Annotated in this window: 64 protein-coding genes, 9 tRNA genes, 1 rRNA gene and 2 pseudogenes (1 of these 76 cut by a window edge); 19 read left to right on the forward strand and 57 right to left on the reverse strand. The window is 41.4% G+C overall.

Annotation, left to right across the window (positions count from 1 at the left end; genetic code table 11):
- The 3 genes from EV579_RS17495 to EV579_RS17505 all read right to left on the reverse strand — a co-directional run.
- A 16S ribosomal RNA gene (locus tag EV579_RS17495) occupies positions 1-75 on the reverse strand; the annotation flags it as partial.
- A 133-nt stretch (positions 76-208) separates the two neighbouring features.
- Positions 209-282: transfer RNA gene (locus tag EV579_RS17500), tRNA-Gly, on the reverse strand.
- 11 nt (positions 283-293) lie between these two features.
- Positions 294-370, reverse strand: a tRNA-Arg gene (locus EV579_RS17505).
- A gap of 369 nt (positions 371-739) precedes the next feature.
- Here EV579_RS17505 and gltP point away from each other — a divergent pair.
- Positions 740-1990: a glutamate-aspartate/proton symporter GltP gene (gene gltP, locus EV579_RS17510; RefSeq protein WP_133744981.1), complete on the forward strand. Its 1251-nt coding sequence runs from the start codon at positions 740-742 to the stop codon at positions 1988-1990.
- A 35-nt stretch (positions 1991-2025) separates the two neighbouring features.
- Here gltP and EV579_RS17515 read toward each other — a convergent pair whose 3' ends face one another.
- Together EV579_RS17515 and EV579_RS17520 are read right to left on the reverse strand one after the other, a co-directional pair.
- The gene (locus EV579_RS17515; RefSeq protein ID WP_133744944.1) at positions 2026-3045 is read right to left on the reverse strand and encodes a S66 family peptidase; all 1020 of its coding nucleotides are present in this window, start codon (positions 3043-3045) and stop codon (positions 2026-2028) included.
- A 76-nt stretch (positions 3046-3121) separates the two neighbouring features.
- On the reverse strand, positions 3122-3997 hold the full coding sequence (locus EV579_RS17520) for a DMT family transporter (protein ID WP_122631427.1): 876 nt from the start codon (positions 3995-3997) through the stop codon (positions 3122-3124).
- Between the two features lie 296 nt (positions 3998-4293).
- Here EV579_RS17520 and EV579_RS17525 point away from each other — a divergent pair, with 296 nt between their 5' ends.
- Positions 4294-5019 carry an AzlC family ABC transporter permease gene (locus tag EV579_RS17525; protein ID WP_024427788.1) on the forward strand — a complete coding sequence of 242 codons (726 nt, stop codon included), beginning with the start codon at positions 4294-4296 and terminating at the stop codon, positions 5017-5019.
- Entirely contained in the window at positions 5016-5342 is a 327-nt protein-coding gene (locus tag EV579_RS17530; RefSeq protein ID WP_025093547.1) for an AzlD domain-containing protein, read from the forward strand. Before EV579_RS17525 ends, EV579_RS17530 begins: the two co-directional genes overlap by 4 nt.
- A 36-nt stretch (positions 5343-5378) precedes the next feature.
- On the opposite strand, the gene EV579_RS17535 is transcribed toward EV579_RS17530, so the two are convergent.
- Positions 5379-6041 (reverse strand): O-methyltransferase, encoded by a 663-nt coding sequence (locus EV579_RS17535; protein ID WP_024425432.1) that lies wholly within the window; start codon positions 6039-6041, stop codon positions 5379-5381.
- A gap of 147 nt (positions 6042-6188) precedes the next feature.
- Positions 6189-6374 (reverse strand): CsbD family protein, encoded by a 186-nt coding sequence (locus EV579_RS17540; RefSeq protein WP_024427790.1) that lies wholly within the window; start codon positions 6372-6374, stop codon positions 6189-6191.
- A gap of 126 nt (positions 6375-6500) precedes the next feature.
- Between EV579_RS17540 and EV579_RS17545 the strand changes: the two genes are divergently transcribed.
- Positions 6501-7052, forward strand: coding sequence for a GNAT family N-acetyltransferase (locus EV579_RS17545; RefSeq protein ID WP_133744945.1), 552 nt, complete (start codon positions 6501-6503; stop codon positions 7050-7052).
- Between the two features lie 4 nt (positions 7053-7056).
- Here EV579_RS17545 and EV579_RS17550 read toward each other — a convergent pair whose 3' ends face one another.
- Positions 7057-7644 carry a LysE family transporter gene (locus EV579_RS17550; protein WP_133744946.1) on the reverse strand — a complete coding sequence of 196 codons (588 nt, stop codon included), beginning with the start codon at positions 7642-7644 and terminating at the stop codon, positions 7057-7059.
- Between the two features lie 110 nt (positions 7645-7754).
- Here EV579_RS17550 and EV579_RS17555 point away from each other — a divergent pair, with 110 nt between their 5' ends.
- Positions 7755-8318, forward strand: coding sequence for a helix-turn-helix domain-containing protein (locus EV579_RS17555; protein WP_024425428.1), 564 nt, complete (start codon positions 7755-7757; stop codon positions 8316-8318).
- 32 nt (positions 8319-8350) lie between these two features.
- Here the strand turns inward: EV579_RS17555 and EV579_RS17560 are convergent, their stop codons facing one another.
- The 6 genes from EV579_RS17560 to EV579_RS17585 all read right to left on the reverse strand — a co-directional run bounded on the left by EV579_RS17560 (position 8351) and on the right by EV579_RS17585 (position 12433).
- Positions 8351-8644 carry a hypothetical protein gene (locus EV579_RS17560; RefSeq protein WP_133744947.1) on the reverse strand — a complete coding sequence of 98 codons (294 nt, stop codon included), beginning with the start codon at positions 8642-8644 and terminating at the stop codon, positions 8351-8353.
- Positions 8645-8994: 350 nt separating this feature from the next.
- Positions 8995-10047 (reverse strand): LLM class flavin-dependent oxidoreductase, encoded by a 1053-nt coding sequence (locus EV579_RS17565; protein ID WP_024425426.1) that lies wholly within the window; start codon positions 10045-10047, stop codon positions 8995-8997.
- 17 nt (positions 10048-10064) lie between these two features.
- Positions 10065-10688, reverse strand: a complete 624-nt coding sequence (locus tag EV579_RS17570) for a nitroreductase family protein (RefSeq protein ID WP_133744948.1) — start codon at positions 10686-10688, stop codon at positions 10065-10067.
- Complete coding sequence (locus EV579_RS17575) at positions 10672-11145, reverse strand: MarR family winged helix-turn-helix transcriptional regulator (protein WP_133744949.1); 474 nt, start codon at positions 11143-11145, stop codon at positions 10672-10674. Before EV579_RS17575 ends, EV579_RS17570 begins: the two co-directional genes overlap by 17 nt.
- 108 nt (positions 11146-11253) lie before the next feature.
- Positions 11254-11796, reverse strand: coding sequence for a dihydrofolate reductase family protein (locus EV579_RS17580; RefSeq protein WP_133744950.1), 543 nt, complete (start codon positions 11794-11796; stop codon positions 11254-11256).
- A gap of 85 nt (positions 11797-11881) precedes the next feature.
- Positions 11882-12433, reverse strand: a complete 552-nt coding sequence (locus EV579_RS17585; RefSeq protein ID WP_133744951.1) for a TetR/AcrR family transcriptional regulator — start codon at positions 12431-12433, stop codon at positions 11882-11884.
- A gap of 149 nt (positions 12434-12582) precedes the next feature.
- Here EV579_RS17585 and EV579_RS17590 point away from each other — a divergent pair, with 149 nt between their 5' ends.
- The 3 genes from EV579_RS17590 (at position 12583) to EV579_RS17600 (ending at position 14206) form a co-directional block, all read left to right on the forward strand.
- Entirely contained in the window at positions 12583-13206 is a 624-nt protein-coding gene (locus EV579_RS17590) for a GNAT family N-acetyltransferase (RefSeq protein WP_073204022.1), read from the forward strand.
- Between the two features lie 68 nt (positions 13207-13274).
- A complete protein-coding gene (locus EV579_RS17595) occupies positions 13275-13670 on the forward strand; it encodes a VOC family protein (protein WP_024425420.1) in 396 nt (131 codons plus the stop codon).
- Positions 13667-14206 (forward strand): GNAT family N-acetyltransferase, encoded by a 540-nt coding sequence (locus tag EV579_RS17600; protein WP_133744952.1) that lies wholly within the window; start codon positions 13667-13669, stop codon positions 14204-14206. The genes EV579_RS17595 and EV579_RS17600 overlap by 4 nt, the downstream gene beginning before the upstream one ends.
- Here the strand turns inward: EV579_RS17600 and EV579_RS17605 are convergent.
- Positions 14203-14472: a YesK-like family protein gene (locus EV579_RS17605; RefSeq protein ID WP_133744953.1), complete on the reverse strand. Its 270-nt coding sequence runs from the start codon at positions 14470-14472 to the stop codon at positions 14203-14205. The genes EV579_RS17600 and EV579_RS17605 overlap by 4 nt on opposite strands.
- 41 nt (positions 14473-14513) lie before the next feature.
- On the opposite strand from EV579_RS17605, the gene EV579_RS17610 reads away from it, so the two are divergent.
- On the forward strand, positions 14514-14987 hold the full coding sequence (locus EV579_RS17610) for a GNAT family N-acetyltransferase (protein ID WP_133744954.1): 474 nt from the start codon (positions 14514-14516) through the stop codon (positions 14985-14987).
- On the opposite strand, the gene EV579_RS17615 is transcribed toward EV579_RS17610, so the two are convergent.
- From EV579_RS17615 to EV579_RS17625, 3 genes are all read right to left on the reverse strand, one after another.
- Positions 14979-15767: a GNAT family N-acetyltransferase gene (locus EV579_RS17615; protein WP_133744955.1), complete on the reverse strand. Its 789-nt coding sequence runs from the start codon at positions 15765-15767 to the stop codon at positions 14979-14981. The genes EV579_RS17610 and EV579_RS17615 overlap by 9 nt on opposite strands.
- A 139-nt stretch (positions 15768-15906) precedes the next feature.
- Entirely contained in the window at positions 15907-17109 is a 1203-nt protein-coding gene (locus EV579_RS17620; protein ID WP_133744956.1) for an MFS transporter, read from the reverse strand.
- Positions 17110-17140: 31 nt separating this feature from the next.
- The gene (locus EV579_RS17625; protein WP_133744957.1) at positions 17141-17746 is read right to left on the reverse strand and encodes a TetR/AcrR family transcriptional regulator; all 606 of its coding nucleotides are present in this window, start codon (positions 17744-17746) and stop codon (positions 17141-17143) included.
- 422 nt (positions 17747-18168) lie between these two features.
- On the opposite strand from EV579_RS17625, the gene EV579_RS17635 reads away from it, so the two are divergent.
- Both EV579_RS17635 and EV579_RS17640 read left to right on the forward strand, forming a co-directional pair.
- Positions 18169-18621 carry a MarR family winged helix-turn-helix transcriptional regulator gene (locus EV579_RS17635; protein WP_025093559.1) on the forward strand — a complete coding sequence of 151 codons (453 nt, stop codon included), beginning with the start codon at positions 18169-18171 and terminating at the stop codon, positions 18619-18621.
- A 56-nt stretch (positions 18622-18677) separates the two neighbouring features.
- On the forward strand, positions 18678-19571 hold the full coding sequence (locus EV579_RS17640) for an alpha/beta fold hydrolase (protein ID WP_133744958.1): 894 nt from the start codon (positions 18678-18680) through the stop codon (positions 19569-19571).
- A 35-nt stretch (positions 19572-19606) separates the two neighbouring features.
- Here the strand turns inward: EV579_RS17640 and EV579_RS17645 are convergent, their stop codons facing one another.
- Entirely contained in the window at positions 19607-20755 is a 1149-nt protein-coding gene (locus EV579_RS17645) for a type II asparaginase (RefSeq protein ID WP_133744959.1), read from the reverse strand.
- A 277-nt stretch (positions 20756-21032) separates the two neighbouring features.
- On the opposite strand from EV579_RS17645, the gene EV579_RS17650 reads away from it, so the two are divergent.
- Positions 21033-21401, forward strand: coding sequence for a hypothetical protein (locus EV579_RS17650; RefSeq protein ID WP_133744960.1), 369 nt, complete (start codon positions 21033-21035; stop codon positions 21399-21401).
- A 238-nt stretch (positions 21402-21639) separates the two neighbouring features.
- On the opposite strand, the gene EV579_RS17655 is transcribed toward EV579_RS17650, so the two are convergent.
- From EV579_RS17655 to EV579_RS17675, 5 genes and pseudogenes are all read right to left on the reverse strand, one after another.
- The gene (locus tag EV579_RS17655) at positions 21640-22401 is read right to left on the reverse strand and encodes an SDR family NAD(P)-dependent oxidoreductase (RefSeq protein ID WP_133744961.1); all 762 of its coding nucleotides are present in this window, start codon (positions 22399-22401) and stop codon (positions 21640-21642) included.
- 170 nt (positions 22402-22571) lie between these two features.
- Positions 22572-22700: pseudogene (locus tag EV579_RS19205) on the reverse strand (MmcQ/YjbR family DNA-binding protein); the annotation flags it as partial.
- 102 nt (positions 22701-22802) lie between these two features.
- Entirely contained in the window at positions 22803-23696 is an 894-nt protein-coding gene (locus EV579_RS17665; RefSeq protein WP_024425408.1) for an alpha/beta hydrolase, read from the reverse strand.
- 193 nt (positions 23697-23889) lie between these two features.
- A complete protein-coding gene (locus EV579_RS17670) occupies positions 23890-25329 on the reverse strand; it encodes a DHA2 family efflux MFS transporter permease subunit (RefSeq protein WP_133744962.1) in 1440 nt (479 codons plus the stop codon).
- A 79-nt stretch (positions 25330-25408) separates the two neighbouring features.
- A complete protein-coding gene (locus tag EV579_RS17675) occupies positions 25409-25984 on the reverse strand; it encodes a TetR/AcrR family transcriptional regulator (protein WP_206698596.1) in 576 nt (191 codons plus the stop codon).
- A 194-nt stretch (positions 25985-26178) separates the two neighbouring features.
- On the opposite strand from EV579_RS17675, the gene EV579_RS17680 reads away from it, so the two are divergent.
- Positions 26179-26898: an alpha/beta fold hydrolase gene (locus EV579_RS17680; protein ID WP_241257998.1), complete on the forward strand. Its 720-nt coding sequence runs from the start codon at positions 26179-26181 to the stop codon at positions 26896-26898.
- A 251-nt stretch (positions 26899-27149) separates the two neighbouring features.
- Positions 27150-27881: a beta-glucanase gene (bglS, locus tag EV579_RS17685; protein WP_122631439.1), complete on the forward strand. Its 732-nt coding sequence runs from the start codon at positions 27150-27152 to the stop codon at positions 27879-27881.
- A 43-nt stretch (positions 27882-27924) separates the two neighbouring features.
- Here bglS and EV579_RS17690 read toward each other — a convergent pair whose 3' ends face one another.
- On the reverse strand, positions 27925-28326 hold the full coding sequence (locus EV579_RS17690) for a MerR family transcriptional regulator (RefSeq protein ID WP_133744963.1): 402 nt from the start codon (positions 28324-28326) through the stop codon (positions 27925-27927).
- A gap of 195 nt (positions 28327-28521) precedes the next feature.
- Here EV579_RS17690 and EV579_RS17695 point away from each other — a divergent pair, with 195 nt between their 5' ends.
- Positions 28522-29571 (forward strand): NAD(P)-dependent alcohol dehydrogenase, encoded by a 1050-nt coding sequence (locus EV579_RS17695; protein WP_133744964.1) that lies wholly within the window; start codon positions 28522-28524, stop codon positions 29569-29571.
- Between the two features lie 123 nt (positions 29572-29694).
- Here the strand turns inward: EV579_RS17695 and EV579_RS17700 are convergent, their stop codons facing one another.
- The 5 genes and pseudogenes from EV579_RS17700 to EV579_RS17720 all read right to left on the reverse strand — a co-directional run bounded on the left by EV579_RS17700 (position 29695) and on the right by EV579_RS17720 (position 33955).
- Entirely contained in the window at positions 29695-30078 is a 384-nt protein-coding gene (locus EV579_RS17700; RefSeq protein ID WP_122631441.1) for a hypothetical protein, read from the reverse strand.
- Positions 30079-30112: 34 nt separating this feature from the next.
- Positions 30113-31717, reverse strand: a complete 1605-nt coding sequence (locus EV579_RS17705) for an Ig-like domain-containing protein (RefSeq protein WP_133744965.1) — start codon at positions 31715-31717, stop codon at positions 30113-30115.
- Positions 31718-32060: 343 nt separating this feature from the next.
- On the reverse strand, positions 32061-32264 hold the full coding sequence (cspC, locus tag EV579_RS17710) for a cold shock protein CspC (protein ID WP_008346765.1): 204 nt from the start codon (positions 32262-32264) through the stop codon (positions 32061-32063).
- Between the two features lie 212 nt (positions 32265-32476).
- Complete coding sequence (locus EV579_RS17715; RefSeq protein WP_133744966.1) at positions 32477-32989, reverse strand: GrpB family protein; 513 nt, start codon at positions 32987-32989, stop codon at positions 32477-32479.
- 173 nt (positions 32990-33162) lie between these two features.
- Positions 33163-33955 (reverse strand): annotated as a pseudogene (locus EV579_RS17720) (alpha/beta fold hydrolase).
- Between the two features lie 386 nt (positions 33956-34341).
- Here EV579_RS17720 and EV579_RS17725 point away from each other — a divergent pair.
- On the forward strand, positions 34342-35238 hold the full coding sequence (locus tag EV579_RS17725; protein ID WP_044335098.1) for a DUF2935 domain-containing protein: 897 nt from the start codon (positions 34342-34344) through the stop codon (positions 35236-35238).
- Between the two features lie 143 nt (positions 35239-35381).
- Entirely contained in the window at positions 35382-36017 is a 636-nt protein-coding gene (locus EV579_RS17730) for a hypothetical protein (protein ID WP_044335096.1), read from the forward strand.
- A 493-nt stretch (positions 36018-36510) separates the two neighbouring features.
- Here the strand turns inward: EV579_RS17730 and EV579_RS17735 are convergent.
- The 13 genes from EV579_RS17735 to EV579_RS17795 all read right to left on the reverse strand — a co-directional run bounded on the left by EV579_RS17735 (position 36511) and on the right by EV579_RS17795 (position 44610).
- Positions 36511-36594 (reverse strand) — tRNA-Leu (locus EV579_RS17735).
- A 48-nt stretch (positions 36595-36642) separates the two neighbouring features.
- A tRNA-Leu gene (locus EV579_RS17740) sits at positions 36643-36725 on the reverse strand.
- 7 nt (positions 36726-36732) lie between these two features.
- Positions 36733-36808, reverse strand: a tRNA-Lys gene (locus EV579_RS17745).
- A gap of 31 nt (positions 36809-36839) precedes the next feature.
- A tRNA-Gln gene (locus EV579_RS17750) sits at positions 36840-36914 on the reverse strand.
- A 20-nt stretch (positions 36915-36934) separates the two neighbouring features.
- Positions 36935-37006 (reverse strand) — tRNA-Glu (locus tag EV579_RS17755).
- A gap of 9 nt (positions 37007-37015) precedes the next feature.
- A tRNA-Ser gene (locus EV579_RS17760) sits at positions 37016-37106 on the reverse strand.
- 4 nt (positions 37107-37110) lie between these two features.
- Positions 37111-37185 (reverse strand) — tRNA-Asn (locus tag EV579_RS17765).
- A 222-nt stretch (positions 37186-37407) separates the two neighbouring features.
- Positions 37408-39255 (reverse strand): sigma-54-dependent Fis family transcriptional regulator, encoded by a 1848-nt coding sequence (locus EV579_RS17770; RefSeq protein WP_133744967.1) that lies wholly within the window; start codon positions 39253-39255, stop codon positions 37408-37410.
- 103 nt (positions 39256-39358) lie between these two features.
- A complete protein-coding gene (gene lpdA, locus EV579_RS17775; protein WP_133744968.1) occupies positions 39359-40738 on the reverse strand; it encodes a dihydrolipoyl dehydrogenase in 1380 nt (459 codons plus the stop codon).
- 16 nt (positions 40739-40754) lie between these two features.
- The gene (locus EV579_RS17780) at positions 40755-41885 is read right to left on the reverse strand and encodes a dihydrolipoamide acetyltransferase family protein (RefSeq protein ID WP_133744969.1); all 1131 of its coding nucleotides are present in this window, start codon (positions 41883-41885) and stop codon (positions 40755-40757) included.
- Positions 41886-41902: 17 nt separating this feature from the next.
- On the reverse strand, positions 41903-42940 hold the full coding sequence (locus EV579_RS17785) for an alpha-ketoacid dehydrogenase subunit beta (RefSeq protein ID WP_008346887.1): 1038 nt from the start codon (positions 42938-42940) through the stop codon (positions 41903-41905).
- Between the two features lie 19 nt (positions 42941-42959).
- Positions 42960-43937 (reverse strand): thiamine pyrophosphate-dependent dehydrogenase E1 component subunit alpha, encoded by a 978-nt coding sequence (locus EV579_RS17790; RefSeq protein WP_056768361.1) that lies wholly within the window; start codon positions 43935-43937, stop codon positions 42960-42962.
- A gap of 199 nt (positions 43938-44136) precedes the next feature.
- A complete protein-coding gene (locus EV579_RS17795; RefSeq protein WP_133744970.1) occupies positions 44137-44610 on the reverse strand; it encodes a SprT family protein in 474 nt (157 codons plus the stop codon).
- A gap of 99 nt (positions 44611-44709) precedes the next feature.
- Between EV579_RS17795 and cmpA the strand changes: the two genes are divergently transcribed.
- A complete protein-coding gene (cmpA, locus tag EV579_RS17800) occupies positions 44710-44844 on the forward strand; it encodes a cortex morphogenetic protein CmpA (protein WP_008346893.1) in 135 nt (44 codons plus the stop codon).
- 19 nt (positions 44845-44863) lie between these two features.
- Here the strand turns inward: cmpA and EV579_RS17805 are convergent, their stop codons facing one another.
- The 14 genes from EV579_RS17805 to acpS all read right to left on the reverse strand — a co-directional run bounded on the left by EV579_RS17805 (position 44864) and on the right by acpS (position 55865).
- Positions 44864-47023 carry a Tex family protein gene (locus EV579_RS17805; RefSeq protein ID WP_133744971.1) on the reverse strand — a complete coding sequence of 720 codons (2160 nt, stop codon included), beginning with the start codon at positions 47021-47023 and terminating at the stop codon, positions 44864-44866.
- 76 nt (positions 47024-47099) lie between these two features.
- Entirely contained in the window at positions 47100-47699 is a 600-nt protein-coding gene (locus EV579_RS17810) for a PP2C family serine/threonine-protein phosphatase (protein WP_024425395.1), read from the reverse strand.
- Entirely contained in the window at positions 47699-48487 is a 789-nt protein-coding gene (gene sigB / locus EV579_RS17815; protein ID WP_024425394.1) for an RNA polymerase sigma factor SigB, read from the reverse strand. Before sigB ends, EV579_RS17810 begins: the two co-directional genes overlap by 1 nt.
- The gene (gene rsbW / locus EV579_RS17820; protein WP_024425393.1) at positions 48453-48941 is read right to left on the reverse strand and encodes an anti-sigma B factor RsbW; all 489 of its coding nucleotides are present in this window, start codon (positions 48939-48941) and stop codon (positions 48453-48455) included. The genes sigB and rsbW overlap by 35 nt, the downstream gene beginning before the upstream one ends.
- Positions 48938-49267 carry an anti-sigma factor antagonist gene (locus EV579_RS17825; RefSeq protein WP_024425392.1) on the reverse strand — a complete coding sequence of 110 codons (330 nt, stop codon included), beginning with the start codon at positions 49265-49267 and terminating at the stop codon, positions 48938-48940. Before EV579_RS17825 ends, rsbW begins: the two co-directional genes overlap by 4 nt.
- A gap of 59 nt (positions 49268-49326) precedes the next feature.
- Positions 49327-50334 carry a PP2C family protein-serine/threonine phosphatase gene (locus EV579_RS17830; RefSeq protein ID WP_024425391.1) on the reverse strand — a complete coding sequence of 336 codons (1008 nt, stop codon included), beginning with the start codon at positions 50332-50334 and terminating at the stop codon, positions 49327-49329.
- Positions 50335-50344: 10 nt separating this feature from the next.
- Positions 50345-50746 (reverse strand): anti-sigma regulatory factor, encoded by a 402-nt coding sequence (locus EV579_RS17835; RefSeq protein WP_024425390.1) that lies wholly within the window; start codon positions 50744-50746, stop codon positions 50345-50347.
- A 2-nt stretch (positions 50747-50748) separates the two neighbouring features.
- Entirely contained in the window at positions 50749-51117 is a 369-nt protein-coding gene (rsbS, locus tag EV579_RS17840) for an RsbT antagonist protein RsbS (protein WP_003214235.1), read from the reverse strand.
- 4 nt (positions 51118-51121) lie between these two features.
- Positions 51122-51952: an RsbT co-antagonist protein RsbRA gene (locus tag EV579_RS17845; RefSeq protein ID WP_024425389.1), complete on the reverse strand. Its 831-nt coding sequence runs from the start codon at positions 51950-51952 to the stop codon at positions 51122-51124.
- Positions 51953-52068: 116 nt separating this feature from the next.
- Entirely contained in the window at positions 52069-52419 is a 351-nt protein-coding gene (gene ndoA / locus EV579_RS17850) for a type II toxin-antitoxin system endoribonuclease NdoA (protein WP_024425388.1), read from the reverse strand.
- A gap of 4 nt (positions 52420-52423) precedes the next feature.
- The gene (locus EV579_RS17855) at positions 52424-52705 is read right to left on the reverse strand and encodes a hypothetical protein (RefSeq protein WP_003214273.1); all 282 of its coding nucleotides are present in this window, start codon (positions 52703-52705) and stop codon (positions 52424-52426) included.
- A gap of 294 nt (positions 52706-52999) precedes the next feature.
- Positions 53000-54181 (reverse strand): alanine racemase, encoded by a 1182-nt coding sequence (gene alr / locus EV579_RS17860; RefSeq protein WP_133744972.1) that lies wholly within the window; start codon positions 54179-54181, stop codon positions 53000-53002.
- Between the two features lie 141 nt (positions 54182-54322).
- Positions 54323-55339, reverse strand: coding sequence for an outer membrane lipoprotein-sorting protein (locus EV579_RS17865; protein WP_087975235.1), 1017 nt, complete (start codon positions 55337-55339; stop codon positions 54323-54325).
- Between the two features lie 160 nt (positions 55340-55499).
- Complete coding sequence (gene acpS / locus EV579_RS17870; RefSeq protein ID WP_024425385.1) at positions 55500-55865, reverse strand: holo-ACP synthase; 366 nt, start codon at positions 55863-55865, stop codon at positions 55500-55502.
- Positions 55866-55959: 94 nt separating this feature from the next.
- On the opposite strand from acpS, the gene EV579_RS17875 reads away from it, so the two are divergent.
- Positions 55960-56059: the 5' portion of a rhomboid family intramembrane serine protease gene (locus tag EV579_RS17875; protein WP_024425384.1), read on the forward strand. Its footprint extends 506 nt past the window's final position; 100 of the gene's 606 nt are visible here — the first part of the coding sequence; its start codon is at positions 55960-55962; its stop codon lies off the right edge, out of view.

Consider the following 56059-nt stretch of genomic DNA (forward strand, 5'->3'; position numbering starts at 1 on the left):
TTCTGTCCGCTCGACTTGCATGTATTAGGCACGCCGCCAGCGTTCGTCCTGAGCCAGGATCAAACTCTCCGAAAAAGTACAAAACCGAAGTTTTGTTTTTCATCAGCGTTTGACTGACTACCTATGAAGTATCATAGGATTTTTTATAAAAACTCGAATTAACAGGTACGTTTTGTCTTGTTTAGTTTTCAAAGATCATGTTCAAAAATGGAGCGGGTGATGAGAATCGAACTCACGACATCAGCTTGGAAGGCTGAGGTTTTACCACTAAACTACACCCGCGTGGTTTGTATTGGCGCGCCCGAGAGGAGTCGAACCCCTAACCTTTTGATCCGTAGTCAAACGCTCTATCCAATTGAGCTACGGGCGCTTAATCAGGCGACTTAATTATCTTAACATATCGTTTTTATTAAGTCAACATCTTTTTAAAATTTGTTTGCCGCATGCGTGTGAACGTCTGTGTTTCAAATACGTCATCAGCGACGAATAAAAATATACCATGAATCACATAAAAGGGTCAATACATTTTTCTAAAAAAGTTTCATGTTTTTTAAAATTGATTTTTTCTTAGATCAATAGACATGTAATAGCCCTATTTTCTTCTCTTTCTTCATAATTCCAATGATTCTTAAATAAAATCTTTCTAAATACAAAGGAGGACAAAACATGGCCACATAGAATTTTTATTTATTGGAAAATTCTTAATATTTTTCCAAGCATTTAAAGGAGGTAGGAGATGATGAAAAAGTTTATCGCTTTTCAAATCATGATCGCTTTGGTGATAGGAGCTCTTATCGGCCATTTCTTCCCTGACTTCGGAATGGGCCTCAGGCCAATTGGAGATGGATTCATCAGGCTGATTAAAATGATCGTTGTTCCAATCGTGTTCTCTACTATTGTTATTGGTGCAGCCGGCAGCGGCGGCATGAAGAAAATGGGCAGCCTTGGATTAAAGACGATCATTTGGTTTGAGGTCATCACAACCATTGTTCTTGGGATCGGACTATTATTGGCAAATGGGCTAAAGCCTGGCGTTGGCCTCGATTTCTCTAAATTAGCTAAGAAAGATATTGGGGAATTAGATGGTTATACGGAGAAGGTCGTTGACTTTAAACAAATGGTATTAGATATCATTCCAACCAATATCGTCGATGTTATGGCTCAGAATGATTTACTTGCTGTCATTTTCTTCGCCATCTTATTTGGTGTAGCGGCAAGCGGCATCGGTAAAGCTTCTGCTCCTGTTCTCACCTTTTTTGAATCAGTGGCACAAATTATGTTTAAGCTCACACAGATGGTGATGGTGACAGCACCTATTGGGGTTCTTGCATTAATGGCTGCTTCTGTCGGCCAATATGGCATTGTTTTATTAATCCCAATGATGAAGCTTGTCGGAACAGTATTTTTAGGATTATTCATTATTCTCTTTGCTTTATTCCCTCTGGTCGCACTGATCTTCCGTTTTAACTACTTCGAAGTATTAAAAATGATTTGGGATTTGTTCCTTGTTGCCTTCTCTACTACGAGTACTGAAACTGTCCTTCCTCAATTGATGGAACGAATGGAGAAATACGGGTGTCCAAAAAGAATCGTTTCTTTCGTCATTCCATCTGGTCTTTCTCTCAATTGTGACGGATCAAGTTTATATTTATCGGTTGCCTGCGTATTTCTTGCACAAGCGTTTGGTGTCGACATGAGTCTGTCACAGCAGCTTTTAATGATGCTTGTTCTTGTGTTAACGAGTAAAGGTATTGCAGCTGTGCCATCCGGTTCACTCGTTGTTCTTTTGGCAACCGCTCATGCAGTAGGTCTTCCCGCAGAAGGCGTTGCCATCATAGCCGGTGTTGACCGAATTATGGATATGGCACGAACAGGCGTGAATGTTCCAGGGCATGCCGTTGCATGTATTGTGGTATCTAAATGGGAAAAAGTATTCCGTGAGTCGGCGTGGGAAGTTCCAAAAGCAGGTGAAGAAACAAAAGGGATGTAATGTTATATGAAGGAAAGGGTTCGCCCTTTCCTTTTTTATGCTAAAAATGTTTGCTTTAGTACGGCTTTTCCTTGAGGATGCAGCTGTACTTCTGCATATGCCCCATTAATCAGCGTCATTTGCGGCGGGACATGCCCACAATCTATGTCGTAAAAAATGGGGATTTGTAATTCCTTTTGTAATTCTTCATATACATCCTGATACTGATACCCTTCAACAGGCACATTTACTGCACTACGCCCAAACATCATACCTGAACAGTGATCAAACCAACCTGCTAGTTTTAATTGAACAAGCGATCTCTTCACGCTTGCAGCATTTAATTCGCAGTTTTCGAAATACCAAAGAATTGGTTCATCTTTTATGAATGTTTTCTGAAAAGCTTTGACGTCCCCATAAGGTGTCCCTGCTAAATGACGTATGACATCAATGCAGCCACCCAGCAGTCTGCCCTTTACCATCTTTTCTTGTGGATCAACCGTATGCCATGCAGTAGGTTCTGTTAAATGAAAGACATGTTTAATCGGATCGTCACGCTGCCATTCCCTTTGATACATAGATGAAGAAAACTGGCTTATGTCCATTTCTTCTTTTGTTGAAAGTACTTCTTCCCACATAACAGTCATTTGATCAAGCTCTTCTCCCTGAAGATCGACTAAGTTCGGTCCATGCGCTGTGGCAATGCCTGTTTTTAATGTGAGCGCCAGCAGGAGTGCACTCGTATCAGAGTAACCAAGAATCCACTTTTTCTTCATCGATGAGAAATCCAGGTGCTCTAATACCTCCATAAGCAGCTGTCCTCCCCATGGCGGGATGATGTGATCAATCTCCTCACATGTCATCATGTACTGAAGTTCGTTTGCTCGTTCTATCGCAGGCGCAGATTTTGCCTTTTCCTGCTGCCAGACCGTCTCTCCACATATGACATCATAGCCTCTATGTTTCATTCGTTCACATGAAAGCTGAAACATGTCATGCATAGATGGCTGTACACCTGAGGAAGGTGCTGTGACGCCAATTGTTTGTCCTTTTTGCAAATGCGGATATTGTATCATTCTGCTTCCCCCCAACCTCTACTCTCTTCCCTGTCCATTTTAAAGAAAATGCCCCTTTTATAAGGGACATCTCTTCTTATTCCTTTTGACGCAGTACAGTATAGACTCCTGCAAAGATACATAGAATCCCAATGAATGAGCGTATCCCCATCTCTTCACCTAAAAGCAGCCAGCCGAGAGCTGCCCCTACGATCGGTTGAAAGAAAAAGAACAGACCGCCGCTCGAGGCATCCATCAATTGAAGCCCTCTATTCCACAAAAAGAATGCTAGAGCTGTTGAGATGATGCCTAGATAGAGAATGCCGCCCCAAATCTCTGGCCTTGCCATCTGCTCCACATCTAGATGAGGTAGGCGAAATAAAACAGCTGGTGTTAAGACAATGAATGCAATGATGATCGCATATGTGGTCGTCACGACTTGAGGGTATTTTCCTGGAACTCGTTTCAGCAAAACAGACATCAGTGCCCAAGTTAAAGCAGCGAAAACTAAAGAAAGACCGCCAACAAATTCATCTGTTTGCACTGCGACTGGTCCAATCATGAGCCATACACCTGCTGTCGCAAGCAGGATGGATGCGCACTTTCGAACAGTCATGGCTTCTTTTAATAGAAAGAACGCAAACAGCACCATAAAAGCAGGGGTCGCAGATGTAATCACAGCCCCCATTTGTGCCGACGTATACATGGTGCCAATTTCTTGGGTCACAATTGATAGGAAATTTCCGATCAATCCGATCATGACAACAAGCGGGATATCTTTTTTATCTAATCGAAAGGAATAGCCCAAGCGCCAAATGGTGCACACCAGCACGATTCCTGCTACAGCATATCTCATCCATACTAGCTCAAGCGGCGGAACCACCGCTACTGTTACTTTGACAACAACGTACATGCCGCCCCAAATACTTGCAGCGATTGCTAGGTAAAGGGCGCCTATATATTTTTCCTTCATCTTTTCCCCTCCGTTACTGGATATATTGATCGCCATATCCACAAACGGAGATCACTCTCCGTTATGGACGGAGGGCGTTTGGTACATCATGTTCAAATAAAGGCTTCCATTGCATTGTCGTCACCTCATTTGTTTTTATTTTCAGATTACTTTATAACAAATTCTAGTTGAGTTCAATCCTTTTTTGTCACCATCTTTCTTCATATAATAGAAGATAAACGGTATTGACATGCTGAATTCGTTTTCATATAGTAAGTAAAACTATAGGTGGCCACGGAGAAAAGGAGTAGAGGACGTTGGATATTGAAGCGAGGAAACACATTCCCAGCACGGAACATGAACCGTTTCTCGAGGGAATAAAAGATTGTGTGCCAACTCTGCTCGGTTATATGAGTATTGGGTTTGCCTTCGGAATTGTTGGAATTAGCGCACAGTTAAGTATATGGGACATTGCGCTTTTATCGATTTTTATTTACGCAGGTGCTTCACAGTTTATTATCTGTGCACTGCTTGTGACAGGGAGTCCCCTTTCCGCTATTATTTTCACCACATTTATTGTCAATCTGCGACATTTATTGCTCAGCCTGACGCTTGCTCCTCATTTCACACGCTACTCTGTGAAACAAAATATAGGATTCGGTCTATTGCTGACTGATGAATCCTTCGGTGTAGCGATAAATAAATTAGCGCAGCAAGGAAAGCTAAATAACAGGTGGATGCACGGACTGAACTTAACGGCGTATTTATGCTGGATTGCGGCCTGCATACTTGGCGGCATTTTTGGACACTGGATTTCAAATCCTGAAGCGCTTGGTCTAGATTTTGCTTTATCAGCGATGTTTGCTGCACTGCTAGTCCTTTCGTTACAGACAGTACCCAAAAATAAGTTAACTCATCGCCTGTCACTTGTGTTGTATATGGTCATTGCTATGTTTGTTCTGCTTCATTTTGTTCCATCACATGTGGCTGTTCTCATAGCAACTGTACTTGTCGCAACTATTGGGGTGGTGACAGATAAATGATTAGCAGCTTTATGTTATGGCTCATTGTTGGTTGTATGATCGTCACCGTCATTCCGAGAGTCGTACCCTTTATATTTGTACGGAGTATTCAGCTGCCTGAAGTGGTGCTGAAATGGTTATCGTTTATTCCTATTTGTATCTTTACAGCTTTGATTGCAGAGCATCTCTTCATCCATACATCAACAGGCACAGGCGTCACCATTCACTGGATGTATCTTGCTGTCTTGACTCCTACTGTACTCATTGCTGTTTGGACAAAAAGCCTGTCACTTACTGTTCTTGCCGGCGTCATGCTGATGGGCACTGCTAGATGGTTTTTCTAAAAGAAAAAGCTTAACCACATGTGGTTAAGCTTTGTTTCATTTGACGATTCCGTATACAAATCCATCATAACCTTTTTCCCCAACAGTTTGAATCGCTGTTGCCTCTATTCTCGGTTCTTGTTTGAGTAAATCGAAAAATTCACGAGTTCCTTGTACTCGTTCATCCTCATCTGAGTCATGAAGGACTGCACCATTTCTGACGACATTGTCTGCAATAATGACTGTTCCCTTTTTCGAGAAATGTAACGCCCACTTCAGATATTTCGGATTGTTCGGTTTATCTGCATCAATGAAAATGAAATCGAATGGAAGCGCAGCCTTCTCTTTTAACTGAGATAACGTATCTAATGCCTTTCCTTCCAAAATGCTCACCCGTTCTGATAAGCCCGCTCTGCTGATGTTTTGCTGTGCGATCTGTACATGATGGCTGACAGCCTCTAATGTGATGAGTTCCCCATCTTCTTCAAGAGCACGCGCCAGCCAAATAGTACTGTATCCACCGAGTGTCCCGATTTCTAAAATACGCTTTGCATTCTTCGTTTTTGCTAATAAATAAAGCATTTTCCCTTGGGCTGGTGACACATCAATTTCTGGCAGGCCTGCTTGCTTATTATGAGTAAGGGTTTGCTCCAATACGTCATCTTTAGGAATCAACTTGTCTGTGATATACTCGTCAACTTTTCCCCACACGTGCTCCATTTCATCCATCTCCCTTGATTATGTCTTCTCTCTCAAGTCTACATGATGATCGTGAGAGCGTATAATCAATTCTTTTCACACATCTATTCATTTTTTTGATGAAAGACATGTGATGATGATACATGAAGCAATGCACTGGTTTCGGTTCTACTCGTTCAGCTTATTTTTGACATCTCCTTTTTTATCTTGAAGCTTTCCTTTTGCTTGATCCTTTTTCCCTTCTGCTTTCAGGTTTTGATGATCGGTTGCTTCACCAAGCTTTTCTTTGACTTGACCTTTGACTTGATTTGTTTTTCCTTTTGCTTTATCCATATGTCCTTTTTCTTTACTCATTTGTTCCACCTCCACGTTTGATACTATTCATTTAGCCTTTTTGAAAGATACAAAACATCTGAGTGTGCGATGTACACGTTTCAGGTATGATAGACATATTAGAAAGAAGGGTTGGTGTTCTATTGCATGATCGTCTCTGAAAAGATATTCACAGTTCGCGGTTTGACCTATCGTATTCGATCTGCTTCAGTTTCCGATGCCAAACAGTTATCAGCTCTTAGACTGAAAATTGATGGTGAAACAGAATATCTAGACCGTGAACCAGGTGAAGCCTTTCTTGATGAAAAAGCGTTTGAGACTTTGATTCAAGAGGATACCAAGCAAAGCCGGCATTTATTTTTGGTCGCTGATATTGAAGGAAAGATTGTTGGTTTTTCAAGATGCGAGGGCCATTCGCTCAAGCGCTCTGCTCACAAAGTGACATTTGGCGTCGTCATACAAAAGGATGCTTGGGGCTACCACATCGGGAAAGAGCTTTTAGCCGCTTCTATCGGCTGGGCAGATCAGCAGGGTATTCAGAAGATGTCACTTCAAGTGCTGGAAACGAACAAAAAAGCCATTCGGTTATATGAGAACCACGGCTTTTTGATTGAAGGCGTATTAAAAAACGATAAACGGCTGAGTGACGGATTATATTATGATACTGTTGTGATGGGCAGACAGCTGCCAAGCTCCTGACTGCTTACATCACATAGCCCCATATCATCGAAATCGCACTGTATATCAGAAGCAGCCCCATCACATACTGGAACGGTTTTTCGTAAGCAGTCAAAAAACGCTTATACAAAGAGCCAAATAAGCTCCAGCTGAATGTACCGAGAAAACCAATGAGTGCGAGAATCAGCGTCCATATGACATACTGCATATTAGATTGTCCATATGGCAAAACAAATGTTGAAATCACAGTCAATCCATACAAGATTGCTTTTGGGTTGATAAATTGCAGCATCATACCAGGGATAAAATGATTGTAGCGATCAAGTGTTTCGTCATCCCCGCCTTTACTTTTCATGATTTTGACCGCTAAATAAATCATGTATGCAGCTCCGATGAACGCCATGACCCAGCCTATTTTCGGCATCACTTGATAAAGAATGAGATTAAAGAAGCAGCTCAAACACAAAATGACGAGAAATCCGATACCTACACCTAAACAAAATCGAAATGTTTGCTTGATCCCATATTTATTCGTAAAGACCATGGCCATGATGTTGTTGGGCCCTGGGGTAAAGCTGCTAACAAAAGCATAGATCAACATGGATACAATCAAAATGCCGCCTCCCTTATACGTTATTTAGACTTTAATTACTTTATTGCGTATATTACGTTTTATTGTAACGTTCGGTCTTTATAAAGTAAATAGAGAAAGGAGCTTTTTTCATGGAAGACGTACAATCGATTATTTCGAAAAATGTGAGGCTTCTTAGAGATCAAAAAAAATTAAGCCTCGAAAAGATGGCAGAATTAACTGGTGTCAGCAAGACGATGATTGGACAAATTGAAAGAGGAGAATCGACCCCTACCATCACGACTTTGTGGAAAATCGCCAACGGATTAAAGGTATCTTTTAGTGAGCTCATTCACGCACCACAGCCTGAAATCAAGGTAGTACGCAAGGAAGATGCACAGGTTTTAACTGAAGATGATGGAAAATATCGTGTATACACGACTTTCCCTTTCGATGACCGGGGGAAATTTGAAATGTACCGAGTGGAAATTGATCGAGGCGGGTCGCTTCGTGCGAGTGAACACATTGGGGGAACAGAGGAATTGATCACTGTTTTTGAGGGAGTCCTTGATTTATCCATTGGTGATGAACAATACACCTTAAAAGCCGGAGACTCTATTCGTTTTAAAGCGGACCGGACGCACACGTATAAACAAACCGGAGAACAAATGGTACGGATGCAAATGATTCTTTATTATCCTCATGAAAAAAGCTGACAGGCTTGTCCACCTGTCAGCTTTACGTTTATTTAATTAAATGCCGGATCGCGTACCACTGTTCCAGTAAATGTGACTCTATATTTTCCTAATCCTAATTCTTCAATAGAGGTTTGTTTTAAAATCCCTACCCAGCCATCCTCTGCATATACAATACTTTCTGGGATGTTTGATGTCGTATATGTTCTTGTTACTGAAACAGTTCGACTGGCCTGAGCCGTTACTTCACTGTTTGTTTGCTCCTTTGCTTCCACTGGGGCAGTTGTGACTCCAGCACCCGTTAAGACAATTGCTCCAACCAAAACAGAAGACATGACCTTTTTCATAAAAAAATCCCTCCCTTTTTTGTTGAACATATAAACTATACCATAATTTAGAACTTTTGTAAGTTTATTTTTTCATTTTTTTGAAAATTATGATATCATTGTCTTATGCTGGATAGAGTGCGTTACATACTTCTATGCTTTTATCCTCATCTCAATCTAGTGAAACAATTGTGAACGGAGGTGTTTTCATGAAAAAATGGCTCATCTGTTTTCAACTTGTTTTCCTCTTCTCCTTGGCAATCACACCATTTGCTTCTGCTGCCAAATGCCCTACAGTAAAACCATGTGTCATTGATATTTAAGCATAAGAAAAGGCCGATCAAGCCTATTCTCTTGATCGGCCTTTTTATTTATTTTTGCTCTGCTTCCCAGCGGGCAACTTCTTCTCTTACTTTAGGAGCCACTTCTTTTCCAAATAGCTCAATGGCTTTCAGCACTTGATCATGCGGCATTGAACCAACCGGTACATGAAGCATAAAACGTGTGATGCCTACATTTTTTCTAAGGTGAATGACTTTCTCTGCCACGGTATCTGGATCTCCTACATACAGCGCGCCTTCTAAAGTTCTCGCTGCATCAAACGTAGAACGAGTATAAGGTCCCCAGCCGCGCTCTCTCGCTAATGTGTTCATCACATGCTGTGTAGATGGGAAGAATTGATCTGCTGCCAGGTCTGTTTCTGCCGCAACAAATCCATGAGAATGTGATGCTACAGTTAATTTCTCAGGGTCATGTCCAGCGTGCACTGCCGCTTGCTTGTACAGCTGAACGAGCGGTGCGAACTGTCTAGGACTTCCGCCAATGATGGCAAGTACAAGCGGTAACCCTAGTAATCCAGCACGTACGACAGATTCACGGTTTCCTCCACTGCCGATCCAGATTGGAAGCGGATCTTGAACAGGTCTTGGGTACACCCCAACATCCTGAATGGATGGGCGATGCTTTCCGCTCCATGTTACACGCTCTGACTGCTGTAATTTCAACAGCAAATCAAGCTTTTCTTCAAATAATTCTTCATAGTCATCCAGGTCATAGCCAAAGAGCGGGAATGATTCAATAAATGAACCACGGCCTGCCATAATTTCTGCACGTCCGTTTGATAGTCCATCTAAGGTTGCAAAATCCTGAAATACACGAACAGGATCTGCTGATGAAAGGACTGTCACTGCACTAGTTAGACGAATATTTTTTGTTTGTGTGGCTGCAGCCGCTAAGACGACAGCTGGATTCGATGCGGCGAAATCCTCACGGTGATGCTCACCTACGCCAAATACATCGAGACCGACTTGATCTGCTAAAATAATTTCTTCTACTACTTCTCGAATACGCTGTGCGTGACTGACTGTTTTTCCTGTTTGAAAATCGGGTGTTGTTTCAACAAATGTACTAATTCCTAGTTCCATGATGGGAACCCCCTGTCTTATAAATATGTCACAAATTCAGAAACTGGCTTTCTATAGCCTCTCGCTTGTCTGCTCTCTACTTTTTCTTTTCCAAGTGTAATCATTAACACAGGAACCAAATCTGATTGAATGTTTAATACCTTTTTCATTGCTTCGGGATCAAAACCGATCATCGGGCAAGTATCCCAGCCTTTATTTTTAGCGGCAAGCATAAACAGCATGGCAGATAAGGAAGCATTGCGGATCGCCTCTTCCTTCTGGAAATCGGCTCCTCTCTGCACATAAAAGCTCATTGTCTCTCTGACCATTTCTTCATATTGCTGCGCATTGATAATGCCTAGCATTTTTAGGCCTTCATATATGTTCCCTGCGTGCTCATAAGCTTTTGGGTCTCCGAGTACGATGATCGCTGCTGAAGCAGAGTGCACTTTATATTGTCCAAATGCCGCTTCTCTTACTTGTTCTTTCAGCTCTTCTGTTTGGACGACAACATATTGTGTATGCTGTAAATTAAAAGCAGATGGTGCCAGCTTGACCTCTTCAAATATGCTGTTAAGCTCTTCTCTCGAAATCGAGATATTTGGCAAAAAATTTGATGCGGATCGTCTTTCACGTACCAACGTTTCAAAGCTGAGTGTCATCTTGTTTCCCCTTTTCGCGAAGTAGTTTTGCACCTAAACCGATTTTTTTCAGTAATTCAATGAGCTGCTCTTTTTCTTCTTTTTCAATAAAGGCTAGATTTTGCGAAATGACCTCTGTGTGTTTAGGGAAAATATCGTCAAACAATTGCTTCCCTTTTTCCGTCAGCCGAACATGAAATACCCGCTTATCTGAAGGCGCACATTGCCTTTTCACCAGTTCTTGTTTTTCTAGTTTGTTCACGACATATGTCATGCTTCCACTTGGGATTGAGAGGATATCGCTAATTTTTTGAACAGGCTGAGGCCCTTTACTGTAGAGCAATTCAAGGATCTGAAAGTTTTCAAATCCGATATCATAACGTTCAATGTCTTTTTGGATATTTGTAAAAAGGGCTTGATAGGCTTTCATCCACACGCGGAATAGCCTTAAATCTAATTCATGATCATGCTGCACCATGGCAACTACTCCTTTTTCAAGAAATCCTAAAACTAGGATAAATTTATCCTAACACTAGGATATTTTCTTGTCAACGAGTTTATTTCATAAAAAAAAGACCACCTTGGTTCAGTGATCCTCTTCTTTTAAGATAAAATGCATTTCAGCAATTTGTTTATATTGATGTACTTCCTGTAATGAGAACCTAGATTCCAGATCCGCCGGCGAAAAGAGAGGAATTCCTCTTCCAATGATGACAGGTACGATTTGAAGAAAAAGCTCATCAACCAATCTTTCTTTTATGAAAGATTGAAGCAGTCCCCCGCCGCCGACAATCCAAATATTCCGGCCTGTTTCATTCTTTAATTTTTTCACAAATGATAAGACATCTTCGCGAATGATATGGGTTCCTTCCAGACTGTCCTGTAACGTACGTGACATGATATAACATGTCTTTCCTTCATAAGGAAACCCATCTGGTGACAGCTGAAGAACTTGTTCATATGTATTGCGCCCCATGATCAGTGTATCGACTGACGCATAAAAGGTGTCATAGCTCGTTTCTTCTTCGCCCTCTGTCCCTATCAGCCAATCGAGCCGGTGATCCTCTCTCGCTAAATATCCATCGATACTCATCGCCCCATAAAAAAGCAGCTTCCTTTTCTCACTCAATCCCACCACTCCCTTACTCCTAACAAGAACATATATTCTATTTTATCAAAAAGGAAAGACAAAGGCTACATAACTTTCTCCCTTTTTACGATTCCTGTTCCACCTTAATGAGAAGCTCGTATAATTTATGCGCGAGCTTGCCGGCATCAATGGTCATTTCTTCATGAATCCATTCCTCGAGTACACCCACGACACCAGACACAACAAAAGAGGCCTCTATTTGCTCATTCTCTGTAATCGGCCGCTGATCAAGCTGCCACTCTTTCATGATTTTTTCTTTGAAAAAGGCTTTGAATTGGTTTGTCGTTGGACCATTTGGTTTTACAAATAACGTCAACATATATTGATTCTCTTTCAAGTACTCCGTCGTTTTGTTTAAAAAGGAAAGCATATCAAGAGGGTTCTGACTTGGAAAGGTTTCATCATATAACCCCCCGAGCTGATCGAATAGTTCTTTCTCAAGCTGTTCATATAAATCAAACACATCTTGATAGTGCAAATAAAAGGTTCCCCTGCCTAAATCCGCTTTCCTTGATAGCTCTGATACCGTAATCTGCTGCACTTCCTTTTCCTTTAACAGCTCAAGGAAGCTTTCCCGAATGGCTTTTTTTGTTTTGATTGTTCGTCTGTCCTTCATGTCATCCCCTCCATTGCTGAACAATCAGGCGCCAAATGTCTATTTATGAACAGGATCTCATCCATTGCCGATGTTCGATTGGTTTACTTCTTATTATAATCAACACATGTTCAATAATCTATATGTGTTCAGTAAAGGAGGACCATTATATGTTTCATTTTAGACTTGCTAGAGAGGATGAACTGCCTCAAGTGGCAGAGTTGTTAGATGATTCGTTTCAGGACTATTCATTTTTTGACCTATTATGTGAAAAGGTCTCAAACCGGTCTGCTTTCGCTCGTCAGCTGCATTTGGTCAATACAAAGGTGTATTTTCAGCATCAAATCTGTTTGGTCGGGGTTGAGAACGAGAACATTGTGTCTGCTGCCCTTTTAAAGCATCCGCGTCTTCCTGAACCAAGCGTCATGGATTATGTGTTATCAGGTGGGTTAAAGCTGCTCTTCATTGGCGGTATATCGGCGGTTCAGCATGTGTTCCGTGTGTTAAAGGAGGCCAAAAAAGCATGTTCTTCCTTAAAGCAGCCTTACTGGTATTTAGAAGCACTTGTCGTGGCAAAAGACCAGCAAGGAAAAAAACTCGGAAGCCGCATGTTAAAGCAATGCCTTTTTCCCTTTATCGCCCGGCAAGGCGGCGGACTGTTCACACTGATGACGCACAACGAGGCCAATCGTCATTTCTACCGAAAAAATGGCTGGATGGAGTTTGATGAAAGGGTACTGCGCGGAAAGGAAATGTCCCTGGAAAGCTGGAGCTATAAAACCGTGATTAAATAAGGTATCCTCTTCAGGTGATGATATAATAGAGTCAGTTCAATCAATGATCATACTTGGAGGAGAGACTGATGATACGACGACTTGATCATATCGTGTTGACTGTACAACATATGGAGGACACCATTCGCTTTTATACAAACGTATTAGGGATGAAGGAAGAAACTTTTGGTGAAGGCCGTAAAGCGCTTCGTTTTGGTTTACAGAAGATCAACCTCCATGAAGCTGGTCATGAATTTGAGCCAAAAGCGGCTCATCCTCTTCCTGGATCTCATGATTTGTGCTTTATCACCGATTTAGACATGGACAGTTTGCTGCTGCACCTCCGGAAGCAAGTGGTCCCCATTGAAGAGGGGCCGGTCAGACGCACAGGTACATTAGGTCCAATTGAATCTGTTTATATCCGTGATCCTGATCTGAATTTAATTGAAATCTCTCGATATATAGAGGAGGGTGATCCGTCATGACTCGTATATTTTTGAGACCGATTGAAGAGCAAGATTATCCTGGTATTCAAAGAGGATGCCAGCATGCAGAAACACTTTATATGACTGGCACACGCAAAACGTTCACACTAGAAGAAATTCGCTCCGCCTATACCCGCTTTTTGCAGGATGACAGCAGACGAGATTTTGCCATTTGTCTGCTGGACACGAAAGAGATGATTGGGGATGCGGCAATTGTGGACATTGATCCAATCAATCATACGGCAAGCTTCCGCATTGCGCTTCACGGGCCGGAGTATTTTCAAAAAGGCTATGGCACTGAAGCTGTTCGGATGGTTCAAGCATTTGCCTTTGACACATTAGAACTCAACCGTCTTGAGCTTGAAGTCTTTTCCCACAATCCAAGGGCTTTTCGAAGCTATGAGAAAGCCGGATTTCAATACGAAGGAAAAAGACGCCAAGCGCTCTATTTCAACGGTACATACTCAGATGTCATCATCATGGGCATCCTTCGTGAAGAATATAACCACATGATGAATACAGATGCTCCTGCTTAAGAAAAGTCGTCTTTTTTAAAAAATTGAATCCCAGTGACGATGATTAAACAAATGATGGAAGAGAGAACGATAGAGATACTCGCTAGACTAAGCACCATGCCTTCCCATCTGCCAATAAAAAAACTGGCAATCAATAAAACCAAACCAAATAAAATCAAGCATATTGGAACAATGAACCCCGCATGGCGCTGCCGCCTTCTTTTCCCTGCCCACCATGAGAGACACAAGACAACGATTGTAAAAAAGGCGGTTTGCAGCCAGAACATGTGATATCAACTCCTAACCTATAACAATGGAGGTACTTCAAATGAACATTAGACCCATTGAGCAAAAAGACAACCCGTATATCGCAGCGATTATCCGCCAGTCACTAGAATCAGCGAATCTAGCGATTGAAGGAACAGCCTACACTGATCCCCAACTTGACCAGCTTTACGAATACTATCAATCATTGACTCATGCAGCCTATTGGATTGCTGAAGAGCAGGGTGAGATTGTGGGCGGTGTAGGGATTGCTCCATTTACAAAGGGAGTATGTGAATTACAAAAGCTTTATTTAAGTCCAAAAGCACAAGGAAAAGGTGCGGGCAAAAAACTGATGGATACGGCGCTGGAATATGCCTCTACATACTACGAAGCGTGTTATTTAGAAACCCGCCGGGAATTAACAGCAGCTATAGGCCTTTATCAGCGATATGGCTTTTCTCTTCTTTCAGAACCGCTTGAAGGCTCTGAGCATTCTGCAATGGATGCTTGGTATCTCAAAACCTTCTCATCTTGAACCATAAAACAATCGATAGGTTTTGAGCCTCTGAAAGCCTAACTTCTCTGCCAGTTTGATTGAAGCTAGGTGATGGATATCGCAATCCCAATGCGGTGTCCTCTTTTTTTCAAGACAGGTGCTGATCATATGCTGAGCTGCCAGCAGTGCCAAACCTTTTCCGCGATAAGACTCATCTGTCCAAATATCTATCTCCGCACGATCCATACTTGAAAAAATAGAGACGCATTCACTGACCACGTTCTCTCTATCTAAAATGGCAATCCCAATTCCCTTTGATAGAAAACGAGCTGTTTCTCCCCAATAGGCTTCGTAATAGCTAGGAGGAAAAGTCCTGCTTGCAGTCATCACCTGCTCATTTGTCCGCTCTACTCTATAGCCTGGATGAGGCTGAGTGGCATGAAAATATGCCTGTGAATAAACGTACGCATGTCTTTCCATTTCATTCAGATGTGACCCAAGGCATTTTTTCATCATCGCATCTGTGAATGGATTTGCTGAAAATAAGGTGAATCGGCCGTTTTGTCTTTTCTGCCTTTCGTACACATCCACAATGAAGTCTGAACAGCGCAACAGCTCCGCTTCACTCCTTCCTGCCACATAATAAATGCCGCATGAAGCTTCGAGAAAATAAACAAGCGGATGCGCTTCATCATCTACATAAAGATGTCCTTGTATCATGCCATCCATGACCGCATCTACAAACACTGGATATGCCGGATCAATCTGCCGAATTCCTTTTTTCATTAATGGTGTCATTTGCTGCTTCAATAGATGCACGATTTCTCCTCCTTTCCTTCCATTATAAAGAAAAAGCTGCTGACATAGAGAATTCTTTGCCAAAAAAGGGATTTTGCATCAAAGGCGCCATTTAAAAAAAGAGACCTCATTTAAAAGGTCTCTTATACTCTGGATAATATTATTCTGCTGATGCTTCTTCTGTCACCTTCCCCTTCCATATCAGGGTTAAGCCTAATCCAAGAAATAAGACAACACCTGCGAATAAAAATGGGAAATGAATATTTTGATCGAATAAAATGCCGCCAAGTGCCGGCCCGAAAATCGTACCTAGGCTTGTGTAGGTAGAGTTCATCCCTGCGACAAATCCTTGCTGGTTGCCAGCGATTTTGGATAAGAAGGTCGTTAATGCTGGACGCAATAAATCAAACGCAAGGAAAATGACACATGTGACAATCAGAACAACCAAAAAGCCTGAAACAACGGTTGAAACGAAAGCAAGGACAGCCCCGATAATCAGACATAGCTGAATGACTCTTTTTTCTCCTAGGGCATTTACCAGTTTACCAAACACAAGTACTTGGATGATGACTGCCACAATCGAACTGACGGTAATGATGACGGCAATATCTTTTGGACCAAATCCAAACTTATGATTTGTGAACAAGCTAAAGACTGTTTCATATGCAGATAGTCCAAATGCGAGGACAAACACAATGATAAAGGCGATGAGGTAGCTTGGATGAATCGATTTTTTCAAATCTTTAAAGAAAGTCGATTCTTTCACTTCATTCATTTGCTTCTCTCGCTCTTCTTTTGTTAAAGGCTCCTTCAGCATAAACATAGACGAAATGACGGCAATAAACGCAATCCCTGCCGCAAAGAAGAATGGCAGGCGTACGCCGTATTCTGCAATAAACCCGCCAATTCCCGGGCCAATGATAAAACCGGTACTAATGGCCGCAGAGACATAGCCCATCGCTTTTGATCTTTCTTGAACGGTCGTAATATCTGCGACATACGCCGTGACAGCCGGCATGATAAATGCCGCACTAATACCGCCTAGAAGCCTCGCAAAATACAGAACATACACGTGTGTACCAAGACCAAAAACGAGTTCTGATAACGCGAATAGAAACAGCCCAGACACAATCATAATCTTTCTTCCGTAGCGGTCTACCCATCTCCCTGCAATAGGTGATGCGATGAGCTGGGCAACGGCAAATGCCGCCACAAGGTATCCCATCGTACTCCCTGTTAGATGCATCACATTCATGAATAACGGCATGACAGGAATAATGAGACCAATGCCTAAAAACGCAATAAATATATTACTTAATAAAATCACGAGTATTGCTTTTTGCTCACGAATCGGTTTTTGCATGATGTTTGTTTCCCCTTTACTGACTCACTTGTTACTCATGATGGTTGATTCCGTGAATAAACAATGAGATCGCCTCTTTTTGTAACTCTTTCTTCTGCTCAATGGTGTCATTTTTATATAACACGTCTAATCCATAAAAAACGGAAAGTAATATTTTCACTTTTGACTCCACATGCTGGATCGACCAGCTGCCATCTTTGTTTCCTTCAAGTAAGATATCTCTCATCACATCATCAAAATCGACATCAATCTTGTTCAGCCGCTCCATGACTTCGTCTGATGTAAAAGCACTGGCACAAAATTCCTCACTCGCTCTCATTAATGGGTAGTTAATGCCCATTTGACTGAGCATCTCTGCAAATGCAGCGAGCTTATCGACAGCCCGGTGCTGTGTTTTCTTCTCCTCACGCCACGTTTCCATCATCAAACGATGATCCTCTTCCATAATATGAAGAAACAAAAACTCTTTTCCTTTGAAATGATGATAGAGATTGCCTTTACTCACCTCAGCAGCCTCTAAAATATCGCGCACGGATGTTTCTGAATATCCTTTTTTCGCAAATAAATCACGAGAAGCGGTGACGATTTTTTGCTTCGTCTTCTCACTCTTTCCAGCCCCGCTTTGTGTACTTGTCATGTGTCACAATCCCTTTCTACCCTGCATTTCTTCATACGGACAAAATAAAACCGACCAGTTGGTTTATTTTTTTATTATAAATGGTTTTTCCTCATAATACAATGAAAAAGGCATTGGACTTCATAAGGAGTGATTCATGTGAAAACTAACAGAACAGTCATTTGTGCTATCACCAAAAAGGACTTATACGTATTTTTCTTCTGCGACCTTTTCATGGCTACTTTGGCGTACTACGTGTTCAAATTCAAGCCAACGACATTTTATGAATGTGCGGGAATCATGGGAAGTATTCTTTGTCCCTTTTTGATGAAAAAGTGGATATACCGGTGATCTCCCTTTCAAGTATATCCGTCATTCATTTAACTTTTCTTTATATTTAACTTCACTTAAATATCAAGATTGCCTATAATAGAAGAGAGGTGATGTCATTGGATGAGGAAATCATTCATTACGGTAAAAAGATCATTGAATACTCGAATGCACTAGGCTCAATTTATGTAGAAGAGTATCAGCGATTTTTAAAACATGAGTATGCAGATTTATCAGCCAAACAAGAGCTGACACTTGAGCTGCTGCGCACGAAAACGAGAACAATCAATGAATTAGCTGATTACTTTTCGATTTCTGCCAGCGCAGCTAGCCAGCTTGTATCAAAGCTTGAGAAGCTCGGCTATGTCAAACGAGAAATTAATCCACATAACCGAAGAGAAATCATTGTTGATTTTGCTCAAAAGGGCCATGACTATCACAAGAATACGGAAGACATTCAACTGCACCTTATACAAAAATATTATGCAAAGCTTCCAAAAGAAGATTTAAAAACATTACTATCTCTATACGAAAAAATCTATCAGATTGCAAAAGAAGCGCCTTAATACGGTGTTTCTCTCATCAACATTTAAGTTATCTAAACTATTAAGGGGATGAAAATATGCAAAGCATTCATTTACAAGATGGCCGTCACATCGGTTTGACTCAATACGGTGATCTTGAGGGGTTTCCAATATTCTTTTTTCATGGGACACCTGGATCAAGAGTGATGTTTTTAGATGATGATCCAATCTCTCAAGAACTCGGCATTCGTCTCATCTGTTTGGATCGACCTGGATTTGGTTTATCTACCCCTCTACCTGACCGTACAATTTTAGACTGGGCAAAAGACGTGCTGGAAGTGGCAGATGATCTTGGTATTCAACATTTTTCAGTGATGGGTGTATCTGGAGGCGGCGCATTCGCTGCTGGTTGTGCCTATCAATTGCCGGATCGCGTCCTTTCAGCTGCACTGATCTCAAGTACAACCCCTTTTCAGAACGGGAAACCGCCTAAAAGTATGCTGAAAGAAAACAAATTGGCTTTTTTCCTTAGTAAGAAGTTTCCTTGGCTATTGAAAGCAAGCTATCGTTCCCAGAAGAAAATGATTGAGAACAAACCAGAGAAATTTAAGAAGCTGGCCAAAAACGGGAACAAGCATTTACATCCGTGGGATCGGCAATTCCTTCAAACCGATGAGCAGTTAGAGATGATGATGACACATTTATACGAAGCGACTCGTCAATCGGTGGATGAATGTATTCGTGAACCCATTTTACTCTCGAAACCATGGGCATTCGATATGAAAGATATTCAAATCCCTGTTGATGTCTGGCACGGAAAAGAAGATACAATGGCTCCATTTGTAGAAATAGAAAAAATAGCTCAGTCGATTCCAAACGTCAAAACCCATTATATCGATCAAGCAGGGCACTTTCTTACTGATGTAGACGATATTTGGCGAGATATTTTACTCTCTTTAAAGGAGCGTGCTGAACATCAGGAACATGCATAAAAAAAGACCCAATATACCTCGGGTCTTTTTCTTCATTAATATTGTTCATAATACCTCTGCACTTTAACTGGATCTTTTGTCTTCGTCAGTGCCAGCATGAGCAGAATACGTGCTTTTTGCGGGTTTAAAGAATCAGACGACACAAAGTGATGTTCATCGTCCGTTTTTTCGTGGGTGACAATTCCATTACCCGTTCGGCTTGATCTCACGAGAACCACACCTTTTTTCACTGCATCTGCTGCTCCTTTGATGGCTTCTGTTGACATCGTTCCATTTCCTGCTGCGGCTACAACAATTCCTTTCGCACCTGCTTTTACTGCTGCATCATACATATATTTTTGATCATTTTGATAGCCGTATAAAATATCGACTTGCGGTAATTCTTTTATCTTTGATACATCAAATTCACTTTCAGTCGTATGTTTTCTTGTCGGTTCGTTATAAAAGGACACCACTTCACCAGTAACTTCTCCGATGTATCCTTGCTCAAGTGACTTGAAGGCATCGGTTGTGGTCGTGTTTGTTTTCGTAACAAATCGAGCTGATGCAATTCGGTCATTTAATGTGACCATGACCCCTTTGCCCTTTGCTTCTTTGGTGGATGCAATTTTCACCGCATGATACAAGTTAAGCGGACCATCCGCACTGATAGCAGATGCTGGTCTCATTGAGCCAACGACAACAACAGGCTTATCACTTTTGACAACCAGGTGTAAAAAGTAAGCTGTTTCTTCAAGTGTATCTGTTCCATGCGTGATGACAATGCCATCTACTTGATCATCTTTTAATAGTTCATTCACTCGCTTGGCTAATTTTAAAAGAAGAGCGTTATCAACATTTTCACTGCCGACATTCACAACCTGCTCACCCGTGACATTTGCAATATCCTTCAGCTGTGGAACGGAAGCAATGACTTTATCAATGCCGAGTGAACCAGATTTATAGCCCGTCGTATCTGTATCACTGTTTGAACTGCCAGCAATCGTCCCGCCCGTGGCTAATACCTTAATATTTGATAAGGACTTATTCCCTGTTTCAACCGCCTTGTTTTTCTCTTTTGTTTCATTGGATACGTTTTCTTTTTCGCTTTGAGTATTCTCTTGAGTGCCTGTGTTCGCACAGGCTGCTGTCACCAATAATAAAACAGAAAGAAGGACAGCACCTAACCATTTTGTCATGTTCATTGGATCATCTCTTTTCCTCATTTGATGGATTTCATGGCTAAATCTCTTTCTATAGGCTTTACTTTATACCATACCTTCATTCATCGACATGAGGCCAAAGATATAGAACCAAATAAAGGTAAAAAGGGCGTTATATTAATGATTTATTCAATTCTTATTACCTAAATTTGCTGTAATTAAGTTGAGTATTGAAGGTGCCGTATTTTAAAAATAACCGACGCTTGATAATGAATTTATGATAAAATATAGTAAATTTTACAAAAAAGGAGTATACATTTTGCATTCGCTTCAAGCCTTTTACAAAATCCTAATCACACTATTCATCAGCTCTATTTTACTCGGCTTGTTTGTCTGCTTATTTCCACCTATTCAAGCTGAGCCTGCGTTTCTGATATTTTATATTCCTATCTTTTTTGTTTTTTATTTCGTCTTTGCGGTTCCTTTGCAGTTATTGTTTTCTTTTCAGCCAAAGGCTTTCCATCCTCTTTATTTAGCTACTTATTTACTGATTGCAATGGTTGTCATGCTCTTTTTCATTGATGGAATTGGGAGTAAGGCGTCTTTACCCATCATCATCATGAGCAGTCTTATCTACTGGACTTGTGATTCTTTGTTTTATCAAAGAATGTATGAAAAAAACACCTAATGCGAAGGTGTTTTTTCATTAGTTTCTTTAAAGCATGTCTATCTTTTTCTCATCAAATAGTCGGAATCCATTTTGAGCGATCTTCCTAGGACATACAAAATCCTGTTCTGTATAGTAATGAAGGGCAATTTTGTGATGCTTCATCGCCTTCACTTGTTACATTCCTCATATGCTTGACCACACAGTCAATCACACCATAAAAAAATCACTGAGGATATCTACCTCAGTGATGGAATCTTTATTTCATAACTGTACCAGCGTGTGAAAAGATCGGATCTTTTAATTCAAATTCGAATGTCTTTCCGTCCACAATACCGACTGTTTTTTCACTGTCATAAAGCTCAAGCATACAAGCTGCCATTTCTTTTGATGTATGATATTTCTTGAAATTGCCTTCATATTCAAATTCGTCTACATCCAATGAACGCTTTGCAAATTCTGATTCTGTCGCGGATGGCGCTAATACTTTTGCCTGTAATTTGGCTCCTTTTCCTTTCAACTCTAGGGCCAGCCCTTCTGTAAAGGCGCTCACGTAAAACTTCGTTGCTGAATAGGTGACGGCATTGCCAACGACTGTATAGCCGGCTCGTGAAGAAATGTTAATGAGCTGCGCTCCCTCTACTTGCTCATAATCACGAACAAATAAGGTGGATAGAATCGTTAATGCTTCGATATTCAGATGAAGCATATCCCCAATTTTACTTAAATCTTGTTCTCCTATAGAGCCAAAGTGACCAAACCCTGCATTATTAATGAAGGTATCCAGCTCATAATCTGACAATGACTCATAAAATGAATACACTTGCTCTATGTTTGTTAAATCGACTGACTGTATGACTACTTTGATATCGGGATATTGATCATGAATCTTCTTCTTCAATTCTTGGAGTTTATCAAGCCGGCGTGCAGCTAATATAAGATTTTTCCCTCGTGCTGCAAAGGCGAGAGCCGCCTCATATCCAATACCTGAGCTTGCTCCTGTAATGACTGTATAGCTCATTTTATATCCCCCTATTCGCGTCTTCTAACTGGTTAAATTATAACGACAGCGTTTCGCTCAAGTCAATTTTGAAGAGAGTCAAATGATGGCATTATGTCTAACTTACATACAACTCCGCAGTCACTTCCTTTTGAATCATTTTGGAGGATGTCATGTTGAAATTTTTTTGTTCATTTTTGAAAAACCAATTGGTAGGAATGTTCAATTAACTCCACTACAAATGAGGATGGAATGTCTGCATCAAGGTAAATGGAATTTCAATGAGTCTTATTCATATAGTAGCCAGGGATAATTCCTTGAGGAAAGATATCTGACCCTTTTTACATTCACTTTTCTTTTTCAGAAACAGTAATAAAAGCACAGGCCCATTGTCTCCTGTGCTTTTGAATCACTCTGCTTTTTTATTCAAACGCCTTCTTTAATTGATCTCCCATCAGATGCCAAGCTTCTTCAGCTATGGCTAAATCTCCGGCGTGCGTGAAGCCGTGAGGGACACCTTTAAATTGTTTGTACGTGACGTCTACCCCAGCTTCTTTTAACTTGGCAGCATATTGCTCGGCTTCTTCAGCCAGCGAATCCCTCTCTGCTGTGATGACGAGAGCTGGAGGCATTTGTGCTAAGGATGAACGATCTGCAAAAACCGGAGAAACGAGCGGATTGTGCGGATCTTGGCCTTGCAGATAGAAGGAATTAAAGAGTCTCGCCAATTCAACTGGGATCGCTTCTTCAAACGCTGGTTTTTGTGCTGGATCAGTGGCAAGATCAAGCGGCGGATAATCAAGCACTTGATAGGCAATTGGGAGTGTATTTCCTTTTTGAATATTCAATAGACAAGCAGCCGTTGCCAAATTTCCTCCTGCGCTATGTCCACCAATGGCTAATGCATTCCGATCGATTTGAAGCTCATCAGGATGTTCATACAGCCACTTCAGTACATCGTAGCATTCATGAAGAGCGGCTGGGAAAGGGTGCTCGGGTGCAAGCTGATACTCGACATTGACAACGATACATTGCGCCCGGTCTGCAATGACTGGACACCATGGATTATCCATTTCAGCACTGCCCATGATAAATCCGCCGCCATGTAAATTCACAAAAACAGGAAGCAGCTGTTTGGATGCGTTCACTGGCTTAAATACCCACACCTTTGTTTCGCCAGCACTTGTTGGAATATCATATTCCATTTTGTTCACTTCAGGAGGATGTACTGGCTTTAGTTCCGATTGACTCGCTAATGAATCTTCAGATGGCTGGCGTAATGAAGCAGCGATTTTGATTTGTTCTTCTAAGTTCATGATCTCAGACTCCTATCTTATTCATTTCTTAGTTACTCATTCGTTTCCTTTTCCTCTTTTCCTCCTACTGAATCAGCAGCAATTTTCATTTGTTCACTTTTTACCTATCTCCCCTTTTTCTCTCTCTTTGAAACAAGCATTGAGCAAATAAAAAAGCACTGCGGCGCTATGTCCACAGTGCTTTTCATTTCTCTTATGATACTTGCTGTTCTACCTTCACTCGTTTAATGAAGAAGGCAATAATCAAACCGATGATCGTCATGATCACTGCAAAAATAAATGCATGCTGGACGCCATTTGTAAAGGCGAGCAGCTGATTCATCGGATTTGCGGGATCAGACACATTTTCCATAAAGCTGCGGGCTCCTGATGAAAGGATCGAGATACCGATCGCAGTACCAATGGCTCCTGCCACCTGCTGCAATGTATTCATAATCGCTGTACCATGCGGATATAGCTCTGGCGGCAGCTGATTCAATCCGTTTGTTTGAGCAGGCATCATGATCATCGCGATTCCGATCATTAATGTAATATGAAGGGTTACAATGAATCCAATCGACGTATTCACACTTAGATTTGTAAAGCCAAACATCGTCGCTGCGACAATAACAAGACCTGGAATGACAAGCCACTTTGGACCAAATTTATCAAATAGACCACCCATGATTGGAGATAGCAGTCCGTTGATAATTCCACCTGGCAATAGCATTAAACCTGCTGTAAATGTAGAAAGCGCCAAGGACGTTTGCAGATACAATGGCAAGATCATCATAGCAGACAGCATCACCATCATACACACTAAAATCAGAAGTAACCCAATGACAAACATCGGATATTTAAACGGGCTTAAGTTCAGCATTGGTTCTTTCATGTTCAACTGTCTTAAGGAGAACACGAGAATCCCTATGACACCAACTACAATTGCAACGATGACATGCATACTGCTCCAGCCGCCGCCTTCTCCGGCACTGCTAAAACCATACACAATTCCGCCGAAACCAATGGTTGAAAGCACAATTGATAAGATATCGATTTTCGGTCTTGTTGGTTCTGTAATATTTTGCATAAAGATATAACCAAATACGAGTGCAGCCATTAATAAAGGAAGTGAAATCCAGAAAATCCAATGCCACGTCAACGATTTCAGAATAAGACCAGAGACGGTTGGGCCGACAGCTGGTGCAAACATGATCACAAGACCAATAATCCCCATCGATCTGCCTCGTTTATGAGGTGGAATGATGACCAAAATCGTATTAAACATCAATGGCAGAAGCAATGCTGTACCGACTGCCTGCACGACACGTGCTACCATTAAAATACTAAAGACCGGCGCAACCGCCGCAATAAATGTTCCGATGATTGAAAAGACGAGCGATGTAATGAAAAGCTGTCTTGTCGTAAACCATTGAAGAATGAGTCCTGAAATCGGTACGAGAATACCAAGTGTTAATAAATATCCTGTTGTCAACCACTGAGCAGTCGTCGCTTCAATTCCAAAGTCTAACGTTAAACTTCTCAGCGCCATGTTTAATGCCGTTTCACTGAACAGGCCAATAAATCCAGCTGTGATAAAAGAAATAATAATGGGCAGCGTTCGAATTTCAGAAGCTGCTGCTTTCTGTTTGTTCATATTAAGTTGGCTCCTTTTCTTTTTCAATTTAGATGAACCTTAGGAAGTCAGGGTGGTCAGAAATGAGCCACTTTCATGTCTATTGAAAGACGGATAAAATCTGTTTTTCTGCAGCAAATTGAGCAATTTTTTCGATTGAATAGCCAGATTCATGTATATAAAACATGAGCTCAGGCGTCATTGGAGAGGACATACATAACGTTGTCAGTTCTATATCCTGTATGTTCGCTTCTCCCTTTTCTCTCGCTTCTTCAAGCAAATCACGAATGATTTGTCTAAGTGATTGACTGTAATGACTCTCATACACTTTACTTGTCTGCTCTAAATTCCCAGAGATTGTGAGCATTCGAATCCAGTCTAAATGGTGACCGACGATCAGATGAATTTCTTCGAGAACGTAGCGCAAACGTTCACGGACCGGCTGATCACTTATTTTGCTCAAGTAAAGATGCAAAGCTGGGATCAGCTGTTCAAATCTCTCCCCAAGGATAGAAAGGCACAAATCACTTTTATTGGCGTAGCGGCGGTATAAAGTGCCCTGCCCAACACCAGCTGTTTTCGCAATTTTATGCATGCTGACATTTTCTACACCAAATTCTTGAAACAAGGAGAATGCGATCTCTTCAATTTCCTCCCCAATATCCTTTTCCACCATGCTCACCTTCTTTACCTTCATCCACATGACACTTATCTCTATGTGTTAAATCAAATTTCTTTGCTTCTCTTTAGGACAATTGTAACGGTATTATCTTACGGACAACTGTCCGCTTTGTCAATCATTCTTTTTTAATCGATATCATTTGACTGTATTTCTAAGTGTAACTATAATAGTTACATCAAACAATAGAGGTGATCTCATTGAATACATTCCTATTCGTTCATGGTGCATTTCAAGGTGGCTGGTGCTGGGACCAAATAACACCTGCTCTTCAACAAAAAGGTCATAAAGTAGTTGCTATTGATTTACCTGGCAGCGGCGAAGATGTTACGCCTCCACAGGACGTATCACTAAAAAGCTATGTAAAAAAAGTTGTTTCAACAATTGAAAAAATAGACCAGCCTGTCATTTTAGTAGGACACAGTATGAGCGGAATGGTCATATCACAAGCAGCAGAGGAAATACCAGAGAAGATCAAAAAACTTGTATACGTCTGCGCCTTTGTCCCAGAGAATGGACAAGCCGTCAGTGATATTGCATCAGGTGGTCCTAAAGCAACGTTGAACGAAAAGGATCAGACCCTTACATTAATAGAAGAATTCATTGCAGAGGATATGCTCAACGAAAGTTCGGAGGAAGATCTGCGATTGTTCAAAAGGAATATACGCCCACAGCCTGTTCAGCCTTTTGAAGATAAGGTCTCTCTAACAAATATACGCTTTGGACATGTGCCTAGCGTATATATTGAAACAACAAAAGACCGCTCCATTCCGATTGACTTGCAAAGACAGATGTATGCCACTAGATCTTTTGAGCGTATTTATACCCTTGATGCTGATCATTTCCCGTTCTATTCTAGGAAAAAAGAACTTGTAGGCTGTTTATTAGATATTGCAGCTACAGAAAAATAGTAAACAGCATACAAAAAGGTTTTTTCGGTAGCTGATCAAAAAAGAAAACACATATATAAAGGATTAAAAACCCAACCATCACTACTGGTGTTTTTGATCCTTTTCTATTGATACCTCATTTCCCAAGAATAAGGGAAGATTCTAGCAACCTCTCCTGCTTAATATCAGAAATTAGACCGATTTTCCATTATAACAGAATCATGTATGATCTATTAAGAAAGCGCTTCCAAAAAGGAGAGGAGAATGCTTATATGTCTTATCATGTAAAACGAATGTTGATGCTGGTTGTCACTGGATTAGTCTTGAGTTTGTCCACATTTACAGCGGGTGCCTCGGCACAAACGGGTGGATCGTTTTATGAACCTTTTAATAACTATAATACGGGGTTATGGCAAAAAGCCGATGGATACTCGAATGGAAACATGTTTAACTGTACGTGGCGTGCAAATAACGTGTCGATGACCTCATCAGGTGAAATGCGTTTATCGCTCACAAGTCCTGCCTATAACAAGTTTGACTGCGGAGAAAACCGCTCCGTTCAAACGTACGGCTATGGGCTATATGAAGTCAACATGAAGCCAGCCAAAAATGTAGGGATCGTCTCTTCTTTCTTCACTTATACGGGACCGACTGATGGCACGCCTTGGGATGAGATTGACATTGAATTTCTAGGAAAAGACACGACAAAGGTACAGTTTAACTACTATACCAATGGTGTAGGAAATCATGAAAAGATCGTCAACCTTGGTTTCGATGCAGCGAACTCTTATCACACGTATGCATTTGACTGGCAGCCAAACTCTATCAAATGGTATGTCGATGGACAATTAAAACATACCGCCACCACTCAAATTCCTCAAACACCAGGGAAAATTATGATGAACCTGTGGAATGGTGCAGGTGTCGATGAATGGCTCGGCTCCTACAACGGTGTTACCCCGCTCCATGCACATTATAACTGGGTGCGTTACACAAAAAGATAACTCTATCAAAAAAACCTGTGACTTGTCACAGGTTTTTCTTCGTTTAATTAGCATGAGTTTTCAGCTGATGAGCGAGTTTTTTCTCATGATTGTGGATAATATCTTCATAACTTTCTATTTTGAAATCCAATCGTTTAATGGTCTCTTCGATTTCCTTTTGTTTTTGGACGAGTTTTTCTCGTTCATTGACCAAAATGTTTTTTCGCGAAGATAACGTATGATCATTATCCTCAAAAAATAAGGCTGTATATTCTCTAAGCGCATCAATTGAGAGCCCTGCATTTCTCATACACTTGATAAATTCAATCCATTGAAGATCATCCTCTGTATAATCACGAATCCCATGATCGTCACGTTTGATTTCCCTAATCAAACCAATATTTTCGTAATATCTAAGTGTCGCAGTGGATAAATCGAGCTGTTTGGCTGCTTGTGCTATTTTCATTGTGCCCTCCTTCTTTCTCTTACCTTCCGATCTCCCTTTCCTCATCATCTCCATTTTAAAAAAGAAAGCAAGATGCTTTTGGCTCAATTCTTTTATTAAAAGCCTAAAGAGGGTTTTCTATTGACTTAGAGTTCACTTTAAGACGTACAGTATAGAGGAAAGAATCGTATCTTATTTTTGAAAGGATGATCAAGAATGTGTCAGACGCACCAATCAAACGTTTTAAGTGTATCACACGCCAAAGCAAACTTTGAACGGACGACCATTGAACGAAGAGCGCTTCGTCCACATGATATTTTAATTGATATTCAATTTAGCGGGATCTGTCATTCAGATATCCACAGCGCTTTTGATGAATGGGGCGGCGGCATTTTCCCGATGGTTCCAGGTCATGAGATTACTGGGGTCGTTGCAGCTGTAGGGGATGATGTGACAAAGTTTCAGATCGGAGACCGTGTAGGCGTTGGCTGCTTTGTGGATTCCTGCGGCACCTGTGAATATTGTCAAAATGGAGACGAGCAGTATTGCACAAAAGGGGTTGTTCAAACGTATAACAGCCGTGACTATGACGGGGAGCCGACTTATGGCGGCTACAGTGAAAAAATTGTCGTGACTGAACGATTTGTCGTCAGCATTCCTGATCAACTGCCTCTTGATGCCGCAAGCCCTCTTCTCTGTGCTGGCATTACAACTTATTCTCCATTAAAGCACTGGAAGGCAGGCCCTGGCAAAAAGGTTGCTATCGTCGGAATGGGCGGGCTCGGCCATGTTGCTATTCAATTCGCGAGTGCACTGGGCGCTGAGGTGACTGTATTGAGCCGCTCTTTGAATAAAAAAGAAGAGGCCCTGTCATTTGGCGCAAAAGACTATTTTGCTACAAGTGATCCTGATACGTTTCAGACACTAGCCGGACAGTATGACCTTATTCTCAATACGGTCTCTGCCAACATTAATGTGGATGCCTATTTGTCCTTACTCCGTGTAGATGGAACCTTGGTGAACGTCGGTGCACCGCCTAAGCCGGATCAATTCCACGTCTTTTCATTAATTTCCGGCCGCCGCAGCATTGCTGGTTCACTCGTTGGCGGCATCCAAGAAACACAAGAAATGCTCGATTTCGCAGCTGCTCACAACATCGCACCACAAATTGAAGTCATCAATGCGAATCAAGTTGATGAAGCGTATGAACGAGTGCTGAAAAGTGATGTTCGTTACCGGTTTGTGATTGATATTTCGACGTTGTGATTGATATTCTTTGAAATGGCAGTATTTTATTACTTTATGACTGACCGAAGGGAATTCTATGATTTTTGATCAAACGTAAAAAAGCCACTTCTCTATTGAGTTGTGGCTTTTTTATGGATCGCGCTAAATGCTAACTTCTTTTTCTTTATGATGACCTCGCATAAATGTAACGACCATACTGGACAAGCTAACCAAAAAACCTAAAATTGAAATCAAAATAATCATTCCCCCGTTTGGAATAAAAAAGCCTATAGGGATTAAGACAAGGAATGAGAACACAATAAAACATTGATAGATTCCAGATATCACCCTAACCACAATATGATCAAAAAACGACATCACCAAAGGAGGAATAAATAAGAAAACCACCATCCCTACTGACAGCATAAATGGTAATGGGTCATCTAACGAAATCGTGTTCCTACCCGGTGAATCCTTTGCGGCGATAAACAATACTGCAATCGCCATGAGGAGCGTTGAAAAAATGAATAAGAATCGTTTTAGCATTTCAATATCTCCTTAAGTTGTCTTACATAGTCCACTAATAAACCTTTACCACTTTAGATTTGCTCTTATTTCCGGCAGCATCCTTTAAATAAACGGTTATCAATGCATTTCTCTTCTGTTTTTTTATTTTCACTTTAAATTGTCCATTTTTATTTAATTTTGCAGTTCCTAACTTCTTGTTTTTATGATAAACGTACACTGTAGCATATTTTTCACCTTTACCTGTTATAACCGTTGTATTTTTTGTGATTTTATTAACACTTGGTATAGCGGGAGGCGTTCTATCTAACACTTTTATTGTTTTACTGCCACTTCTCGCTCCATTAGAATCTACTAAATACACAGTGATTAAAGTTCCAGCTTTTTGTTTAGGAATTTTGATTGAATATTTTCCTTTTTTTGCATTTGTAGAGCCTAATTTTTTCTGACCAATATATGCGAAAACTTTGGCATTCGTTTCCGCATTACCTACGATATTTGTTGATTGATCAGTTACTGTGTTTATGCTTGGTGTTTTATCTGGATAAGATGCTTTTAAACGATATGTTTGACTGGATACACCATCCCAACGTCTAGGCTCAACAACAATATAGTATTTGCCCTTTTTTAGATTTAAATCAATAACTGGACTTGTCCCAAAGATATCAGGTAAATATTCCCTAGTAATTTCATTACCGTTCTTGTCGTATAAAGCGATAGAGGCTCCTTCTGTTATTTTATCTAGATTAATCTTTACTTTTCCATCTTTCACTGTTGAAAATTGATATACGTCTCTATCCAAATCCGATTCGTGCTTTGATTTGTAATATTGATTTGAGATGAGCGGACTTGCTGTTTCAAACGTGTCGTTTGGTTCGTAAGTATTTAAATCTCTTTTAAAAGAACCTGGATACGTCACTTTAAGTCGGTACTTAGCATTTGATATTCCTTCCCAATTAGAGGTGTATGGTTTTATTTTGACATAATAGGTTCCTTTTTTTATATTTTCGTGAATGACAATATTCTCTCCAGCATTCCACGTATAGTCAGATACAATTTCATTTCTGTTCTCATTATAAACAGTGACTTCTAATTCAGATGTTTCCTGATCTAAAGTGAGATATAACTCACCATCTTTATTTGAAGAAAACTGATAAACATCCTTATCAATCTCACTATCAATCGTTGATTTATAATAGGTACCATTAGATACCTTCATGCTTGTCTCAAATGTGTCGTTTGGTTCGAAGGTTGTTAAATTACGCTTAAAAGCACCTGGATATGTCGCCTTTAGTTGATATGTACCTTTAGTTACGCCTTCCCATTCACTGGGCATAACTTCAATATAATAATTCCCTTTTTTCAATTTATTATCGATAACCAGAGCTTCACCAGGAAATGAAGATTCATTAGAATCTATCTTATTCCCTTTCGAATCATATAGAGTAATACTAAAAGAGGCAGATGCCTTATCTAGCCTGATGTATACTTCTCCATCAGCATTCGTTGTAAAATTGTATCGGTTCATTGAACTTTTGGATTTCAATTCTCCATTTATGGAGACTCCAGATGACATGTTCACCTCTTCTGCACTTGCGAATAAAACAAAAGAAAAACTGAAGATAAATATAAAAACAAAAGATCCCAAAATACGTTTCAATATATTCACCACATTTCCAATTTTTATAGAAAGAACATAATGATTTTACCATATTCCACTCCGGAAAAATATTCATTTAATTGATTAATAAGTAAATTATGACTTCATTTCAATCTTTCTTAATAACAGAATGACTGAACAGTCCGCTTTATAAAGAAAATAAAAGAAATTAATTTATGGAAATTCCGCATATTGTCAATCCAGTATGTTATACTTAACTAACCTTTGAAGCATGAAATTTTTATGAATACCTTGTACCATCTCCCTACTTGTACGCTGAGTAGGGTTTTTTCATACAAAAAAACAGGCTCTCCGTAGAGAACCTGTTTTAAAAGAATGAAGATTAAGCAATTTTTTGAACGTTAGCAGCTTGAGCTCCACGAGAACCTTGCTCTACGTCAAATGATACTTTTTGACCTTCGTCTAAAGATTTGAATCCGTCGCCTTGGATAGCTGAGAAATGTACGAATACATCGTCGCCTTCTTCACGTTCGATAAATCCAAAACCTTTTTCTGCGTTAAACCATTTTACTGTACCTTGTTCCATGATTGTTGCCTCCTCGTGCGTTTACCACACAATGTATTATACTATCCTTGCCCAAAGTACCCTCAAGACGAAAAGTCAATCTTCATACTATCCTTTACGCCGAACAAAAATAATTACTTTTCATTATAGCATGAATCGGTAATAATTGCAATTTCTTGATTAAAAAGAAGAAACTCTTCTTTGCAGCGATTTTTCTTATGCATAAAAAGCATCTAAAGAGAATCTTTATCTAAAATCGACTTAACAAATTCTGTTTTTCCCTCTGCATATTTGTGTTTGTCATTTTTATTTACATTTGCTAGGTTAAGTTTAAGCTGTTGGTACTCACTTCTTGCTAGTTCGTTACTTCTCAGGTAATCCCTAAAATTTATTTGTTCAAGTAGATATCTATTGCCCGTTTGATACATATAGATTTGATGTGTACGTGGTTCTCCTTTACTGAAATAGTGTCTTTCAGGTAACACATTGATCCCTCTATAAGAATAACCCAGCCCTTGCAAAGCTGTTACGCACTGTTCTCCGTCAAGAAAATGATTGATTTCGATCGCAATATCAATAATGGGTTTCGCACTCAAACCATTTATTGCTGTACTTCCAATATGGTGGACATTCACTATGTACTGACCGATAACTTCTATTATTCGTTTCTTTTCACTTTCAAATTCTTTGACCCATTCAATAGACCAAGGTACTAAAAAAACTTCCCCTCTTGGTAATCCAAGCATTTAATCACCCCACTTTTTGTTGTTTATATGGAAATTTGCATTATACGTCACATTGGTAGAGAATTCGGCGGATTTAACAATATAACCTTTTAAACGGTATTAGTATGAGTGGACTTCTCAAACAAAAAATCCACTCCCTTAAGATGAGTGGACATTCATTTAGATAAAACTTGCTAAACATTTTCCGACTCAAGTCTATTTAACCAATTATCGACTAATGAGTTAAATACATCGGGTTGTTCAATTTGTAGGTTGTGACCAGCCATATCAAGCACCGCAAAAGTGGCTCTTGGATAATCTTCGATGAGCCGCCATGCATCGTGGTATCCAACTACATTGTCCTGGCGCCCTGTGAATGAGCGTTGGATACTTAAGTTCAGATGAAATATCGAAGGTAAAACCATAACCATTTTGATGAATGTTGTTGATGAAATCATGATTTGTTTGTTTAGAAGGAAGTAAAATTTCATCTCGAAACCTCTCCCATTCCGTTTTTCCTTGCACAACTATCATAGAGCAAAATTCATCTGCCTCCTCTGAAGACAATTGCGATATAAAGCTGCTGTCACTTTTTAAAACAGTCGCCTCTGGTACTACTCTTTCATCGAATACTGGTATAGTCATTGGCGCCACGAGCAGTAATCCACGAACAGTTTCCTGACGTGAACGAACGATACCTCTGGCTATGTACCCTCCATATGAATAACCACAAACAATAAACTGTTCATCAGGGATAATCTCGTCCAAAAGACGCAATATCGCTTCTAGCATATCATCAGAGTTTTGGATAGACGGATGTGGCTTTGAACGTCCCATACCTGGTAAATCTATGTAAATTCTCTTCCAACCGCTTCGTTTTTCGAATACCGGTTCCAATGCATGTAGCATTACTTGATGGTCAAGAGTCCAACCATGCAATATCACGATTGGATACCCTTCTCCAATGACTTTATGATAAATTGACATGTATTTATTTCCCCTTTCCTACTCTTCAATATTTTATCAAAATTTTAGAAAAATTCTTTTTTCACTGAACTTGTTATCACAGTAAACTGTCATATATCACTGTTCAAACTAATTAGAAAGCACAAAAAAACCAAAGGTCTACAACCCTTGGTATCATTGATGCAGCCGAGAGGACTTGAACCTCCACGGGTTATTCACCCACTAGGCCCTCAACTTTGTGCACCGATACCAATCTTCCTTTCATTGAACTCTCTAAATTCCGTTTTCACCTTTTCTTTCCCATTCACATAAACCCGAATTTAAAAGTCTTTATTTTCCACCACCCCACATACTTAGATTCAATGCCTCATATATTTCTAGAAAAGTATAAGTTATAGGGGGATGACATGAACAATCAATTTCTAGATCAGGAGTATCAATCGAATAATCCTATGTTGGAACCACCAGAAAGATTAGCAGCACCATCTGAATCCTTAACAGAACAAACATTTATTGAACGTTCATTAATTGAAAATAAGTTCTGGCTGCGAATTATGAAAGAACATGCTTTATTTCTTGGTGAAGGTTTTAATCGTAAAGATAAACAGTTTATCCAACAAACAGACCGTTTTCATTATTATTTTGAACAACAAGAACAACGAGCCTATAAAACGCCTAACAATGTTCAAGCTGTACGTAAACTGAATGAAGATAGTATTGATCTAGCATATGGTTTTCGAAATTTCAAAAGAAATTTACTTATATTGATTATTAACTGCAAGGTTTCAGGGTTTAACTTTCCATTGCTGGTTGATCATATTGCTCGTGAAGCAGAATATTTCGTGCGAACACTTCAAAAATTTAACAAAGGCATACTTGACCCTATTCAAGACGCCATTATTAGTGAAAATGTTTTCTGGCTGAGAATTATGATGGAACATTCCAGATTTATTGCCTCACTATTAGACCAATCCGAACGTAAACTTGTTCATAAAGCCAGTGAATTTGGAGATAATTTCGAGGTTTTGCTTAATCAGGCTAGAGATGTTGAATCCATGTTGTTTAGAAAAAAACCAACATACCCTATTATTGCTAAACTCAATGATGATAGCGAGGACGCTACGACAGAGCTTAGAAACTTCAAAAAAGCAGGATTAGAGATGATTAAATCATGTCAAATTAAAAATGTGATCAATCCTCTACTAGCAGATCATGTTTTGCGTGAAGCAAATCACTTTCTATATATGACAGATGTATTAGAAAAGCGTTTAAAAGAAAAACAATCTATGGAATCTTCTTATTAAGCCTTTCATTTCAATGAAGGCATTTTTTTATTGATCCGTCTTCCCCGACTGCATGATCAATAAATTAGGCGAATACCCTTATCAAAAAATGATCTAGGTGCATAACCTACTCCTAAAAGACATTTAATAAAAGGAGTTTAGATATGTATTATTATTTTGATCCGTATTATCCCTATAATTTTAGACAACAACCTGATTTGAGTCAGGCAAATCAAAAAATGCGTAGCCTTCTATCTACCATTCAACATATCCCTGTACACTCATCCTCTTTCCAAAGCTCGATGGCTACCGTAGTGAAACATCTGCAAGTTGTCAGCAAAGCACTTGCTCTTGGATGCGGTATGAGTTCAGAATTCAGATTCCTTCCAGATACTTGGGGATTACGTGAGCTTCATATTGTACACGCGAAATACCTTACTCCATTGAGTTATCACGTTTATTCTGCCTTAGGTGCAGCTGAGCTTCTTGCCACAGGACAAGGTCGAGCTCCTCATTTTGCTCTTATGATTGGCTGTATGAATTCAATACTTCGCCTATGGTCAAACTTTCCTGCAGCGATAGCTGACCTTCGAAGAGCAGCCGGTCAACAATATGCATCTTCAGTAGACGAGGCAGAAAGACTACTAAGTCCAATGGTTCCATCTACACAACAGGCATTATCCATCAGTCAATCTACAGTTAGTCCGGTTATTTGGCAGGCTACCTTACAAGCTACACATTTAGCTCGGGAAGTACGGCAGATTGTTTCACAATCAGTGAGCCAGGGATCTTCATATTAATCAGTCGATACGATATGAAATTTCCATGAAATCAACCTTTGCCAATTAAAATGCTTGTATGTAGTCTTTAAAAATAAAAGCTGATCTTAAAAAGGTATCCTTGTGCTGCGGTACCTTTTTTATTTCGAGTCCTCATGAAGTTGCCACTACATTTTTATACCACACTGTAAAAAAAACCGACTGATCTAAACAGGAGCATCCCTCCTACCAGAAACAAAACAAAAAAGAACAGATTATCTGACTGAGGAAGCTTAGTGAAATTGGCGCTTCAATGGGGGATACGTGCATCTATTCGGACAGCAATAGATACGGTACTTATTACCAAACAAACAAAAACCTATGGCTGAGAAATTAGATGACATTATCTAAAAAATATCAAATACAACCAAAATAAGCCCACTTATATAAAGTAGGCTGGAACATTTTAGGCATTCATCTGAAACCCTATAAAAAAATAAAAAAACCAAAGGTCTACAACCTTTGGTTTTTTAGATGCGGCCGAGAGGACTTGAACCTCCACGGGTTATTCACCCACTAGGCCCTCAACCTAGCGCGTCTGCCATTCCGCCACGACCGCGTGTATGATGTGCTCATATATTCATAAGTGCACTGTTTGGAAAAACAATGCGGGTGAAGGGACTTGAACCCCCACGTCATAAAGACACTAGATCCTAAGTCTAGCGCGTCTGCCAATTCCGCCACACCCGCGTGACAATGGTGAGCCATGAAGGACTCGAACCTTCGACCCTCTGATTAAAAGTCAGATGCTCTACCAACTGAGCTAATGGCTCATCTGCTATGCAGAAAAACATATATAAAAAATGGCTGGGCTAGCTGGATTCGAACCAACGCATGACGGAGTCAAAGTCCGTTGCCTTACCGCTTGGCTATAGCCCAACGAATCAAAAAACAAAACATGACCCGTACGGGATTCGAACCCGTGTTACCGCCGTGAAAGGGCGGTGTCTTAACCGCTTGACCAACGGGCCATACAATAATGGCGGAGAAGGAGGGATTTGAACCCTCGCGCCGCTCGCGCGACCTACACCCTTAGCAGGGGCGCCTCTTCAGCCACTTGAGTACTTCTCCATTATGGCTCCGCAGGTAGGACTCGAACCTACGACCGATCGGTTAACAGCCGATAGCTCTACCACTGAGCTACTGCGGAATAATAAGACATGTTTCATTATATCTATGCCAGAAAAATGTGTCAAGAATTTTTAAGTGTTTCATTCCTGTCTCATTAGCGACGGCTTTTATAATTTAACATATACTAATATAACAGTCAAGCCTTTCTTCCTTCCTTTTTGTTTTCTGTTAGACATGACAGAAAGACCCCGACCTCTAACTGAAAGACCAAGGCCTCCTTGCTGCTGCGCTCCCTATGAGTTCATGACAGCTTATACTTCCGCATCCACTTATAAAAGGTGCTTCTTGGCACACCTGCTGACCTCGCTGCTTCTGACACATGACCTTTTGTTTTGCGCAGTGCTTCTATCACTGTTTGCTTTTGAATGCGTTCCCTAAACGTGAGCTCTTTTGGAATCTCGGTACATTCTACTGGAGGCAGCTTCTGCTTTTTCTGATCCATCGCCTCTAATACCGCCGCATATTGCGATTCACCAATCCATCCTCCTTTAGGAAACAGTACCCTTATATGTTCAAACAGATTAAAAAGCTCTCGTATGTTTCCAGGCCAGTGGTACGCTTCCAGCTTACGAAAAAATGATTCAGGAAATGCTGCATTCCATTGGTGTTTCTTTTGGTAGTAACGATATAAATCAACAATGTCTTCTTTTCTTTCTCTAAGCGGCGGGATGTTGATTGGATAGACATGAAGACGGTAATACAAATCTTCACGTATTTTTCCTTCTTTCAGCAGTTCGTTCATATTCCGGTGTGTCGCTGTAATGATTCTAATATCCAAAGGGATTTCGTGTGTCCCGCCGAGCGGTACGACTTTCCTTTCTTCAATGACCCTAAGAAGCGCCACTTGCATCGCATAAGGGATTTCGCCAATTTCGTCTAAAAAGAGCGTTCCTTTATGCGCCTGTTCAAATTTCCCCTTTGCTCCATGACGTTTTGCCCCTGTAAAAGCTCCTTCAGCATAACCAAATAGCTCGCTTTCTAACAGGCTTTCGGGTATGGCTCCACAATTCACGGCAATAAACGGTCCTTTATGTCTTTCACTAGCTAAGTGAATCGCTCGAGCAGCCAGTTCTTTCCCTGTACCTGTTTCTCCCCAAATATAGACATTTGCATCTGTTTGTGCCGCTCGTTTCAATTCGCTGAGCGTCTGCTGAAATGCCGTACTTGTTCCAGATTCCCCGGGAAATTGAGCAAAAGAAACGGTTATATTACTCTTCGCTGCTTCTTCAAGAGAAAAAGACATCCCAAGCAGCTTTCCGTCTTGTTCTGACTGAATAATCTGCTTGTCCCGTGTAACAAATGTATCGTCCATGAGCAGCTCAACATCCATTCCGTACCAGTCTGAAAATCGGTCTCTAATCGGTTTGCTTGCCAAAACAATCTGCTTTTTCTCATTACAGACAACATACGGCTCGTCCGCTTCTACCTGCTGGAGACAATGACTGATCAGCTCCATCTCTTTTCTTTTTTGCTGGACCTGAATTTCTCTCTCTATGGCATATGCAACTGTTGAAGCCATTCCAAGCATAAAAGGATGATTTTGATCCGCCATACAGGAGATATCAATGACTCCTATGATCGTGCCGTCTGCATCACGAATAGGGGCCGCTGAACAACTCCAATGGTGGGAAGCGACTGAAAAATGCTCAGTTCCGTTGATCGCTACGGCTTCCCCAATGACCAGTGCCGTTCCAATAGCGTTCGTTCCCACATCGGCTTCGGTCCAGCGCGCGCCCTCCATAAAATTTATTTTTTTCGCTTCTACCAGCGTCCTTTGACTTCCTGTCAGACTTAGCACATAACCATCTGCATCGATAAGTAATGCCATCATCTCCGATTCTTTTAATTGCAGACTGATTTTATTTAAGTAAGGAAGAGCAGCATTTAGAAAGAGTGAGTACTTCTTTTTTTGAATACTGAATAATTCCTTTTCTAACAACGACTGTCCTTTATCTAAATACGGGTTCACATTTGCCTGTTTACATCTGTGCCATGACTCCATCACTCTCTTATCCAGACGAGACCTATCAAGCAAACCTTCACGAACAAAACGTTTCCAAGTATTTAAATAGCAAGGCGTCGGATTCATTCCATCCTCTCCTCTGGGTGCTTTTTATCCATTATAGATAATTATAAAAGCGCTTTCAATAATTGGCTGACCCAGGAAGTCATTTGGATAGAAAGTTTATCTATCAGCAGTGCACCGCTCGCCCATTTGTTTGCAGCAAGGCTTCGTGTATCGCCTCAGAGAGTGTCGGATGTGCCGCAATAAACTGCTCTAATGTATCAGCTGTCAACTCTGTATGCATCATCACCGCCGCTTGTCCAATCAGTTCTGTTGCATTCGGCCCGATGATGGATACACCTAAAATTTCTTGATATTGCGGTTCGACAATGACCTTTACTTGACCAGCTGGCTGATTTAAAATTAATGCTTTTCCATTTGCAGAAAATGCGAATTTCCCTATTCGAATCTCCCCATATTGTTTTCTAGCATTCTCTTCATTTAAACCGACACTAGCGATTTCTGGAGACGTGTAGATGCACCTTGGAATCACTTGTTCATTGACCTTTACATCTTCACCTGATGCATGTGATGCCGCAATCGTTCCTTCATGAAAAGCAGCATGAGCAAGCTGAACGCCGCCTGTCACATCACCGCACGCATAGATATGCGGGAGATTGGTTTGCATATGCTCATTCACGCAGATGCCGTTCCTGTCAAATTCAATGCCGATCTGCTCAAGATTCAGCTCTCCCAGCCTCGGCTTTCTGCCAATGGCGACTAAACAATGATCAGACTGGATGTCACAGCGCTCCCCATGATCCTTCTCAATGACCACCTTTTTTGAAATTGCATCAAGCTGTTTGACTACGGTTGATGTCAAAATCTCCACACCTGCTTTTTGAAGCTGATCGTGAAGACATTTAGCCGTATCGTGATCTTCTTCAGGTAAAATGTGTGCTGCCTGTTCCACCATGACAACCTTTGATCCCATTCGGCTAAAGATGCTTGCAAACTCACAGCCGATCACCCCTCCACCAATGATACAAAGCGAATCTGGTATTGAAGGGAGCGTCATCGCATCCTTACTATCAATGATCCACTCTCTGTCAAATGGGGCGAAAGGTAAAGCAGCAGGTTCTGATCCTGAAGCAATAATGATTTGTTTTGCCTGAATGATTTCAGATTTCCCTTCACTTTCTATCAATAGCTCATGTGCTGAAAGAAATGATGCCTTCCCATTTAACACGCTGATTTTGTTTTTATTCATCAAATAACGAACACCATCAGTCAGCTGCTTGACGACTGACCGCTTCCGCTTTTGAACGGCATCCCAATGAATGACAGGCTCCTTCTCTGGAAGCTCAATTCCAAAGTGTCCAGCTGATTTCACATGCTCGTACATATCAGCACTTTGCAAAAGTGCTTTCGTTGGAATACAGCCTTCATTCAGGCAGGTACCTCCTAACAGGCCTTGGTCGATTAGTACAACCTCTCTGTCAAAACGGGCGGCTGTTATTGCCGCCACATATCCTGCTGGCCCGCCTCCTATAATGACAAGCGTCATTCATTTCACCTTCTTCCTATAAAAGAATGGTTACTGGATTTTCTAAATACGCTTTAACAGTTGATAAAAATTGTGATGCCGGCGCCCCGTCCAGCACGCGATGGTCAAATGTCAGACTGAGTGGCAGGATCGTCCCTTTACATAATTCATTCCCATGATATACAGGCATGTGATCCGCTTTGCCAACGCCAAGAATACCTGCTTCCGGCGGATTCAAAATCGGTGTAAAATGTTCCACACCATAGGCGCCTAGATTAGTGATTGTAAAGGTAGAGCCTTCAATTTCATCGTGGAGAAGTCTGCCTTCACGTGCTTTTTTGCCATACGATTTGATGCTCTTCGCCAGCTCAATAAGTGAAAGTTTTTCCGCGTGCCGAATAACAGGCACTGCCAGACCGTGATCTAAAGCAGCAGCGATTCCAAGATGAACATACTCAAAAGTTTCGACTCTATCATTCTGATATTGACTGTTCATTGCAGGATGCTCTAGCAGGGAAAGAACTACTGCTTTGGCTACAAAATCGGTCAGGGTTAATTTCATATCGTGTCGTGCTGCGGCTGTTTCGTTCAACTCAGACTGTAATGCTGTCAGCTTTGTCACATCCGCTTTCATCGTTATTGTTAATTGTGCGCTTGTTTGCAGGCTTTCCATCATTCGCGAAGCAATGGTTTTCCGCATCATGCTGACTGGCTGATGCTTTGGTTCATTTTGTTGGTTTTCTTTTTCATCAGGAAGTGCCCGAAGCACATCCGCTTTCGTGATTCTCCCATCTGGTCCTGTTCCCACTAAAGTATGAATGTCCAGATTAGCGCTTTGAGCAATCTTACGTGCCACAGGGGAGATTTTCTTTCTCTCTTTCTTTTGTTTTGGCGGCAGGTCTTTTTCTTTCTTTTCCTCGACCTGTTCATTTCCTTCACCGATATAGCAGATGACCGTGCCAGGCGGTACACCTTCTCCCTCAGGCACTTTTATATCCAATATGGTTCCTTCTGCAGGTGATTCGATCTCCATTTCAATTTTTTCAGAGTTGATGCTTGCAATGCTTTCCCCTTTATTTACGGTTTCTCCGACCTCTTTATTCCAGACAGATACCGTTCCTTCTTTCATTGACATGCCCAATTTCGGCATCACAACCTCGACAGCCATCTCCCTCTCTCCTTTCTTTAGTTCAAGATCTTGTCATGACTCTTTCCAACCATCTCTAATACGGTGTTCACAACCTTATCAGGTGTCGGCAAATAGATATCTTCAAGCGGTGGTGAAAACGGAACCGGTGTATGAGGAGCCGTCACTTTTTTGATTGGAGCGTCAAGTAAATCGAATCCTTTATCCGCCACCAGAGAAGAAATATCTGCGGCAATTCCGCACCTTGGGTTTGCTTCATCTACAATGACAAGCCGATTTGTTTTTTCTACTGAAGTTAGAATGGCCTCTTCATCGAGCGGTGACAAGCTTCTTGGATCAATCACCTCTGCTTCAATTCCTTGGGCAGCTAATTGCTCTGCCGCTTCGAGTGCGGTATGAACTTGTTTGCCTACTGCAAAAATGGTCACATCTGAGCCTTCTCTTTTCACATCTGCTTTGCCAAGCGGCAGCGTGTAGTATCGCTCTGGAACATCTCCTGTGATATTGTAAAGCGTTTTGTCTTCAAAAAAGATGACAGGGTCCTGATCCTCGATGGCTGCCAGCAGCAATCCTTTGGCATCGTATGGTGAGGAAGGCACCACTACTTTCAATCCTGGGATGCTTGTAAATAGCGCATACAAGCTTTGCGAATGCTGAGCAGCTGCTCTAAAACCCGCCCCATGTGTCGTTCTGATCGTGATCGGTACCTCTGCTTTTCCGCCAAACATATATCGGAATTTTGCTCCTTGATTCAGCACTTGATCCAGACAGGTGCCGATAAAATCATTAAACATGAGTTCTGCAATTGGTCTTAGCCCTGTGGAAGCTGCTGCCATGGCCGCACCTACATAGCCAGCTTCACTAATCGGTGTGTCAAGAACTCGCTCACGTCCAAACTCCTGAACGATTCCTTTCGTTACACCAAGCACACCGCCCCATGCTTCATCATCCTGTAAGTGATCGACATGAGCACCTCCAGCAACATCTTCCCCCATTAAAATGACATCCTCGTCTCTTCTCATGGCAAGTTTAATCGCTTCATTTAATGCACTAGACATGCTGATTTCTCTTGTCATTTTCCTCTCCCCCTTTGATTTATTGATACGAAACATACACGTCGGTCAATAATTCGGCCTGATCTGGATATTCACTTTCTTCACTGAATGTAACGGCTTCATCTATCGCTTCTGCTACAGCCGCTTCAATATTTGATAGCTCCCCATTCGTCAGCAGCTGCTGCTTGAACAATTCATTTTTAAAAAGAGCGATCGCATCTCTCTCTTCTTGGTGTTCTGCTTTTTCTTGATTGGTTTTGTAACGCTGGGCGTCTCCTTCGAAATGGCCATAATTTCGATATGTCATGCATTCAATTAATGTCGGACCTTCTCCATTTTTTGCTCGTTCAATTGCTTGCTCTGCAGCTTGATAAACGGCCATCACATCTTTTCCATCTACTTGAATCCCAGGAATGTCATAACCGGCCGCTCGATCTACGATTGATTTGCAGCTTGAAGCATAAGAAAATGGTGTCGCTTCCCCGTACCCATTGTTTTCTGCGATGAAAATGACAGGCAGTTTCCAGATGGCCGCGAGATTGATTCCTTCGTGGAAAGTCCCTTGATTGTTTGCACCATCCCCAAAAAAGCAAACGCTTACATTTTCTGTCTTTTTATATTTAGCTGTGAGGGCTGCCCCGCACGCAAGAGGAAAGCCCCCTCCAACAATTCCGTTGGCACCAAGCATTCCTTTATCAAAATCTGCAATGTGCATGGATCCGCCTTTGCCTTTACAGAGACCTGTTGCTTTCCCATAGATTTCTGCCATCATTCCTTTTAGATCACAGCCCTTCGCTATACAGTGGCCGTGGCCCCGGTGTGTACTTGTAATACTGTCTTTTTCATTCAGATGAGCACAGACTCCTACGGCAACAGCTTCTTCGCCAGCATAAAGATGGACAAACCCCGGCAAAATTCCTTTTGTAAAAAGCGTGTGCACCCGGTCTTCAAATTGGCGGATTTCCTGCATTTTTTGATACATCCATACGGCTTTTTCTTTAGTCAATGCCATTTCCATTTGGTAAAACCTCCTATCTTTTTTGCTTGCACTTCTATACAAGCAAAAATCGTGCCAACATGACGACGCATGAACACTTAGGATTTGACCGAATCACACCGATGAAAAAAGAGACAAAAAGAGACGCATGTCTCATTTTGTCTCCATATGTCCACACATCTATTGGAACAAAAAAAGCATCCCCATAGAGGAATGCTTTTCACAATGAATTGGTTGTGCGCAGCCACTTTAATTTCCCTTTGCAGACGCCGCATACATAACGAGAGGTATCAAACCGTCTTTTCCTTATAAAGGACCGGCCGCATCCTGTGCAAATATATTCATGGCGTTTCTCCGCACGGCGCTTATTTTGTACGGTCTTTAGCGGTGTACAAAAACGCGGGGCTCCTACTTGTTTTAATAAGGATTTAAAATCACGGTCGCGATGCTGATAGCCCTTTCCCTCAAGGTGCAGATGATAATGACACAGCTCATGCTTGATGATCCCGATTAATTCTTCTCGTCCATGCTCCTCTAGGTATCGGCGGTTCAGTTCGATGTTGTGTGTACCAAGTAAATATCGCCCGCCTGTCGTTTTTAGACGGTCATTAAAAACAGCCTGATGGCGGAATGCCTTGCCAAAGAACTGCTGGGAAATGTGCTCTGTTAACTGCTGTAACTCTCTCTCGTTCAATCAAGATCGTTCCTTTCTATAAAAACCTCGAACGGGACAATTTCCCCTATGCATACATTGAAGGTACATCCACTGTTTCGATCAAAGGAGGAATGGGCGATGCCCAACTGGCTGAAAAATCAGATGCAGAAGGCATTTTATGAGAAAAATCATTATCAAATCAAATTGCTGAATCAATGCTGGTACTTCTATAGAAAAAAACATTCAGTCACATCAAGGCACACCCCATCCTAAGGTGCGCCTCGTTTTTTTGTTACTCTGGTTTCAGCATGGAGAGGGCAACGCGGCCTTTTGCCTGGTCAACGGAGTCCACCCATACGGTCACAATGTCACCAACTGATACAACATCAAGCGGATGCTTCACAAAACGATTGCTTAGTTTGGAAATATGCACAAGCCCATCCTGCTTTACACCAATATCAACGAATGCACCGAAGTCTACAACGTTTCTCACCGTTCCTTGCAGCTCCATTCCTTGCTTCAAGTCCTCCAATTTCAGCACATCTGTTTTGAGCAGCGGCTTTGGTACTTCATCCCGCGGATCACGCTCAGGTCTTGTCAACTGATCAATGATATCTTGAAGTGTAATTGTCCCAATGTCCAGCTGTTCTGCCGCTTCGTCCAGTTTCACTTCAGCAATTTTCTCTTTTAACTGCTCTGTGCCAAGATCGTCTGGTGTCATGTTGATCATGCGTAAAAACTGTTTTGTTTCTTTATAGCTCTCAGGGTGAATACCTGTACGATCAAGCGGATCTTGGCCATCAGTAATGCGAAGGAAACCGATACACTGCTCATATGTCTTAGCACCGAGCCTTGGGATATCCTTCAATTCTTTTCTGCTTGTGAATCTCCCAATCTCTTCGCGGCGCTTGATGATATTCCCTGCGACGGCTTTTGAAAGGCCTGATACATATTGCAGCAGCGCCTGTGAGGCGGTATTGACGTTTACACCAACTTGGTTGACGACTGTTTCTACCACAAAGGTTAATGAGCTGTTTAATTGCTTCTGGCTGACATCATGCTGGTACTGGCCCACACCGACAGACTTCGGATCAATTTTCACAAGTTCTGCTAAAGGATCTTGTAATCTTCTAGCGATTGAGATGGCGCTTCGCTCTTCGACTTGCAGATCTGGAAACTCTTCTCGTGCCAGCGCTGATGCGGAGTAAACACTTGCTCCAGCTTCATTCACAATCAAATAAGACACCGGCTGATCCAGCTCTTGAATCAAGTCTGCAATGAATTGTTCTGTCTCTCTTGAGGCTGTTCCGTTTCCAATCGCAATCACTTCAATGTTTGATGATTGAATAATCTCTTTGACTTTTTGTTTCGCTTCCGCTTTTTTCTGCACGGGCGGATGCGGGTAAATGACGCCAATATGATGGACTTTGCCTGTATCATCCACGACAGCTAATTTACAGCCTGTCCGAAATGCGGGGTCGACTCCAAGTACACGCTTCCCTTTCATCGGCGGCTGAAGCAGCAGTTTTCTTAAGTTTTCAGCAAAAATATGAATCGCTTGTTCCTCTGCTTTTTCAGTCAGCTCTTTTCGTATTTCTCGTTCGATGGAAGGCTGAATGAGGCGTTTATACGCATCATCGATTGCCGCTTCAATAAACGGTCTCGCCGTCGTCTGTTTGCCTTTTAGAACTTGTTTGTCGAGATAGAAACGAATATTTTCAGCAGGGGGTTCGATGGCTGCCTTTAAAATGCCCTCTTTCTCCCCGCGGTTGACCGCTAGTACACGGTGCGGAACAATCTTTTTGATTGGCTCTTGATAATCGTAATACATTTCATAGACGTTTTTCTCATCGCTTTCGACGTCTTTTCCTGATGTGACCAGACTGCCCTTTTGGTACGTTTCACTGCGAATCCATTTTCGCATATCAGGATCATCTGCCAGCTGTTCAGCAATGATGTGCTGCGCACCCTCAAGTGCCTCTTCTACATTTGCCACTTCTTTTTCTTCGTTAATAAAAGTAGCTGCTTTCTTCTCGATCTGATCGCTTGGCAGCGTGAGTAAATATTCCGCCAGCGGCTCCAGCCCTTTTGCTTTGGCTACATTCGCCTTTGTTTTGCGCTTTTGTTTGAATGGCCGGTATAAATCTTCGACCTCTTGCAGTTTATGAGCTTGTTCAATTTTCTGTTTTAATTCATCAGTCAATTTGTCTTGTTCAGCAATTAAGCGAATGACTTCTTCTTTTCGATTCGTAACATTTTGGATATATGTATAGCGCTCTGAAATGGTTTGAATTTGCACCTCATCCAGTGAGCCTGTCTGCTCTTTCCGATAACGGGCAATAAACGGGACGGTGTTGCCATCCTCTAAAAGCTTGATCACACTTTCAATTTGTTTTGTTGAAAGCTTTAATTCTGTCGCAATTTGTTTCAATAAAAAGTCAGATGTCTTCATACTTTGCATCCTCTCACTGTGTCTTCTCTTTTAGTGTATCAAAAAAACCGGCAAAACAGAAAAAAGGTCAGCTATTTTACGTAAGCTGACCAAGTACATAGGTGAGATCGTCCTTTTTGTCTTGTGTGTATGTTTCAAGCTGTTTGGCGATGTCTTCAACTGAATGTCCATGCTTTAAACACATGCGCATGTTTGGCACATTCAGTCCGTCTGAATACATAATGAATATCGATCCTTTTTCGTAGGAATAGGTGTATGTTTTATATTTTCTAGGTTTCCCTGATAAGTATCCTGATGTCGGAAATGGATAAATATAATCGCCAGAAGGTGCATTCAAGATAAACCGAATATTACCAACCGAACAATAGGTAAATTGCTGCTGGGAAAAATTCACCTTTAATATGGCCACAGTGGCCCCGCGTTTATTTTTCATAGCCTGATTGCATCTGTCGATGAGGGCCGCCACATCCTCATGTCCATATTCTTCGACAATTTCGCTGACTAAAGAAGATGATTCATTGGCGTACTGGCCGCTGCCTAATCCGTCTGCTACAGCACAAATTAGTTCTTCATCATCTGCTTTAATAAAAAAACTGTCCCCGCAGCATGACTTCCCTTCTTTATTCGATTGATAGATAATGGCGTTTACATGCTCATGCTGTTCAATCTGCTTCATTACCCTAGCTCCATAGACGCATCTTCTGATAATGCATCTCGCAGTTTTTTCACTGCCTTCCGCTGCAGTCTCGATACATGCATTTGGGATATACCAAGTAAATCGCCTGTCTCTTTCTGACTCTTATTTTGCAAGTAAGTCAGATTGATAATCTCTTTTTCTCTATCCGACAGCACATGAAGCACACTCTCAAGCATCAATTTTTGGTTCACACGTTCGTAGCCCTCTTCCTGTGAGCCGACAACGTCTAAAATCGTCACAGTACTTCCTTCAGAATCAGCCTCTACGCCTTGGTCAACAGACAGTGCTTGATAGCTTTTGCCCATCTCCATGGTTTCAAGTACTTCTTCTTCTGTTACATCTAAGTATTCTGCAATTTCTTGGACTTTAGGTGATTTCTGTGTCTCTGTTGTCAAATGATCAACTGCCATTTTGATTCTCGGTCCAAGCTCTTTAATCCGCCTTGGTACATGGACACTCCATGTCTTATCTCGTAAAAAGCGTTTGATTTCCCCGATGATGGTTGGAATGGCAAAGGCTTCAAATGATTTACCGACGAGCGGGTCGTATCGTTTAATAGCGCCAAGTAAACCTATCATTCCAACTTGTCTAAGGTCCTCATGAAAGCTTTTTCCTTTAGAATATTTTTTCGCCAGCATATCAACCAAGTTTGTATAGCATTCGACCAGCGTGAGCTGCGCCTGCTCGTCTTGATTGGTTTGATAGCTTTGGATGAGGCGGTCTACTTCATCTTTAGTTAGTTTCATAGTTTTGGATGGTTGTGTCATGGTCAACTCGCTCCCTGTTTAAAAACTTTGTCATCGCTACGGTAACTCCGGAGTTTGCTTGCACCTCGACTTCATCCATCAATGTTTGCATTAAGTATAAACCAAGACCTCCTTCTGCCAATTGATCCACCGTATGAGCAGATGTGTACGGTCCGAGGTCTTCCTGTTTTTGCTTAAAGTCAAAGCTACCGCCTTTGTCAGCGACAATGATTTCTAGACGATCCTCGTAGACAAGAAAGCGAACAGCCACCTCTCCATCTTCGCCGTCTTCACCTTTGTAGGCATGCTGAACTGCATTTGTACAGGCCTCACTGACGGCAATTTTTAAGTCCTCAATCTCTTCATAGGCATAGCCCATCCGGCTCGCTACGCCTGACAGAGTCAAACGAATGATGCCTACATATTCTGGTTTCGCCGGTATTTTCATCTCGATTAGATCTACTGATTCGTTCATTGTACCCCACCCTCTGACTTTGCAGAAATGTCAATGATGTCCTTTAATCCAGTGATTTCAAACAACCTTACAAGCCGTTCTGACAAGTTCTCAAGCTTTAATGTGCCACCTGCTTTTTGAGCCGCTTTAAACAGCCCAACGAATACACCTAAACCTGTACTATCCATATACGTAACATCCTTCAGACAGATTTCAAGATGCTCTCCCGCCTCAGCTTTAGGCATGAGCGTTTCTCTTAGCTCAGGAGCGGAGTACACATCAATTTCTCCGCTGACACTGATTTTCGTTTTTTGATCTATTTGATGCTCTTTTACAGACATATTCATTATGCATTCACCTCGAAATTCTTGTTTCCTAAAGTTTTATATACCCGCATGTTCACTTTCTAAACCTTTCTTTTGAGAACAAGTAAAGTAAAGTCATCGTGCAGCTGAAAATCCTGCAGTTTGAGTAAGCTGGCGTAGATGGCATCCACCATTTCTTGAGCTGAGTAGGATAGGTGCTCAGATATGAGTGTTTTGATGTCCTCCCGCTCTAAGAAACCGTCCTCTGACTTTGATTCTGTGACCCCATCAGAGAATAAGATCACCATGTCTCCTGCGTCCAAATGCTTCTCGTACTGTCTGTAGTCAAAGTCTGGTGCGATCCCAAGGACAAGCCCTTTTGCATCTAAATCATAAAATGTGTTCTCTTTTTTGCAATAGAAAAAGCCCGGCTCATGACCAGCCGATGCGTATTTAAACTCATGCGTTTCTTTATTATAGCTGCCATAGAACATTGTGATAAACATACTTGGGTCTACGTTTTGCTCGACTACACGATTCAGGGTTTTCAGCACCTTTGTTGGGCCGCTCCCTGACTCTGGCAAGGAATCCATCGCATATTTAATCATCGACATACAGAGCGCAGCCGGGATTCCCTTTCCAATGACATCTGCGATCGCGATATTGATTGTATCGTGATCCGTCACAAAGTGGTAATAATCTCCACTCATCTGTTTTGCCGGTACACTAATCGCACCAATATCAAAGGTATCTCCTTCTGGAATTTTCGTTTCCAGAAGGGTTTGCTGAACATTTGCAGCAATTTCGATTTCAGATTTTATTTCTTGCTGGATGCCTCTGAGTGTTAAATGTTCTTGGTAGGCAAGTCCGTACCCAATCATGACTTCAATTAAGAAGTCTAGTGAATGAAAAACATCTTCCGGCAAATCAGGGTAAAGCTCCTGAATCACTTTTCGGTGAACACTCACTATTTCTTCAGGAGGTATTTGATGCTCAATGGTTTTACGGCTAAATTTTTGAGCTTGATAAAGCGATGTTTCAGTTAAATCACTGATATAACGACTGAGCAGCTGATGGTACCGCTGCTCCATTACCTCCTTAAAATCCATGGTTTCCCTCCTAGCGAAGCCACTTAACAGCTTGTATCTCCGTTCCTTGTTCTGGTGCAGAATCTAATTTAAATTCATCCATCAGTCGTCTGACGCCCGGAAGACCTGCTCCGAGCCCGCCTGATGTTGAAAATCCGTCTTCCATTACTTTACGTATATCCATGATACCTGGCCCCTCATCGGCTGCGATGACTTTGAGTCCACGCTTTCCGCGCTCCATCACTTCATCTATACAAATCTGACCTTTACCAGCGTATAAATAGATGTTTCGAGCTAATTCTGAAATGGCCGTCGTAATTCTTGCTTGGTCAACTGTTCCAAATCCAAGTTCTTTTGCAACATTGCGCCCCAATTGTCTTGCTGCGACTATGTCCCATTCCGTCAATATTCTTACACAGGATTGGTCTTTCATATCTATTCCCCCAATTCCCGCTTCAGTGTCTCAAGCCCTTGTTCAAGATCTAGTGCTGTCTGAATTTCTTCAAGCGATATTCCAAGTTCAATCAGCGTCACAGCGACTGCCGGCTGTATTCCTGTTAATACAACTTTTGCCCCCATGAGCTTGGACATCGTGATCACATCACCTAATACCTTTGCAATAAAGGAATCAATCATGTCAACGGATGTGAGGTCAATGACAACACCGTTTGCTCCTGTTTCATGAATTTTATTCAGCAAGTCTTCTTGAAAGTGGAGAGCTGTTTGATCATCAAGCTCCCACTGTATCGAAATCAGAAGACAGTTATATAGTTTTAAGATTGGAATCTTCGGGTGATTTCTCACTGGGTTATCCCTCCAATGAAACAATTTTTCGATTTGTCATTTCCAAAGCAGTTTGAATTCCTTTTTGAAGGGTATTCTTTGTTGTAACTTGAGATAAATCAATTCCAAGGTTCACAATGGTTTGGGCTATTTCTGGACGAATACCGACAAGCAAGCACTTCGCACCTACTAATCTCACAGCCTCTGATGCTTGAATGATATGATGCGCCACCATTGTGTCAACGACAGGTACACCCGTAATATCAATTAAGACGACTTGTGAGCGATGTTTGACGACACCGTTGAGCAGGTTCTCCATAATTTTTTTCGCACGATCTGTGTCAATTGTTCCAACAAGCGGCATGACGGTGATGTGCTCAAATACAGGGATCAGCGGGGCAGAAAGTTCCTGCAGCGCAATTTTTTGAAGGCTGACTGTTTTCTCCCATGAGATGGAATACTGGTTTAAGATCTCGTTATGAATTGGTGTGATGAAATGGTCGATTTGCCAGATGAGGTCATGACTTTCTTCTGTTGTATCTTTGTCATCGTTCATTTTTTGATATAAATGTGAACGGATTTCTGTTAGACCATTTGCCAGTAACTTAAGTGATATACCCATTTGAACAATTTTTAAAGCAAAAGTTTGCACTTTTTCTTCAAAATCTTCAGCATACCCTTCTGAAAGAGATGTAATGATTAATTGAACATATTCCGAACAGATGGTTTCATACATATTGTCGTTCAGCATCATGTCCGTTTCTTTTTCTCCGAGTCGTCTAAAAATGTCCGTCCACTCTTTTTGTAATTCCTCTCGATGCTCTCTTGCAAAAGCTAACACGATATGATTCGACATGTTTTACCCCCTACGTACATAAACAGCACTTCTTTTAGTCTTTCTTCATTATAACGTTAATAAAAATTGAACACAAAAAAAAGTTGCTCCCAAGAGAGCAACCAAATCTCACCATATTAAAAATCAATAAGAGCCAAACTAACTTGTAAGGCTTCATCAACCTTCTCCATCATCTCATCATCAAGATGTGTGATTTTATCTGTCAATCTTTGTTTATCGATTGTACGAATCTGCTCCAAGAGAATGACAGAATCTCGCTCAAAGCCGTAGCGCTTTGCATCAATTTCGACGTGAGTCGGTAATTTCGCTTTTTGTATTTGGGCTGTTATGGCTGCAACGATAGCAGTCGGGCTGAAGCGATTTCCAATGTCATTTTGAATCACCAATACTGGGCGAACCCCGCCCTGCTCGGAGCCAACAACAGGAGATAAATCAGCAAAGTAAACATCACCGCGTTTAACAATCAAATGTTTAACCCCCGCTGACTAATCGCTCAACTGTATTCTCAGCCTCAAATTCTGCGTATTGTGCCTCTGAAGAGATATTCAGATTAATTTTCGCCATCTCCATGTAGCCGCGTCTCATCGATTCACGATTTTGTCGAATATTACGTTCACGAATATACGTTTTTGTCGCTCGGTAGATCAATTCATTTCTTGTTACCTTATCCTGCTCTGCTACTCGTTCGATTTCAGACATCAAAGCCTCCGGTAGTCGAATCTTCATTTCGTTTGTTGCGCTGGATTCAGACAAAAAACATACACCTCCACAAAACTTACGGATACCGTTTCGATCCATTCCAAGACTAATCATACCATTATTCAATGCGCAAGCAAAGCTGTTTTTTCATGATTTCTTATTAGAACATGAAGCGGCTGTTCACCCGTAAATCAAAGATGATAATGGAGTTCCTCTTTCACATTATACGCTTTTTTCCGAAAATCATACGGTATTTCCAAAATCTCTAAAAAAGGGAGAATGTTTACCCCTTCTTTGTAGAATAAAAAGGAACGATGTCAGTTTGACGATCGTTCCTGTGAAAGCTGCTTAGAAAAAGCTTGGCCCGCCTTGAAGCAGCGGATTCCGCACATGTACCCTTTTGCCGTCCTCTATATATACTCTTGGGACGCGGTGTCCAATGGAGCATGTGACTTCATAGTTAATGGTTTCAAGCCTTTTTGCAATTTCATCGACTGATACCATTTCTTCACCTTGTCCACCAATCAAAACGACTGGCTCCCCTACTGGAAGGTTCTCTTTCAGTTCAACCATGAATTGATCCATACATACCCTTCCGGCAATCTTCCGGCGCTTTCCGCCAACAAGTACTTCCGTGCCTGCCAGCTTCCGGATCCACCCGTCTGCATAGCCGACTGGTACCGTACCGATCCACGTATCTTGATTAGCTGTATACGTCGCCCCATAGCTGACACTCTCACCCTTTTGAATGAGCTTTACATGGGCAAGCTTTGTATGAAGCGACATGGCTTCTTCCAGCTTGAAAGGAAGTTCATCTTTGATTTCCTCTGACGGCGACAGCCCGTACATACTGATGCCGAAGCGAACCATATTAAATAAAACTTCTTTAAACCTTAATCCTGCTGCACTATTGGCACAATGAACAAGCAGTTTTTCCGTATGAAGCGGCTGAAGCAAGGTTTGAAAGGTGTCGACCTGCCGATCAAAATAGTTCTCATCCCTTTCATCCGCGGTCGCAAAGTGAGTAAATACTCCTTCCAGCTGTAAATAAGAATGCTCGCTGACAAGCTTCTTTACTTCATTCACTTGCTCTAAAGTTTTCACACCTAAACGGTTCATTCCGCTGTCTATTTTCAAATGAAAACGAATGGGTTGTCCCATCTGCCCTTTCACCATATGGGCGACTTCCCTCAGCCACTCTATGGAGTAAGCGGTCATGATCACATTGTATCGAACAGCGGTTTTGACATACTCCGGCGGTACTGCGCCGAGTACAAGAATCGGTGCTTTAATGCCTTGATTTCTTAAAGAAATGGCCTCATCTAAAAAGGCGACAGCTAACAAGTCTGCTCCTGCTTTGAGGGCAGCTCTTGCCACTTCTATATCTCCATGTCCATATGCATTGGCTTTCACAACGGCCATCAATTGAACATTTTGACCGATATGATCTTTCATATGTGAAACATTGTGCTTGATTGCGGTTAAATTAATTTCTGCCCATGTGTCTCTATAAAAGGCATTTGTGTCCATCAGTCACACTTCCCTATTGAATGATTCAATCCCTTCATATGATACTAAAAATCAAGAATAATGTGAAACAAATCAAAGAAAATCAGCCCTTGCACAGGGCTGATGCTTCATTTATCATGGCTTTCTGCCTGAGAATCTCATTTATTTAGCTGACTGGCCTTCTACACTCTTTGCGACCATCAACAGCTCTTCTTTCGATAGATCACTTGAGGAAATTAAGTAGTCAACTCCGTCAGATGTCCATGAGAGGGATTGATCTGTCAGAACCCCTACTGTCATACCAAGATCGACCGGCTCGCCGTTCATCGTGACAGGCGTAGATGCTTCAGCTACTCGCGCTTTTTCCTGAATGAGTGTGAAGGATTTCTTGCCGCCGTACGTAATCACATAACGCTTCCCAGCATCTGTCGTCATTTCTTTCTCTTCCATCTTCTTCACGCCTTCTGGCATATCAACTGGTGTTTTCACCGCAAAGCTGTCAGATGGGTCTGCACTTGTGGCAACATCCATTTGAGAGAGTGTCATGTTTTTCTTCTCATCAAATGCATCTTTGTCAAAGGATTTATTGAATTCAAAGTGAGAGAATTCCACTTTCACCATTGGCTTTTTGTCGCTATCCAGCACTTTCACACTGGCAGGCGCCATTGTTTTCTTATGAAAGGTAATCTCTTGGGTAGGCAGCATTTGGTTGTGCTGATAATTGGTCTTCGTTTCGAACACATACTTTGACTCTTTCGCTTTGAACTGAGCTGCGCTGTCATTTTTAATATCCTTCACAAGTGATTCGAATAAATAGACCTGACTGCTATTATTCGGCCAATCACTATGGAAACGGAAGCTCTTGTTCAATGAAGGTGTCAGCACAAACACACCATTGCCATTTCTTAAAATGACTTGACTCTGATCCTTTTTCGGATTTTCTAAATAGACACGGTAAAGCTCCGGCTTTTTGTACCAAATTTCTACCTGGTACTCCTGCGGGTCATTTCCTGTCTCAATGGTCATTTTTGCTTTGGCTTTGTATGATGTCATTTCCTCTGCCTTTTTGTTTAAATCTCCAACGATATCTTGCTGAGATTTTTGACCGCATGCGGAGAGAATCAGTACAAAAAGGATTCCCGTTACAAGCAAAACAAAGCTTTTTCTCACCCTTTTCAACCCCTTCGTTAATTGTGTTAAAAGGAAGAAACCGCTTGTTTGACTTTAACAGTACGCCTCAAGAGTTAACTGCGTACCGCGAACCATCAAAGCCTGTTAGCAACTCGCCCTTCCTTATCGCACTACCCAATATATGAAGGGGGGACAAACAATATGCAGACTAGCTTGACAACCTTTCAATTAAAACTTGTGCAGCAGCATATTCCTTTGTATGGGTAATGGACACATGAACCTGATCTCCCTCCGCTTTCTCGCTTTTGATGAAGGGTTTTCCATTATCGTCTTTTAGAATGTCTATGTCATGAAAGCTTAAATGCTGACCGATTCCTGTTCCGTATGCTTTAGCGAAAGCTTCCTTTGCCGCAAAGCGGCCTGCCAAAAATTCCAGCTGTCTTTTTTCACTCAGTGTACGAAAGACGTCCTGTTCACTTAAAGTCAAAATGCGTTCCGGTAAACGAGGCTGTCTGCTGAGCACTCGCGAAAGACGGTCGATCTCTACAATATCAATGCCTATTCCTTTAATCATGAGGTACCTCCTATGATACTCGTACTAATTTAAGTGTTCGCTTCATAAACGTGTTACTATAAACTTACCATTATCTAGTCAAAAGGGGTTTGTTATGTTTATTCGAACGGAGAGCTTTCAACAATTTATTAGATCGTATCCAATCGTAACAGCGATCCTTGCTTTACAAATTGGCCTGTGGCTTATATTTGCGG

Origin of the sequence: Bacillus sp. BK450 (genome assembly GCF_004364885.1) — a bacterium.
Taxonomy (GTDB): Bacteria; Bacillota; Bacilli; order Bacillales; family Bacillaceae; genus Bacillus; species Bacillus safensis.

Bases quoted from the DNA above. Each gene is read 5' to 3' on its own strand.
- gltP (WP_133744981.1), top strand. From the start codon at position 740: ATGAAAAAGTTTATCGCTTTTCAAATCATGATCGCTTTGGTGATAGGA.
- EV579_RS17515 (WP_133744944.1), bottom strand. From the start codon at position 3,045: ATGATACAATATCCGCATTTGCAAAAAGGACAAACAATTGGCGTCACA.
- EV579_RS17520 (WP_122631427.1), bottom strand. From the start codon at position 3,997: ATGAAGGAAAAATATATAGGCGCCCTTTACCTAGCAATCGCTGCAAGT.
- EV579_RS17530 (WP_025093547.1), top strand. From the start codon at position 5,016: ATGATTAGCAGCTTTATGTTATGGCTCATTGTTGGTTGTATGATCGTC.
- EV579_RS17535 (WP_024425432.1), bottom strand. From the start codon at position 6,041: ATGGAGCACGTGTGGGGAAAAGTTGACGAGTATATCACAGACAAGTTG.
- EV579_RS17540 (WP_024427790.1), bottom strand. From the start codon at position 6,374: ATGAGTAAAGAAAAAGGACATATGGATAAAGCAAAAGGAAAAACAAAT.
- EV579_RS17545 (WP_133744945.1), top strand. From the start codon at position 6,501: ATGATCGTCTCTGAAAAGATATTCACAGTTCGCGGTTTGACCTATCGT.
- EV579_RS17555 (WP_024425428.1), top strand. From the start codon at position 7,755: ATGGAAGACGTACAATCGATTATTTCGAAAAATGTGAGGCTTCTTAGA.
- EV579_RS17560 (WP_133744947.1), bottom strand. From the start codon at position 8,644: ATGAAAAAGGTCATGTCTTCTGTTTTGGTTGGAGCAATTGTCTTAACG.
- EV579_RS17565 (WP_024425426.1), bottom strand. From the start codon at position 10,047: ATGGAACTAGGAATTAGTACATTTGTTGAAACAACACCCGATTTTCAA.
- EV579_RS17570 (WP_133744948.1), bottom strand. From the start codon at position 10,688: ATGACACTCAGCTTTGAAACGTTGGTACGTGAAAGACGATCCGCATCA.
- EV579_RS17575 (WP_133744949.1), bottom strand. From the start codon at position 11,145: ATGGTGCAGCATGATCATGAATTAGATTTAAGGCTATTCCGCGTGTGG.
- EV579_RS17585 (WP_133744951.1), bottom strand. From the start codon at position 12,433: ATGAAGGACAGACGAACAATCAAAACAAAAAAAGCCATTCGGGAAAGC.
- EV579_RS17590 (WP_073204022.1), top strand. From the start codon at position 12,583: ATGTTTCATTTTAGACTTGCTAGAGAGGATGAACTGCCTCAAGTGGCA.
- EV579_RS17595 (WP_024425420.1), top strand. From the start codon at position 13,275: ATGATACGACGACTTGATCATATCGTGTTGACTGTACAACATATGGAG.
- EV579_RS17600 (WP_133744952.1), top strand. From the start codon at position 13,667: ATGACTCGTATATTTTTGAGACCGATTGAAGAGCAAGATTATCCTGGT.
- EV579_RS17605 (WP_133744953.1), bottom strand. From the start codon at position 14,472: ATGTTCTGGCTGCAAACCGCCTTTTTTACAATCGTTGTCTTGTGTCTC.
- EV579_RS17610 (WP_133744954.1), top strand. From the start codon at position 14,514: ATGAACATTAGACCCATTGAGCAAAAAGACAACCCGTATATCGCAGCG.
- EV579_RS17620 (WP_133744956.1), bottom strand. From the start codon at position 17,109: ATGCAAAAACCGATTCGTGAGCAAAAAGCAATACTCGTGATTTTATTA.
- EV579_RS17625 (WP_133744957.1), bottom strand. From the start codon at position 17,746: ATGACAAGTACACAAAGCGGGGCTGGAAAGAGTGAGAAGACGAAGCAA.
- EV579_RS17635 (WP_025093559.1), top strand. From the start codon at position 18,169: ATGTCATTGGATGAGGAAATCATTCATTACGGTAAAAAGATCATTGAA.
- EV579_RS17640 (WP_133744958.1), top strand. From the start codon at position 18,678: ATGCAAAGCATTCATTTACAAGATGGCCGTCACATCGGTTTGACTCAA.
- EV579_RS17645 (WP_133744959.1), bottom strand. From the start codon at position 20,755: ATGAACATGACAAAATGGTTAGGTGCTGTCCTTCTTTCTGTTTTATTA.
- EV579_RS17655 (WP_133744961.1), bottom strand. From the start codon at position 22,401: ATGAGCTATACAGTCATTACAGGAGCAAGCTCAGGTATTGGATATGAG.
- EV579_RS17665 (WP_024425408.1), bottom strand. From the start codon at position 23,696: ATGAACTTAGAAGAACAAATCAAAATCGCTGCTTCATTACGCCAGCCA.
- EV579_RS17670 (WP_133744962.1), bottom strand. From the start codon at position 25,329: ATGAACAAACAGAAAGCAGCAGCTTCTGAAATTCGAACGCTGCCCATT.
- EV579_RS17675 (WP_206698596.1), bottom strand. From the start codon at position 25,984: ATGGTGGAAAAGGATATTGGGGAGGAAATTGAAGAGATCGCATTCTCC.
- bglS (WP_122631439.1), top strand. From the start codon at position 27,150: ATGTCTTATCATGTAAAACGAATGTTGATGCTGGTTGTCACTGGATTA.
- EV579_RS17690 (WP_133744963.1), bottom strand. From the start codon at position 28,326: ATGAAAATAGCACAAGCAGCCAAACAGCTCGATTTATCCACTGCGACA.
- EV579_RS17695 (WP_133744964.1), top strand. From the start codon at position 28,522: ATGTGTCAGACGCACCAATCAAACGTTTTAAGTGTATCACACGCCAAA.
- EV579_RS17700 (WP_122631441.1), bottom strand. From the start codon at position 30,078: ATGCTAAAACGATTCTTATTCATTTTTTCAACGCTCCTCATGGCGATT.
- cspC (WP_008346765.1), bottom strand. From the start codon at position 32,264: ATGGAACAAGGTACAGTAAAATGGTTTAACGCAGAAAAAGGTTTTGGA.
- EV579_RS17715 (WP_133744966.1), bottom strand. From the start codon at position 32,989: ATGCTTGGATTACCAAGAGGGGAAGTTTTTTTAGTACCTTGGTCTATT.
- EV579_RS17725 (WP_044335098.1), top strand. From the start codon at position 34,342: ATGAACAATCAATTTCTAGATCAGGAGTATCAATCGAATAATCCTATG.
- EV579_RS17730 (WP_044335096.1), top strand. From the start codon at position 35,382: ATGTATTATTATTTTGATCCGTATTATCCCTATAATTTTAGACAACAA.
- EV579_RS17770 (WP_133744967.1), bottom strand. From the start codon at position 39,255: ATGAATCCGACGCCTTGCTATTTAAATACTTGGAAACGTTTTGTTCGT.
- lpdA (WP_133744968.1), bottom strand. From the start codon at position 40,738: ATGACGCTTGTCATTATAGGAGGCGGGCCAGCAGGATATGTGGCGGCA.
- EV579_RS17780 (WP_133744969.1), bottom strand. From the start codon at position 41,885: ATGGCTGTCGAGGTTGTGATGCCGAAATTGGGCATGTCAATGAAAGAA.
- EV579_RS17785 (WP_008346887.1), bottom strand. From the start codon at position 42,940: ATGACAAGAGAAATCAGCATGTCTAGTGCATTAAATGAAGCGATTAAA.
- EV579_RS17790 (WP_056768361.1), bottom strand. From the start codon at position 43,937: ATGGAAATGGCATTGACTAAAGAAAAAGCCGTATGGATGTATCAAAAA.
- cmpA (WP_008346893.1), top strand. From the start codon at position 44,710: ATGCCCAACTGGCTGAAAAATCAGATGCAGAAGGCATTTTATGAGAAA.
- EV579_RS17805 (WP_133744971.1), bottom strand. From the start codon at position 47,023: ATGAAGACATCTGACTTTTTATTGAAACAAATTGCGACAGAATTAAAG.
- EV579_RS17810 (WP_024425395.1), bottom strand. From the start codon at position 47,699: ATGAAGCAGATTGAACAGCATGAGCATGTAAACGCCATTATCTATCAA.
- sigB (WP_024425394.1), bottom strand. From the start codon at position 48,487: ATGACACAACCATCCAAAACTATGAAACTAACTAAAGATGAAGTAGAC.
- rsbW (WP_024425393.1), bottom strand. From the start codon at position 48,941: ATGAACGAATCAGTAGATCTAATCGAGATGAAAATACCGGCGAAACCA.
- EV579_RS17825 (WP_024425392.1), bottom strand. From the start codon at position 49,267: ATGAATATGTCTGTAAAAGAGCATCAAATAGATCAAAAAACGAAAATC.
- EV579_RS17830 (WP_024425391.1), bottom strand. From the start codon at position 50,334: ATGGATTTTAAGGAGGTAATGGAGCAGCGGTACCATCAGCTGCTCAGT.
- EV579_RS17835 (WP_024425390.1), bottom strand. From the start codon at position 50,746: ATGAAAGACCAATCCTGTGTAAGAATATTGACGGAATGGGACATAGTC.
- EV579_RS17845 (WP_024425389.1), bottom strand. From the start codon at position 51,952: ATGTCGAATCATATCGTGTTAGCTTTTGCAAGAGAGCATCGAGAGGAA.
- alr (WP_133744972.1), bottom strand. From the start codon at position 54,181: ATGGACACAAATGCCTTTTATAGAGACACATGGGCAGAAATTAATTTA.
- acpS (WP_024425385.1), bottom strand. From the start codon at position 55,865: ATGATTAAAGGAATAGGCATTGATATTGTAGAGATCGACCGTCTTTCG.